Annotated in this window: 44 protein-coding genes (1 of these 44 cut by a window edge); 13 read left to right on the top strand and 31 right to left on the bottom strand. The window is 67.5% G+C overall.

The window, feature by feature from the left end; translation table 11 throughout:
- Positions 1-138 precede the first annotated feature (138 nt).
- Complete coding sequence (locus EAH68_RS11415) at positions 139-3,105, bottom strand: UPF0182 family protein (RefSeq protein WP_126121460.1); 2,967 nt, start codon at positions 3,103-3,105, stop codon at positions 139-141.
- Between the two features lie 94 nt (positions 3,106-3,199).
- Here EAH68_RS11415 and EAH68_RS11410 point away from each other — a divergent pair, with 94 nt between their 5' ends.
- Both EAH68_RS11410 and EAH68_RS11405 read left to right on the top strand, forming a co-directional pair.
- A complete protein-coding gene (locus EAH68_RS11410) occupies positions 3,200-3,727 on the top strand; it encodes a PPA1309 family protein (RefSeq protein WP_126121459.1) in 528 nt (175 codons plus the stop codon).
- Positions 3,728-3,766: 39 nt separating this feature from the next.
- Positions 3,767-4,396, top strand: a complete 630-nt coding sequence (locus EAH68_RS11405) for a hypothetical protein (RefSeq protein ID WP_126121458.1) — start codon at positions 3,767-3,769, stop codon at positions 4,394-4,396.
- Here the strand turns inward: EAH68_RS11405 and EAH68_RS11400 are convergent.
- The gene (locus EAH68_RS11400) at positions 4,393-5,472 is read right to left on the bottom strand and encodes a YlbL family protein (protein WP_241228431.1); all 1,080 of its coding nucleotides are present in this window, start codon (positions 5,470-5,472) and stop codon (positions 4,393-4,395) included. The genes EAH68_RS11405 and EAH68_RS11400 overlap by 4 nt on opposite strands.
- 82 nt (positions 5,473-5,554) lie before the next feature.
- Between EAH68_RS11400 and EAH68_RS11395 the strand changes: the two genes are divergently transcribed.
- Positions 5,555-6,943: a zinc-dependent metalloprotease gene (locus EAH68_RS11395; protein ID WP_126121457.1), complete on the top strand. Its 1,389-nt coding sequence runs from the start codon at positions 5,555-5,557 to the stop codon at positions 6,941-6,943.
- Between the two features lie 5 nt (positions 6,944-6,948).
- Here the strand turns inward: EAH68_RS11395 and EAH68_RS11390 are convergent, their stop codons facing one another.
- Entirely contained in the window at positions 6,949-7,446 is a 498-nt protein-coding gene (locus EAH68_RS11390; protein ID WP_126121456.1) for a M48 metallopeptidase family protein, read from the bottom strand.
- A gap of 47 nt (positions 7,447-7,493) precedes the next feature.
- Here EAH68_RS11390 and EAH68_RS11385 point away from each other — a divergent pair, with 47 nt between their 5' ends.
- Entirely contained in the window at positions 7,494-8,318 is an 825-nt protein-coding gene (locus tag EAH68_RS11385) for a hypothetical protein (protein WP_126121455.1), read from the top strand.
- Between the two features lie 4 nt (positions 8,319-8,322).
- Here the strand turns inward: EAH68_RS11385 and EAH68_RS11380 are convergent, their stop codons facing one another.
- The 8 genes from EAH68_RS11380 to EAH68_RS11345 form a co-directional block, all read right to left on the bottom strand.
- Positions 8,323-10,368, bottom strand: coding sequence for an ATP-dependent DNA helicase UvrD2 (locus EAH68_RS11380; RefSeq protein ID WP_126121454.1), 2,046 nt, complete (start codon positions 10,366-10,368; stop codon positions 8,323-8,325).
- Positions 10,365-11,108 (bottom strand): NAD(+) diphosphatase, encoded by a 744-nt coding sequence (locus tag EAH68_RS11375; protein WP_126121453.1) that lies wholly within the window; start codon positions 11,106-11,108, stop codon positions 10,365-10,367. The genes EAH68_RS11380 and EAH68_RS11375 overlap by 4 nt, the downstream gene beginning before the upstream one ends.
- The gene (locus EAH68_RS11370) at positions 11,108-12,184 is read right to left on the bottom strand and encodes a potassium channel family protein (RefSeq protein ID WP_126121452.1); all 1,077 of its coding nucleotides are present in this window, start codon (positions 12,182-12,184) and stop codon (positions 11,108-11,110) included. The genes EAH68_RS11375 and EAH68_RS11370 overlap by 1 nt, the downstream gene beginning before the upstream one ends.
- Positions 12,185-12,232: 48 nt before the next feature.
- Positions 12,233-15,406, bottom strand: a complete 3,174-nt coding sequence (locus EAH68_RS11365; protein WP_126121451.1) for an ATP-dependent helicase — start codon at positions 15,404-15,406, stop codon at positions 12,233-12,235.
- Entirely contained in the window at positions 15,399-18,449 is a 3,051-nt protein-coding gene (locus EAH68_RS11360) for an ATP-dependent DNA helicase (RefSeq protein ID WP_126121450.1), read from the bottom strand. Before EAH68_RS11360 ends, EAH68_RS11365 begins: the two co-directional genes overlap by 8 nt.
- A gap of 2 nt (positions 18,450-18,451) precedes the next feature.
- Positions 18,452-19,213 (bottom strand): TIGR02569 family protein, encoded by a 762-nt coding sequence (locus tag EAH68_RS11355; RefSeq protein ID WP_126121449.1) that lies wholly within the window; start codon positions 19,211-19,213, stop codon positions 18,452-18,454.
- A 33-nt stretch (positions 19,214-19,246) separates the two neighbouring features.
- Positions 19,247-20,122 carry a DUF3152 domain-containing protein gene (locus EAH68_RS11350; RefSeq protein WP_126121471.1) on the bottom strand — a complete coding sequence of 292 codons (876 nt, stop codon included), beginning with the start codon at positions 20,120-20,122 and terminating at the stop codon, positions 19,247-19,249.
- A gap of 80 nt (positions 20,123-20,202) precedes the next feature.
- On the bottom strand, positions 20,203-20,430 hold the full coding sequence (locus tag EAH68_RS11345; RefSeq protein WP_126121448.1) for a DUF3107 domain-containing protein: 228 nt from the start codon (positions 20,428-20,430) through the stop codon (positions 20,203-20,205).
- Between the two features lie 38 nt (positions 20,431-20,468).
- On the opposite strand from EAH68_RS11345, the gene EAH68_RS11340 reads away from it, so the two are divergent.
- Complete coding sequence (locus EAH68_RS11340; RefSeq protein WP_126121447.1) at positions 20,469-21,779, top strand: DEAD/DEAH box helicase; 1,311 nt, start codon at positions 20,469-20,471, stop codon at positions 21,777-21,779.
- Entirely contained in the window at positions 21,779-22,993 is a 1,215-nt protein-coding gene (locus EAH68_RS11335; protein WP_126121446.1) for an Rv3212 family protein, read from the top strand. Before EAH68_RS11340 ends, EAH68_RS11335 begins: the two co-directional genes overlap by 1 nt.
- On the opposite strand, the gene EAH68_RS11330 is transcribed toward EAH68_RS11335, so the two are convergent.
- A complete protein-coding gene (locus EAH68_RS11330) occupies positions 22,981-23,412 on the bottom strand; it encodes a hypothetical protein (protein WP_241228430.1) in 432 nt (143 codons plus the stop codon). The genes EAH68_RS11335 and EAH68_RS11330 overlap by 13 nt on opposite strands.
- Before the next feature lie 470 nt (positions 23,413-23,882).
- On the opposite strand from EAH68_RS11330, the gene EAH68_RS11325 reads away from it, so the two are divergent.
- Entirely contained in the window at positions 23,883-24,146 is a 264-nt protein-coding gene (locus EAH68_RS11325; RefSeq protein ID WP_126121445.1) for a WhiB family transcriptional regulator, read from the top strand.
- 82 nt (positions 24,147-24,228) lie between these two features.
- Positions 24,229-24,303, top strand: a complete 75-nt coding sequence (locus EAH68_RS15175; RefSeq protein ID WP_373277303.1) for a 50S ribosomal protein bL37 — start codon at positions 24,229-24,231, stop codon at positions 24,301-24,303.
- Positions 24,304-24,482: 179 nt separating this feature from the next.
- Here EAH68_RS15175 and EAH68_RS11320 read toward each other — a convergent pair whose 3' ends face one another.
- Both EAH68_RS11320 and EAH68_RS11315 read right to left on the bottom strand, forming a co-directional pair.
- Complete coding sequence (locus EAH68_RS11320; RefSeq protein WP_126121444.1) at positions 24,483-24,740, bottom strand: anti-sigma factor; 258 nt, start codon at positions 24,738-24,740, stop codon at positions 24,483-24,485.
- Positions 24,737-25,345 (bottom strand): sigma-70 family RNA polymerase sigma factor, encoded by a 609-nt coding sequence (locus EAH68_RS11315; protein ID WP_126121443.1) that lies wholly within the window; start codon positions 25,343-25,345, stop codon positions 24,737-24,739. Before EAH68_RS11315 ends, EAH68_RS11320 begins: the two co-directional genes overlap by 4 nt.
- Before the next feature lie 46 nt (positions 25,346-25,391).
- On the opposite strand from EAH68_RS11315, the gene ybaK reads away from it, so the two are divergent.
- Positions 25,392-25,856 carry a Cys-tRNA(Pro) deacylase gene (ybaK, locus tag EAH68_RS11310; protein ID WP_241228429.1) on the top strand — a complete coding sequence of 155 codons (465 nt, stop codon included), beginning with the start codon at positions 25,392-25,394 and terminating at the stop codon, positions 25,854-25,856.
- Here the strand turns inward: ybaK and EAH68_RS11305 are convergent.
- On the bottom strand, positions 25,829-26,497 hold the full coding sequence (locus tag EAH68_RS11305; protein WP_126121442.1) for an SOS response-associated peptidase: 669 nt from the start codon (positions 26,495-26,497) through the stop codon (positions 25,829-25,831). The genes ybaK and EAH68_RS11305 overlap by 28 nt on opposite strands.
- Positions 26,498-26,507: 10 nt before the next feature.
- On the opposite strand from EAH68_RS11305, the gene aroA reads away from it, so the two are divergent.
- Together aroA and rsgA are read left to right on the top strand one after the other, a co-directional pair.
- The gene (gene aroA, locus EAH68_RS11300; RefSeq protein WP_126121441.1) at positions 26,508-27,794 is read left to right on the top strand and encodes a 3-phosphoshikimate 1-carboxyvinyltransferase; all 1,287 of its coding nucleotides are present in this window, start codon (positions 26,508-26,510) and stop codon (positions 27,792-27,794) included.
- Positions 27,791-28,801: a ribosome small subunit-dependent GTPase A gene (gene rsgA / locus EAH68_RS11295; RefSeq protein WP_439647631.1), complete on the top strand. Its 1,011-nt coding sequence runs from the start codon at positions 27,791-27,793 to the stop codon at positions 28,799-28,801. Before aroA ends, rsgA begins: the two co-directional genes overlap by 4 nt.
- 103 nt (positions 28,802-28,904) lie before the next feature.
- Here the strand turns inward: rsgA and EAH68_RS11290 are convergent, their stop codons facing one another.
- The 4 genes from EAH68_RS11290 to EAH68_RS11275 form a co-directional block, all read right to left on the bottom strand.
- Positions 28,905-30,224, bottom strand: coding sequence for a fatty acid desaturase family protein (locus tag EAH68_RS11290; protein WP_126121440.1), 1,320 nt, complete (start codon positions 30,222-30,224; stop codon positions 28,905-28,907).
- 9 nt (positions 30,225-30,233) lie between these two features.
- Positions 30,234-31,277, bottom strand: coding sequence for a ferredoxin reductase (locus EAH68_RS11285; protein ID WP_126121439.1), 1,044 nt, complete (start codon positions 31,275-31,277; stop codon positions 30,234-30,236).
- A 103-nt stretch (positions 31,278-31,380) separates the two neighbouring features.
- Positions 31,381-31,887: a DUF6912 family protein gene (locus EAH68_RS11280; protein ID WP_126121438.1), complete on the bottom strand. Its 507-nt coding sequence runs from the start codon at positions 31,885-31,887 to the stop codon at positions 31,381-31,383.
- Positions 31,888-32,298 carry an HAD-IA family hydrolase gene (locus tag EAH68_RS11275; RefSeq protein ID WP_126121437.1) on the bottom strand — a complete coding sequence of 137 codons (411 nt, stop codon included), beginning with the start codon at positions 32,296-32,298 and terminating at the stop codon, positions 31,888-31,890. It abuts the gene before it with no gap.
- 94 nt (positions 32,299-32,392) lie between these two features.
- Between EAH68_RS11275 and EAH68_RS11270 the strand changes: the two genes are divergently transcribed.
- Positions 32,393-32,767, top strand: a complete 375-nt coding sequence (locus tag EAH68_RS11270; RefSeq protein WP_126121436.1) for a hypothetical protein — start codon at positions 32,393-32,395, stop codon at positions 32,765-32,767.
- Positions 32,768-32,771: 4 nt separating this feature from the next.
- Here EAH68_RS11270 and secA read toward each other — a convergent pair whose 3' ends face one another.
- From secA to EAH68_RS11225, 9 genes are all read right to left on the bottom strand, one after another.
- A complete protein-coding gene (gene secA, locus EAH68_RS11265) occupies positions 32,772-35,315 on the bottom strand; it encodes a preprotein translocase subunit SecA (RefSeq protein WP_126121435.1) in 2,544 nt (847 codons plus the stop codon).
- Positions 35,316-35,446: 131 nt separating this feature from the next.
- Positions 35,447-36,115: a ribosome hibernation-promoting factor, HPF/YfiA family gene (hpf, locus tag EAH68_RS11260; protein WP_126121434.1), complete on the bottom strand. Its 669-nt coding sequence runs from the start codon at positions 36,113-36,115 to the stop codon at positions 35,447-35,449.
- Positions 36,116-36,202: 87 nt separating this feature from the next.
- Positions 36,203-36,808, bottom strand: coding sequence for a ComF family protein (locus tag EAH68_RS11255; protein WP_126121433.1), 606 nt, complete (start codon positions 36,806-36,808; stop codon positions 36,203-36,205).
- A 13-nt stretch (positions 36,809-36,821) separates the two neighbouring features.
- Positions 36,822-38,531 carry an MtrAB system accessory lipoprotein LpqB gene (gene lpqB, locus EAH68_RS11250; protein WP_126121432.1) on the bottom strand — a complete coding sequence of 570 codons (1,710 nt, stop codon included), beginning with the start codon at positions 38,529-38,531 and terminating at the stop codon, positions 36,822-36,824.
- The gene (mtrB, locus tag EAH68_RS11245; protein WP_277600477.1) at positions 38,528-40,084 is read right to left on the bottom strand and encodes an MtrAB system histidine kinase MtrB; all 1,557 of its coding nucleotides are present in this window, start codon (positions 40,082-40,084) and stop codon (positions 38,528-38,530) included. Before mtrB ends, lpqB begins: the two co-directional genes overlap by 4 nt.
- A gap of 36 nt (positions 40,085-40,120) precedes the next feature.
- Positions 40,121-40,801: an MtrAB system response regulator MtrA gene (mtrA, locus tag EAH68_RS11240; protein WP_126121431.1), complete on the bottom strand. Its 681-nt coding sequence runs from the start codon at positions 40,799-40,801 to the stop codon at positions 40,121-40,123.
- A 23-nt stretch (positions 40,802-40,824) separates the two neighbouring features.
- Positions 40,825-41,424 (bottom strand): dTMP kinase, encoded by a 600-nt coding sequence (locus EAH68_RS11235; RefSeq protein ID WP_126121430.1) that lies wholly within the window; start codon positions 41,422-41,424, stop codon positions 40,825-40,827.
- On the bottom strand, positions 41,424-42,872 hold the full coding sequence (gene ahcY, locus EAH68_RS11230; RefSeq protein WP_126121429.1) for an adenosylhomocysteinase: 1,449 nt from the start codon (positions 42,870-42,872) through the stop codon (positions 41,424-41,426). The genes EAH68_RS11235 and ahcY overlap by 1 nt, the downstream gene beginning before the upstream one ends.
- 59 nt (positions 42,873-42,931) lie before the next feature.
- On the bottom strand, positions 42,932-43,285 hold the full coding sequence (locus EAH68_RS11225; RefSeq protein ID WP_126121428.1) for a DUF4259 domain-containing protein: 354 nt from the start codon (positions 43,283-43,285) through the stop codon (positions 42,932-42,934).
- 114 nt (positions 43,286-43,399) lie between these two features.
- Between EAH68_RS11225 and EAH68_RS11220 the strand changes: the two genes are divergently transcribed.
- Positions 43,400-44,053: a hypothetical protein gene (locus tag EAH68_RS11220; RefSeq protein WP_126121427.1), complete on the top strand. Its 654-nt coding sequence runs from the start codon at positions 43,400-43,402 to the stop codon at positions 44,051-44,053.
- Positions 44,054-44,074: 21 nt separating this feature from the next.
- Here EAH68_RS11220 and manA read toward each other — a convergent pair whose 3' ends face one another.
- The 3 genes in view from manA to EAH68_RS11205 are tightly spaced (at most 46 nt apart) and all read right to left on the bottom strand, a layout consistent with a single transcriptional unit that may run on beyond the window.
- Positions 44,075-45,235, bottom strand: a complete 1,161-nt coding sequence (gene manA / locus EAH68_RS11215) for a mannose-6-phosphate isomerase, class I (protein ID WP_126121426.1) — start codon at positions 45,233-45,235, stop codon at positions 44,075-44,077.
- A 4-nt stretch (positions 45,236-45,239) separates the two neighbouring features.
- The gene (locus EAH68_RS11210; protein ID WP_126121425.1) at positions 45,240-46,241 is read right to left on the bottom strand and encodes a hypothetical protein; all 1,002 of its coding nucleotides are present in this window, start codon (positions 46,239-46,241) and stop codon (positions 45,240-45,242) included.
- Positions 46,242-46,287: 46 nt separating this feature from the next.
- Positions 46,288-46,998, bottom strand: the 3' portion of a protein-coding gene (locus EAH68_RS11205; RefSeq protein WP_126121466.1) for a phosphomannomutase/phosphoglucomutase. 657 nt of this gene lie beyond the right edge of the window; 711 of the gene's 1,368 nt are visible here — the last part of the coding sequence; its start codon lies beyond the right edge, outside the window; its stop codon occupies positions 46,288-46,290.

The raw sequence follows: 46,998 nt of genomic DNA, 5'->3' as shown, positions 1-46,998 counted from the left end.
GCTACCGAGCTGCTCCACCCCGCGTCGGGTGATATTCACTTCACCCTGCAGCTCCACAACCTCCCGGCCGCTTTGCTGCAGATGTTGAACTATACCCAGAGCCGGGAGATTCTTGCAAATCTCCCGGCCAACCAGGGTTTAGTTCCCCTCGTTGAGTGACTGGTACTCCTCGACCGCGCGGTCGAGTTCGTCCAGTGCCCGGCCATAATCCTCGAAGGAACCGGAGCGGGCGCCTTCGACGCTGCGCAGTGCCTCGTTGATGCGCTCGATGGCCTCACCCTCGGTGCCGGCGGCGGTGGCCGGCTGGTCCGTGGTGGGCTCCTCCTCGGTCGTCTCCTCGCCTTCGGGCTCAGGCACGGTCGGGGTTTCCGCGCCGGCGATGTCCTGGGCGGCGCGCGGGTCGATGCCGACCTGTGCCAGTGCCTCGGAGATCGTCGGGGCGTAGCCGACGCGGCCCTTATAGGACACCAGGACACGCAGGAGCTTCGGGAAGGCCGATTCCTGGTTCTTGCGCTGCGAGTAGATCGGCTCGGCGTAGAGGATCTCGCCGCCACCCACCGGCAGGGTGAGCAGGTTGCCGTTGTGCAGCTCGTTGGTGCCCTCCCACAGGGTGCGGTCGCGGGCGACCTGGTCGGAGGACATCAGGGCGTCCTGCGCCTGCTTTGGACCCTGGGTCTGGGTGTTCGTGGGCAGGACACGGACGGTGATCCTGCCGTAGGTCTCCGGGTCTGAGCTGACGGCCATGTGTGCGGAGAGGAACTGTCGGTTCAGACCGCGGAACGGGGTGATCAGCTGGAAGCTGGATTCCTCGGTCTCCGGGTCAGCCGCGACGACGTAGTAGGGCGGCTGGTTGAGGGCGTCCCGGCCCTCAGGGGCAGTCGGATCCTCAGAAACGGACCAGAAGGCGTCGTTGGTGAAGAAGACGCCCGGGTCAGAGACGTGGTAGCGGGCGAGCAGGTCACGCTGGACCTTGAACAGATCCTCGGGGTAGCGCAGGTGCTGGCGCAGCTCGTCGGAGATCTCGCTCTCCGGATTCACGGTGTCCGGGAAGATGCCCTGCCAGACCTTGAGCACCGGGTCCTCGGTGTCGAACTCGTAGAGCTCGACGGTGCCGTCGTAGGCGTCGACGGTGGCCTTGACGGAGTTGCGGATGTAGCCGACGTTGTCGGTGATCAGCCGCTGGCTGGTGCCGTCGGGGTTGAGGGCGTCGACGGTGGTCTCGGTCAACGAGGTCTGCTCGGTGTAGGGCAGGGCGTTGAGGGTGGTGTAGCCGTCGACGATCCACTTGACGCGGCCGTCGACGACGGCCGGGTAGGTCTTGGAGTCGGTGGTCAGCCAGGGGGCGACCTTCTCCACGCGGGCACGCGGGTCACGCTCGAAGATGATCCTCGAGTCACCGTGGACGCGGTCGGAGAGGATGAGGTTCATCTCCTGGTAGCGCAGCGCGAAGGCGGCACGGTTGAACATGTTGCCGATGTCGACGCCGCCGGAACCGTCGTAGGTGTAGAAGGAGTTGTCGGTGTCGTACTCGACTGGGTCGGAGCCGTTGTCACCGACGATGGCGTAGTCGGCGCCGTCGGCGGCGTTGGCGATGACCGGGCCGTAGTAGATGCGCGGTTGATCGACCTTGATACCCAGTTCCTCGGCATCCTCGACAGCCTCACGGGCGGCATTGGTCTGCAGGTCGGAGACAGTGAAGACAGGGAAACCACCACGGGTTGAACCGGCGTCCCGGGCCGCCTCATCGACGGTGTTGGCCTGCGCGGCGATGAAGCCGTTGCCGTGCGTGTAGACGGTGTGGCGGTTGATCCAGTCGCGCTGGTTCTCACTCAGGGCGTTCGGGTCGAGTTCACGGGCCGCGACGACGAAGTCGCGCAGCTCACCGTCCACCTCGTAACGGTCGACGGCGAGGGTCTCCGGGAAGCCGTAGAAGTTACGCAGCTGCTGCATCTGGGTGAACGTGGGAGCGAGGACCTCCGGGTCCAGCAGACGGATGTTGGAGATGGTGGCCTCGTCGGCGGCGACCTCGTCGTCGGAGGCACCCTCCGCACCCCAGTTGCGCAGGTAGCTGACCTCCGAGTCAGTCAGACCATAGGCGTGGCGGGTGGCCTCGATGTTGCGGGAGATGTACTCCGATTCCTTGGCCACACGGTTGGGCTGGACGGAGAAACGCTCCATCATCAGCGGCCAGGCCACCCCGATGACGAAGGAGGACAGCAGCATGAGGACGACGGCCAGCGCCGGGATGCGCAGGTCCTTGAGCACGATGGCGGAGAAGAAGGCCACGGCGACGAAGACCGCGATGATCATGAGGATGATCTTGGCGGGCAGGACGGCGTGGATGTCGGTGTAGCTGGCACCGGTGAAGGTGTCCTGGCTGGAGTAGAGCAGGGTGTAGCGGTCCAGGAAGTAGGAGGCGACCTGCAGCAGCATCCACAGGCCACCGGTCACGGCGAGCTGGACACGGGCACCGCGGGAGATGTGTCCCTTGAGCCCCATGGCCTGGTTCCCGATCCGGATGCCGCCCAACAGGTAGTGGCCGATCAGGGCGATGACGAAGGCCACGATCAGGAGCATGGAGAAGGTGTCCACGACCATCCGCAGCATCGGCAGGGTGAAGGCGTAGAAGCCGAGGTCGTTACCGAAGTGGGCGTCGTCGACGCCGAAGGATTCGCCGTTGATGAACATCATCACGGTGCGCCAGGTGCCCTGGCCGATGAAGCCGGCGAAGATGCCCACGACGACGGGGATGCCGATGAGGATGCCTCGGACGGATTTGTCCAGGGCCTGGCGGTACTGATGGACCGGTGAGTTGAGGTCCATGTGTTCGAGACTGTCCGGGCGGTTGCGCCAGGTGAAGAAGCCCGCGAGCCATACGACGAAGCCCGCGACAAGAGCGAACACGAAGAAGAGGGCGATGCGGACGAGCAGCACCTTGGTGAAGACGCCCCGGAAGTCGACTTCACCGAACCAGAGCCAGTCGGTGTAGAAACCGACCGCCAGGGGAGCCAGGATGAACAGCGCGGCGATGATGCCGATGATCCAGCTCAGTACCCTGGGTGGTCTGTTTACGGATGGGGAGGGTTGTGAGAGGCCGGTGGCCAAATCCTGCTCCTAAGCAATGAGGTCTAGTTTTCTGCCGGTGTACTGTCCTTAGCCTAGAGAAGTACACCTCTGCGTTTCCAACGAAGGATTGACCATGACAGTTCCCGAGACCACCCCGCAGGCACTCAACCAGGCGATGCTGGAGGCGGTGGAGTTCGTCCACGCCGAGGGCTGGGATGCCGCCCCGACACTGTTTGCGCTGGTCCCGACGCGACTGCTCGCCGATCAACTGGCCGATCCGGATGAATCCGCGCCGCTGACGCTGGTGGTCCAGGACCTGCCGGAACACATCCTCCCGGGTTCGGAGGAACTCGGTGACTATATGTCGCGCCTGGCCTGGCCCGAGGAGATCGCGGGCGTCGTCCTCGCCCAGGAAATCATGTTCCGGGACGCCGCGCTAGGCGACGCCCCGGCCCGCCCCGCCCGCCTCTTCTCCGGAGTGCTGCGCGTCGAGGACGTCGAACTGACGCTGCTCCAGCTGCGCCCCACCGAGGAGGAGCTGGTCGAGGCCGGCCCGTTCGCCGAGGACAAGATCGAACTGCGCGGCGGCCCGGAAGTCGCCCCCGGGGTGCTCCAGGCACTGCGTTACGGACTTGAGCAGGACCCGGAACACCTCGACTAGACTGTCCTGGACCATCACTTCCAAGGAGCCTGTGCCCCCGTGCGATTCCCACGCCCTGCCCGCCTGACCGCCGCATCCGCAGCGGTTCTGCTCAGCGTCGGCCTGACGGCGTGTACCTCCGGGGACCAGCCGGAGCCGGCCACCAGTTCGCCGGCCCCCTCCCCTACCGTCGTCTCAACGACAACCACCACACCGGTCGAGACATCGGAGGCGACGGAGACCACGGCGACGTCGACAAGCAGGGCGGGGTTGCCCGAGGACGTCGCCGAGGTGCAGGAGATCTTCTCCCCCATCGCCCCGGCGAGCCTGTTCGAGGAGTTCGACTCCTGCAACGCCAGCGGACTGGACAACGCCTGGGAGTGCTCGGGCCGGGAGGTGGGGCAGTTCCAGTTCTTCGAGTCGATGTCAAAGGCGGCGTCGACGACCCAGCTGATCACCGAGCTCCGCAGCTCACGGGTGGTGGAGGACACCGGCCGCAAGGTGGTCGGCTGGTCGACGCTGGGTACCACCGCCGTGATCACCGTCGTGGACAACGACCAAGGTCTGGTCATGCAGCAGATGGTCTCCTCGGACCGGGTGGACCCGGAGGAGAGGATCTACGAACTCGGCCTCGCGGAACCGCCCACGGCGGAGGAGGAACCCGAGGAGACCCCGGACCCCGAGAACTAGGAGCAGGTCTCGACATCGCGGCCGGCCCCGAAGTCGGCCATCGCGGTGATCGCCTCGTCCAAGGTTGCGACCTTCGCCACGACCATGTCGTTGCCACCGCCGAGCCCGCTGACCGCCTCGGCGCAGTTGGGGGCGGGCGCGAGGAAAAGCTCCACCCCGTCAGCGGCGGCGGCCCGGACCTTGTGCTCGATCCCACCGATGGAACCGACGGCGCCTTCCTCGGAGATGGTGCCGGTGCCGGCGACCTTCCGCCCGGCATTGAGCTCGCCCGGCGAGAGCTTGTCGATCACCGCCAGCGAGAAGATCATGCCCGCACTCGGGCCACCGATGTCCTGCAGGTTGAAGTTCACGTCCACCCCGTCGGTCGGCTGCGAGCCCATGAGCACGCCGAGCATGGCCATCTGCTCGTTCTGCGGGTTGGCGCCCAGTTCGATCTCCTCACTGACCTGCTCTCCACTACGCAGCAGCTCCAGGGTGACCGGCGCGCCGGGTTCCTTCGCGCGCACGATCTCCTGCACCTGACCGGGCTGATCCACCGCCTGCCCGTCGACGGCGACGATGACGTCCTCCGCCTCGATGCGCCCCGCGGCGGCGGTGTCGGGCAGCACGTCGACGACCGTGATCTCCACCGGGCGGCCGAGGTGATTCATCGCGGCCACCGTCGCCGCGGCCTCGGAGGAGGTGAAGGCCTGCCGGTTGGCCTGCTCGATCTCCTCCGGGCTCATGTTCGGCGGGAAGACCTGCTCTACGGGGACGAGCGTGTCGTTGGTGGTCAACCATCGGCTGAGCGCCTGGGCGAGGGTCATGTTGGAACGCACTGACACGGTGGTCATGCGCAGCTCACCGGTGGTGTCGTCGACGGGGGCACCGTCGATCTCGACGACCGGAATGCCCTCGACAGCGCCGAGGGTGTCGAACATCGGGCCCGGTCCTTCCGCCGCATAGGGCACGGTCAGAGAGATGTCCGTGCCCGGGATCCGGTCCATGGACACCAGGGCGGTCAGCAGGAGGACGGGGACGGCCCCCCAGGCGAGGGTCCGGATTCGGCGGCTGGCGCGGGTCGGCGTTGCATTCACGGTGAATCAGGGTACCTGTGTTCGCTGTCAGCGTTGCCCACCTCATGGCTTGTGGCGCATGCCGCCCGGTAGATTGGGAGCCATGAATACAGGCGGATTCGGCTTCTCCTTCGGACCAGGCGACGATGACGACGACGACAAGTCACGTCGCGATCAGAATCCCTTCGGCCCGTTCAGCTTCGGCGGGGCGGACGGATCGGGCGGGCTGGGTGACATGCTCAACCAGTTCGGTCAGATGCTCTCCGGCATGGGTTCCTCAATGAATTCCCCCGAGGGCCAGGGGCCCGTGAACTACGCGCTGGCGGAGCGCATCGCCCGTCAGCAGATCGGACAGGTCTCTGCTGTCCGCGCGCAGGACACCTCCGCGGTCGAGGAGGCCGTGCGGCTGGCTGACCTGTGGCTGGACGGGAGCACCGAGCTGCCCACCTCGGGAGGCAGGGTCGTGGCGTGGAACGCCGAGGACTGGCTGGCCGAGACCCTGCCCATGTGGAAGCGTCTGGTCACTCCGGTGGCCGAGCACATGAACGACGCCCAGCTCGCCTCCCTGCCGGAGGAGGCCCGGGAGATGGTCGGCCCGATGATGCAGATGATGAACCAGATGTCGGGCATGAACTTCGGCATGCAGCTGGGTAACGCTCTCGGTGACCTGGCGAAGCAGGCCCTGACCGGTTCCGATTTCGGCCTGCCGGTTGCCCCGACTGACGTCACTGCCCTGCTGCCGACGAACATCACGGCCGCCGGCGGCGAGCTCGATGTCCCCGGCCAGGAGCTGATGGTCTACATCGCCGCCCGCGAATCCGCCCGTCAGCGTCTCTACCACCACGTGCCGTGGCTGGTGGAGCAGCTGGTCTCCTCCGTCGAGGAGTACGCCGCCGGGCTGGTCATCGACACCTCGCACATCGAGGAAGCCACCCGCGAACTCAACCTGGAGTCCGGGGATCCGGCCGCCATACAGGACGCGATGCAGCGCCTGCAGGGCATGGACCTCTCCCCGCGCATCAGCTCCCGCAACGCCCAGGCCGTCTCCCGCCTGGAGACCCTGCTCGCCCTCGTCGAGGGTTGGGTGGAGTACGTGGTCACCCAGGCCATGGGTGAGCGTATCCCCTCCACCGGTGCGATGACCGAGGCGTGGCGACGCCGCCGGGCCACCGGCGGTTCCGCCGAGCAGGCCTTCGCCAAGATCGTCGGCATCGAGCTGGCCGCCCCGAAGGTCGCCGAAGCCGCGGAGCTGTGGCGCCGCGTGGACGTGGCCGTCGGCCAGAAGCGCCGCGACAGCGTATGGGAGCATCCTGACCTGTTGCCTTCCGCCGAGCACCTGGACAACTCCGCCGACTTCATCGACGGTCTCCTCGGCGAGGACGACATGGACGACTTCAACCGGGAGTTCGCCAAGCTCGAGGAGATGCTGCGCGAGCAGGACGACAGCGGCAATGATGATGACAAGGACGACGAGGGTCAGTCACGGGAGTAGGGGGCTCACTGCTTCCCGAAACGCTGATAGGCCTCCAGATAGCCCTTGGCCCGCTCGGCCTTCGGTGCCCGGTCCGCGTATTCCCAGAACTCCGGGCCGTGGCCGGTGATGAAGGTGTGCACCAGTTCGTGCAGGAGCACCGCGTCGAGCACGTAGTCGGGGACGTGCTGCAGCCGGTCAGTGAGACGGATGTCCCCGGTCGAGGGGGTGCAGGAACCCCAGCGGCTCTGCTGGTTGCCCACCCAACGGATCGATCCGACGGTGGCGCGTGAACCGAGGTGTTCGCGGTTCAGTTTTTCGGCCCGGTCCAGCAGGTCCTCGTCCGAGGTGGCCCTTGCCGTCGTTTTCTTCCGCATCCTGGCCACAATGTCTGCTACGGCCTTCTCCTCCTCGGCCCGGCTCATCCGGGCGGGGATGCGCACCACGATCCTCCCGTCCACGACGCGGGCCTGTACGGTGCGGTGGCGGCGGGGGGAGCGGATGACCTCTATCTCGGATGGCATGACACGGGATTCTATCTGTGTTCAACTGTCTGTAGGGGGGATGCACCATGTTCGAGTTGGCGGCCGGCGCGCATGTTTTTCTGCGTGGCCACGACGCCCTGCAGTTCGGTCTGGATGCCACGCGCGCGGGCATCATCGAGACCTCCCGTGCGCCGGTGCTCATGGCCACGCTGCTCTCGGCCCGCCGGCCCCGCCCGCGCGATGAGCTTGTCGACAGCCTCGTCACCGCCGGCCTGGGCCGGGAGGCGGCCGCCAGCCTCCTCGACGACCTCATCACCTACCGCATCCTCGTCGCCTCCGTGGAGCGGGAAGTCATCCTCCTGGGGCGGGGCCTGCTGGCGCAGACGCTCACGGAGCTGCTCGCGGGCAAGGGGATCACGGTCCGCTCCCCCATCCGCGGAGAATCCGAGTTCGCCTACCTCGCGGCCACCCGGGTCGGGGTCCCCGTCGTGGTGGTGGACCGGCTCGCCCACTCGAAGGCAATGGCGCCGATGCTCACCCGTTTCGCCCGGACGTGGGTGAGCTGTTCGGTGATCGACCACCGGGGGGTCATCGGCCCCCTGCGTATCGACGCCCACGGTCCCTGCCCCCTGTGCGCCGACCTGCACCGCACCGACGCGGACGCCTTCTGGCACCGGGTGGTCACCCAGCTCCCCGGTGGTCCTGCCCGCCCCGACCCGGCGGTGCTGGCGGCCACCGCCGCACAGGCCGCGGTCCTCGTCGCGGAGCTGGTGGGTGTTCCTCCCCCACCGGGTCACGCCCCACCTGTGCTCCTGCCCGGCGCGGTGCACACCGTGGACCCCTGGGCCGGGGTGCACCGGGAGACGATGGCGGTGCATCCGCGCTGCCCGGTGTGCTTCACCTACGGCTGAGAATTCACCGGAAGGAGGCCAGGACGCCGAGGAGCTGGGCGCCGTAGCGTTCGACCTTGACGGGGCCGACGCCGGGGACGTCGAGAAGCTCGGCGCGGCTGCCCGGCAGCGTCTCAGCCAGGGCCATGAGGGTCACGTCGGAGAAGACGATGTAGGCGGGCACGCCGGCCTCGCGGGCGGCCTCGGCACGCCAGGCACGCAGCGTCTCGAAGATCTCCTCATCGGCGCCGGAGGGGCAGTCCTCGTGCCTGCCCATGGTCTTCTCGGCGGGAGCGTCCAGTTCCCCGCCGCAGACGCGGCAGCGTTTCGGGCGGACCGTGCGGGCGGGCGCCTTCTCGATCTCCAGCTCCGGAACGATGCCGTCCAGGAAGCGGGTGCGGGTGCGGGATTTTCGGCCGCCCTCCTGCCGGGCCAGGGACCAGGAGAGGTGGAGGTGTTCGCGGGCGCGGGTGATGCCGACGTAGAACAGTCGGCGCTCCTCCTCGATCTGATGGTCACCGGCCTTGATGGCGTGGCTGATGGGCAGGGTGTTCTCCACGAGTCCGATGAGGAATACAGCGTCCCATTCCAGGCCCTTGGCTGCGTGCAGGCTTGCCAGGGTCACGCCTTCCATGGTGGGCGGGTGCTTCGACTCTGCCCGCTGGCGCAGCGCCCGGAGCACGCCCGTGAGGTCGAGGTCCGGGGTGGCGCGGATGAGTTCCTCCACCAGGTCGACCAGGGCAGCCAGTGACTGCCAACGCTCCCTGGCCTGCGCGCCCTCCGGCTCAGTGGGGGTCAGGCCGAAGGGGGCCAGGGCGGCCCGGGTGACGGCGACCGGGTCATCAGGCAGGTCGGTGCGCTGGGCTACACGGACCAGTTCGCTGATGGCCTGGCGGATCTCCGCCCGGTTGAAGAAGCCCTCGCCGCCGCGGACCTGATAGACGATCCCGGCGTCGGCGAGCGCCTGTTCGAAGGCCTGGGACTGGGCGTTGATGCGGTAGAGCACGGCGATCTCACTGGCCGGCACCCCGCGGTCGAGCAGGCTGAGGATCTGGCCGGCGACCTCCCGGGCCTCCGTCGGTTCATCGTCGTAGGCGTTGAAGGTCGGTGCCGGCCCGGGCGGGCGCATACCCTGCAGTTCCAGGCGGGTGCCGGCGACGCGTCCGGTGGCCCGGCCGATGACGGTGTTGGCCAGGTCGGTGATCTGCGGGGTGGAACGGTAGTCGCGCTGCAGCTTGACCACGGTGGCGTTGTCGTAGGTCCGGGGGAAGTCCAGCAGGAAGTCCGGGGTTGCTCCGGTGAAGGAGTAGATCGTCTGGTTGGCGTCGCCGACGACGGTCAGGTCGTCGCGGTCGCCGAGCCAGGCGTCGAGGACCCGCTGCTGCAGCGGGGTGACGTCCTGGTACTCGTCGACGACGAAGGTGCGGTACTGTTCGCGGAACTCATCGGCCACCCCGGGTGCGTTCTCCAGGGCGGCGGCGACGTGGAGGAGCAGGTCGTCGAAGTCGAGCAGCATCCCCTCGTCGGTGGTCTTGGCCGCCTCGTAGCGGCGGTAGACCTCGGCGACCTGCTCCGCCGGCACCGGCGGGGTGCGGGTGGAGTGGGCCACCCGGGCCGGGTACTGGTCCGGGGTGATCAAGGTGGCCTTGGCCCATTCGATCTCCCCGAGCAGGTCGCGGACGTTTTCGGTGGTCGACTGCACACCCACCCCACGGGCGGCGCGGCCGACGAGCGGAAATTTGTTGTCCACCAGCCGCCAGGGCAGGGAGCCGGCGACCTGGGGCCAGAAATAGGCCAGCTGGCGGCGGGCGGCAGCATGGAAGGTGCGGGCCTGCACCCCGCCCACCCCCATGACCCCGAGGCGGTGGCGCATCTCCCCGGCGGCGCGGGCAGTGAAGGTCACGGCCAGCACGCGGTTGGGGCTGACGAAGCCCTGGTCGATGAGGTGCGCGATGCGGTAGGTGATGGTGCGGGTCTTGCCGGTGCCCGCTCCGGCCAGGATGCACACCGGGCCCCGGGGGGCGGTGGCGGCGACGCGCTGGTCATCATCGAGGTCGTTCAGGTCAATCACAGGGCGTTCCTCCATGCCGTGATCATCGCATGCGCGATCGAACCGGGACGGGCCAGGGGTAGCTGATCCAGCTCCCCGCGGGAGACCCAGCGTGTCTCGGCGAGCTCCCCGTCGGTCTCACTGATGGCGTCCTCGTCCTCGGTGACGGAGGTGAAGCCGACCATGAGGGAACCGGTGACCGCCCACGGCTGGCTGCCCCAGTAGGCCACCTGCGAGACCCGGCGGCCGGTCTCCTCCCGTACCTCCCGGACGAAGGCCTCCTCGAGGTTCTCCCCGGGATCGACATAGCCGGCGATGAGGGAGAAGAAGCGTCCGTGCCTGGCGTTGCGGCCCAGCAGGATGCGTTCCTCGCCGGCGAGTTCCACCAGGCCGATGACGGCCGGGTCCACCCGGGGAAAGATCTGCCGGCCCTCCCCGCCGATGGCCACCACCCCGTCCTCGCTGAAGCTCAGGGGGCTGCCGTCCACGGGATCGTAGAGGAGCTGGCCGCGGTGCCGCAGCAGCGCCACAGCCCGGGACACGAGTCGGTCCTCCCCGAAGTGGCGGGGCTCGACGAGTCTTCCGCCGGCAGCCTCCGCCAGGGCGGCAACCACCTCGCGCTCCACGCTCACCGCGGTCAGCTCCGCGCTGACGAGGACTGTGTGCACGGCATCAGGGGCCGGCGGGGTACTGAACAGCAGCAACTCCCCCGCGGCCGTGACGGGCACCTGTCCGCCCGGAGCGATGGGCAGGTAACTCATCACGGGCGCCTCACCTCCTCCCCGGTGACGCGGCGGATATACAACAGCCGGTCGCCCGGTTCAACGGTCTCCGCCTCGGGTGAGTCGATGCGGTAGAGCTCACCGGAACGCACCAGTCCGAGCACGATGTCCGCCAGGTGGCGGGGGTTCGCACCGACCTCATCCTCGGCGATGGGCCGTTCCGCCACGGAGAAACCCTCGTCAGGGCTGAGCAGGTCCTCCATCATCTCCACGACCGTCGGAGTGACCGTCGCCAGGCCGAGCAGACGGCCGGCGGTCTCCGAGGAGATCACCACCGAATCCGCACCCGACTGCTCCAGAAGATGCTGGTTCTCCGATTCCCGGACGCTGGCGACGATCATCGCCGAGGGCGCCAGCTCACGCACCGAGAGAGTGACCAGCACGGCGGTGTCGTCCATGTTGGGGGCGACCACCACGGCGCGCGCCCGGGTGACGCCGGCGATCTTGAGCACGTCCGCCTTGGTGCCGGAACCGTAGACGGTGACCAGGCCCTGGTTCTCGGCCCGGGAGAGCGCTGACTTGTCGGTGTCGACAACCACGATCTGGTTGGGGGACAGCCCGTCGGCCAGCAGGGCCGAGACCGCCGAGCGGCCCTTGGTGCCGTAGCCGATGACGATGGTGTGGTTGCGCACGGTCTTCCTCCAACGCTGGATCTGCAGGGTCTTCCGGGAGTTCTCCGTCAGCACCGACAGGGTCGTGCCGACGAGCAGGATGACGAAGCTGATCCGGATCGGGGTGATGATCACGATGTTGATCAGCCGCGCCGACTGGGTCACCGGGGTGATGTCGCCGTAGCCGGTCGTCGACAACGACACCGCCGAGTAGTAGAAGGCGTCGATGAACGTCAGTTCCTCGCTGTAACCGCCCTTGTCCACGTAGACGATGAAGGCCACGGCGAACAACAGCAGAAAGGCGTAGAGCACCCGGCGCCCGATCAGCGACCAGGGGCTGGCCGCCACCGCTCCGGGGATGTTGATGATCCCCAGCAGCGCATGGTCAGGCAGCAGGCTCAGCTCCGTGTCACCACGGAACCGCTCCCGGATGCGGTTGCGCATGCCTGGCTCCTTCCTGCCGTGACGTACCGCCCTGTCTGGCTTCAGACTCTACTGGCTCGGGGCCGTGGCATGCGTGAGCAGTTCAACGAGTTCATCATGTCCCGGCAGGTCACGCGGCTCAAGCGTCTCGTTCCAGCCGACGTAGTGGAAGGCGGCACGCACAGAGCCCTCCCCGATGATCCGGCTCCACGCCTCGCGGTAGACCGCCAGCTGGATGATCGCAGCGCGGCGGTCCGGTCCGCTCGGGGGCCGGCCGGTCTTCCAGTCGACGATGAGCCAGCCGCCCGGGGTGTCCGGGTCGCGGAAGACCGCGTCCATGCGGCCGCGGACCACGACGTCGCCGATGGTCACCTCGAAGGGCTGCTCCACATGCGCCGGGGTGCGGTCAGCCCACGGGCTCTCCAGGAACTTCTCCTTGAGGTGCTCAAGTTCGTGGGCGTCGACGACCTCCTCGTCGATGCCGGGCAGCTGGTCCTCATCCAGCAGGGCAGTCGCGCCGAAGCGGTCCTCCAGCCACTGGTGGAAGGCGGTTCCGCGCTTGGCGTACTGGTTCGGACGGAAGGGCACGGGGCGGCGCTGGCGGCGGGCGAACTGCTCCGGGTCCTGCCGCAGGGCGACCAGGTCGGTGGCGGTGAGTTCGGCGGGCAGGGCCACCTCCACAACCGGGGCGAGCATCGCCTCGTGTTCCGCGATGAGCGCCGTGATCTCCGCCTCCCAGAACTCATAGGTCTCGCCGGCGCTGGACTCCGGCAGCTGGATCATCGCCTCCCGGACCAGTTCCGCGCCGGCCAGGGCGTCCGGATCAGGGTGCAGGTCCGGGAAGCTGCCTTTCCGGGGTGCCTCCTGCTCCTGCGTCCCGGTGGCCTCAGACTCGTCCTCCCAGGCCACGACCGTATCAGGGGCCAGGTCACGGAGGCGTTCAAGGTGCTCGTAGGGCCGGGCGCTGGTGGACTGGGCGGAGCCGGTCACCAGCAGGACCCGCTCGGTACGCGTGATGGCCACGTAGAACAGCCGGGTGGCCTCTTCGGCCTCGGCGGCGCGGCGGTCGCCGATGTACTCCTCCGCCAGGTCCTGGAATTCTTTCCGGTCATCCGCGGCCAGGGCTCCGAAATCCGGGTCCGGCACCCTGGTGATGTTGCTGAGGAAGGTGGAGGCCTTCGCCGACCAGGTGCCGGAATCGGTGTGCAGGACACAGACCATGTCCCACTCCAGGCCCTTGGCCTTGTGGGAGGTGAGGATCTGCACGCGGTCACCGCGCTGGGTGACCTCGCCCGCTGCCAGCCCCTTCTCGTGGTCTGAGGCAAGGCGGAAGTAGTCGAGCAGCCCGCCCAACGAATCACCGGAGTAGCCGGCGACGTGGCCGGCCAGCCGGTCCAGATGCACGGGGCCGATGTCACTGCGGCGGGCCAGGACCTCGGTGCGCACACCGAAGACCTGCTCGATGTCCGCGAAGAGGTCCGGCAGCGACTTACCCAGGCTGTGGGTACGGAGCCGGCGCAGGCGGGAGGACAACCGCTCCAGGCGACGTACGCCGTCCGGTGAATACCGGGAACGCTCCCCCAGGTCGGCGACGGCGTCCGTGAGCCCGCTGATCTGCTCGGGCGGGTCGGCGGTAAGTTCCGCCAGCTGGGACACCAGCCTTTCGAGGGGTTCCGCGGGGTGCTCGGTGCGCTGCCCGTGGCCGGTGAGGTTGCGGGCGCGGCGGGCCAGGGCAACCAGGTCCGCAAGGCCGAGCCCGACCATCGGACCGGTGAGCACCCGCAGGGCGGCGGTGGTGTCGCCCGGTCGGATGAGCATGGTGGCCACCGCGACGATGTCGGCGACCTCGGGTTCGTTGAGCAGCCCGCTCAACCCCACCACCTCATAGGGGATACCGCGGACGGCCAGGGCCTCCGCGATGGGGCCGGTGTGTTTGTTCTTGCGCACGAGCACCGCCCCGGAGAAGGTCTCCCCCGCCTCCTGCTTCGCGTGGTACTCGGCGGCGAGGCGGTCGGCTACGTAGTTGACCTCGTCGTCCGGATCTCGCCACCAGCCGAGGGTGACGTCACCGGCGGGGGCACCGGGGCGGGGGTCGAGGGGAGCGACGGCCCGGTCGGCACCGTGTCCGAGGACCTCGGTGGATACGGCGTTGGCCAGGGTGAGGATCTCCGGGGGGTTGCGCCAGGAGACGGTCAGCTCGCGTTTGGGGGCCGGGGCGTCGTCGACGGGGAAATCCTCGACGAAGGCGGTGAGGTTGGCGGCGGTAGCGCCGCGCCAGCCGTAGATCGACTGCATGGGGTCACCGACGGCGGTGACGGTCAGGCCGGGGTCCTCGGCCGCGAAGAGACTGCGCAGCAGGACGCGCTGGGCATGGGAGGTGTCCTGGTACTCGTCGAGCATGACCACCCGGAAGCGGCGCCGCTGTCCGGCGCCGACAACAGGGTTGTCGCGGGCGAGTGCCGCGGCGACGGACATCTGCTCGTTGAAGGTGACCACGCCACGGTGATCGAGTTCCTCCCGTAGTGCCTCGACCAGGGGCAGGTACTCCAGGCGGGTCTCCTGGGTGTCCAGCCAGCCCTGGACTATTTTGTTCAGGGCGTCGCTCTGTCGCTTGCCCTTGGGCAGGTCGACGACGGTGTCCACCAGTGCGCGGGACTCGCTGATGATCTCCTCGGCGGTGATCACCTGGTTGTTCATCTCGTCGACCAGGTCGATGAGGTTCTTCGTCACATTCGCCACGGTCTGCGTGGCGGTCAGCTTCCCGCGGTAGTTGGTCACCACCTCGTGGGCAATGGCGTAGCGCTCGGCATCGGTGATGATCCGCGCGGTGGGTTCGACGGGGACAAGCAGGCCGTATTCGCAGATGAGCTGGCCGGCATAGGAGTCGTAGGTCGACACCGCCGGCGACTGATTGACCAGCTTGTCCGCCAGCTGACCGCTGGGGTCGAGGTCGCGGACCTTCGGGGTGCCGGCGAGGGTCTGCAGCCGCTGCCGGATACGACGACCGAGTTCCTGGGCGGCCTTACGGGTGAAGGTCAGGCCGAGAATCTGGTCCGGGGTGGCGTAGCCGTTGGCCATGAGCCACACGACGCGGGAGGCCATGGTCTCGGTTTTGCCGGCGCCGGCGCCGGCGACGACGAGCAGCGGGCCGGGGGCGTCGCCGATGATGGCGGACTGCTGGTCGGTGGGGCCGTGTGCCTGCCCGAGCACCCGGGAGAGCAGGAGGGGTGAGATGTCAGACACGGGTGGTGGCCTTTCCTTCGGGCTGGAGCGGACAGATTGTCCGCACTGCGCAGCGTTCGCAGTTGTCGTTTATGCGTGCGGTCAGCGTCGGGCCGGCCAGCTCGGTGACGAGGCCGGGCAGCTGGGCGGCGAATTCCGCGAGTTCCTCCGGGGAGTGGGCGGTCTGTTCCCGGGTGCTCGCCGTCTTCGTGCTGCTGCCGGGATAGACCAGCACGCCACCACCGACGGGCAGGCCCTCCTCCCCCGGCGCGGGGTCGGTGATCCGGTCACCGTCCAGCACACCGTTGCGCAGGGCGAGCTGGTAGGCGGTGAGCTGGACGTGCCGCTGGGCGGCGTCTTTGCTGGGCACGGTGGTGCCGGTCTTCAGGTCGACAACCCAGTGCTCGCCGGAGGCGTCCTTCTCAAGCCGGTCCATGCGTCCGCGGATGCGCACGCCCTCGGTGACCTGGACATCCAGGTCGAGCTCGACACCGACCTGGGTGTAGGTGCTGCGTGACTGGGCCAGCCACTGGCTGGTGCGGTCGAGCAGGCGCGCCACGGACTCGTGTTCGAGGGCGACCCGCCAGGCGGGGTTGTCCTGCAGCTGTCCCCAGGAGGCCAGGGTCAGGTCTTTCGCCTGCTGCGTGTCGACACCGTTTCCCACCGCCTCCAGGTAGGCGTGGACGAGGGTGCCCCGGGTGAGCGCGGCGGGGGTGTCCTCCTCGGTGATCAGCCGCTGGATGACCTCCTGGAGGGGGCACGCCAGCAGGCCCTCGATGCGGGAGGGCGAGAGGGCGTCGGCCTGCGGCAACTGCTCCATCGTCGACGGCCGGGTGGTGGTCCACCAGTCCTTCGGGTCCGCCCCGGGAACCCCTGCAGCGGCCAGGCGTGCGAGTTGGCGGGCGGCCTGGGTGCGTTCGTCGGCACGCGCGGCCGGGTCGCAGACCACCCGGCGCAGCTCCGCGAGCAGGGAAGGGACCGACAGCAGACGCACGTGCAGGGGTTCGTAGTCTGCGGTTTCGCCGGCCGGGTCCGCGGAGAAACGCTGGATCTCCAGGTCATGGGTGGTGGCGAACTCCCCCACGAAGCGGGAGGGCTCGGTGGGTTCATCGGCGTCCGGACAGTACGCGGCGGTGACCAGCAGCCGGGTGGTGGCGCGGGTGGCGGCGACGTGGAAGAGGCGGCGTTCCTCCTTCAGCCGGTCGGCGGTGTGGGAGACGATGGCGTCGGGGTCGACACCGGCGTCGAGAAGCTCGACGAGCTCCTCCTGGTCGAAGAGTGAACCGGTCTCCCCGAGGGAGGGCCACTCCCCTTCCTGCGCGCCGGCGAGGACGACGTGCCCCCACTGGGCGCCGACGGTGCCGTGGGCGGTGAGCAGGGTGACCGCCTCCGGGGTGGCGGAGCGGCGGTCACGCACACCGGTGGGCAGCTCCTGCTCGGTGATGTGGGCGATGAAGCCGTGGATGGAGCCGGTGGGGCGGCGCTCGGCGTAGTCGCCGGCGGCGTCGAAAAGCGACATCATGGCGTCGAGGTCGCGGTCGGCCTGAGAGCCGCCGGCCCCGCCGCGCAGGGAGGCGGCGAGCAGATGGTCGGACAGGCCCGTGGCGGACCACACCGCCCACAGGACCTCCTCCACGCTGCCACCCGGCAGGGCCGCGCGGCCGGCCCCGAGCACGCCGCAGATGCGGGTGAGGATGGCCTGTTCGCGTTCGGTGAGCAGGCCCCCGAAGTCGGGCATCTCCGCGTCGGGCAGCAGCAGGCCGCGCAGGGTGTCGATGCCGCGGGTGGTGGGGTCGAAACGCCGCAGCCCGCGGATGAGGCGCCGCAGCGTCACCGGGTCGGCGCCGCCCACGGGCCCGAGCAGCAGGTCCTCCAGCTCGGCGGGGTTGAGCTCCTCGGTGAGCGCGCGGATGCCCAGCAGCAGGTTGGAGACGATGCGCTGCTCGGTCAGCACCACATCCGTCGGGCTGATGTGCACAGGTACGCCGGCGGCCAGCAGCGCCCGGCGCACCGCGGCGAGCTGCCCGGTGGAACGGACGATGACGGCGATATCGGACCAGGCCACCCCCTCGAGCAGATGCGCGCGGCGGATCCGGTCGGCGATGAGCGCATTCTGGGTCGGCGGCGAATCGACGACGACCACCTCCCGCTCCGGGTTCCGGCGGGTGGCGGGCAGGACGATCTCGCCGTCGACGGGCAGTCCGGTGAGGAATTTCGGGGAGGCGCCCCGGAAGTGGAAGATCGACTGCTGCGGGTCACCGCCCACCACAACCAGCTCCGTGCCGGGAATGAGCCGGCGGACCAGCTCCGCGGAGGTCGGGTCAAGGTGCTGGGCGTCGTCGACGATGAGGGTGTGCCAGCGGGAGGACAGGGGCTTCTCCAGGGCGGCGGCCACCAGCTCGGAGGCCGAGTAACTGGTGTAGCTGGAGGCTGCCGACAATGCCATGGTCTGTTCATACTCCCGTAGGAAACCCCCGGCGGCGGTCCAGATCGGGCGCCCGTAGCGGTGGCCGAGTTGCTCGAGACGCTCCGGCGACAGTCCGCGTTCGGCGGCGCGCAGGAGGAAGTCACGCAGCTGGCGGGCGAAACCGACGAAGGTGAGCGCCGGGCGGTGTTCGGCCGGCCAGGTGCCGCGGCCCTCCTCCGCATGGCCGGTGAGCAGTTCGCGGATGACGGCATCCTGCTCCGCACCCGTGATCAGGCGGACCGGTTCCTCGGAGGCGTCGCGCAGCAGGGCGAAAGCCAGGGAGTGCACGGAGCGTACGAGCGGGGCCTCGGAGGCGAAGTCCGTGCCCGCCAGTCGGCCGGTGATCTCCCGGCGGATGCGCGCCCCGGTCTCCTTGGATGAGGCGACGACGAGGATGCCCGTGGGGTCCTGGCCGGCGTTGATGCGGGTCAGGACCGTGTCGATGAGCAGGCTGGTCACCCCCGAGCCCGCCGGACCGGTCACCCGCCAGGTGCCGGTGCAGGGCAGGTCCGTCCCCCAGCTGCGCTCGGGCAGGTGCGTGTCACGGGGGACGAGCCGGACCTCGGGGATCGGTGGAAGAGTGGCCGGAGTGATCATGTCTAGATTGTGTCAGCAACCCGCGACATGAGCAGATCCTCCACCCGCCGGATGTGGGCACGGGCGTTCGAGGAGGAGGCCGGGTGCAGGTCATTGATGTGCCGACGGTAGGCCACCGCCCGCAGAAGCAGCTGGTCGATGTCGGGCAGCTGGCGGAAACGGTCGATGACGCCGTCATCCACCGCCCCGGCGATCAGCCCGTCGACGATGACCAGCGCCGCGGTGTAGCCGTGCGGGCGGGGCGCGGAGAAAGGCACCAGCTCCGTCACCGCGGGTGTCTGCGTGCCGTGGTAGAGCGTGCAGGCCAGCAGGTCGGCATGCCCGACCTGCACGGCACCGGTGAGCTGCCGGTACTCCGGCGCCGACTCCTCCCAGGCCCGTTGGTCGGCGAGCACGAAGGGATCGGCCTGCTCCGGTTCCGGCGGCTCCGGCTTGTCCGCCAGGGCATCGGCCAGGCGCAACGCCACCAGCACAGTCTCATCCACCCGGCGCGAGAGTTCCCCGTCGATCCAGGTGGAGGCCTTCCACCCGGCCACGACGAAACGACCGTCGGTGGAGCGCACCGGCCGGGCCAGGCGCACCCCGTCGATCTGGAGGGTGCCCCGCAGCTTGGCGGACCAGCCGGCCGCCACGCCGCTGGCGCGGGAGTAGACGACCGGGCCGATCCGCCAGCCGTTGTCCCAGGCATGGCCGGCGGGTTCCGGCACGCCGGATTCGCCCTGGAAGGCACTGACGACATGGTTGGGGACGGTCTCCTGGATCATGCCCGGAGACTCCATGTGTTCCGGCTGTCCAGGTCAGAGCACCGCCGGCCGCGGGTACGGCCACGGGTTGTACACACAGGTGACGTTCTCATCCGGGTAGACCTCCTCGGGGCTGAAGGAATTCAGCTCCGCGTTGTTGAGGGAGAGGGTCTGCTGCATCATGATCGGTGCGAGCTCACCCTCCCCGCCACAGGCTTCATGGGCGGCGAAGCCCAGCCCGTGGCCGACCTCGTGGTTGATCAGGTACTGGCGGTAGGAACCGAGGTCCCCCTCGAAGGGGGCGGCTCCGCGTACCCAGCGGGACTCGTTGATGATCACCCGGCTCTCCTCGCCGAGGCGGATGTGGCAGCTGGTCTCCATGGCCAGATCCTCCCCGCCGCAGATCTGCCGGGTGGTGCCCACGCTGGTCAGCTGGATGCGCATGTCCGGGTGGTCCTCCGGTCCGACGTGCTCGAAGCGGAAGGCCGGGTCATTGATCCACCCTTTGGGGTTGGCTAACGTGGCATCGACCATCGCAGCGAGGGCGTCATCGCCGCCGGAACCGGAGGTGTCCACCCCGTCCTCGACCTCGATGACATAGCGCAGGACCCGTTCGTGGCCCTCGCCGACCGTCAGGCCGGGGGCACCGACCACCCGGTAGGTGCCCGCGCCCTGTTCGGCGTAGGGGCCACCGGGTGGCAGCTGGTCGGGGGCCAGATGTTGCTCGGGGTCGTCCGCCGGGTCAGGGCCGGGGCGGCCTGTGTTCTGCGGGTGGTCGGCAGATTCCGAGGTGACGTTCACTGCACCGGGATCCTGGGCGTCCTGTTGCGCGGGTGCGCTGAACACGTCGATCAGCACCCAGACGGTGATGACGACGAGCACAGGGATGGCATAGGCACGCCACCCCAGTTCACGGGCGTAGCGGACCATGGGGGTCACGCGGGAACCAGGACTCATGGGGTCTTTCGGTGGAACGGGGCGGGTGATGGCCGGGCCTGCGGCCCTGGGCGTCAGGCGCCGGCGAAACCGACGAAACGCTGGGTGGTGGTGCCGAGTTCGACGTAGGCGATCTGGCGGGCCCGGACGATGTACTTCACGCCCTTGGCATCGGTCAGCTGCAGAGTCGCGGCGTCGTTGGACAGGGCCTCGGTGACCTGCTCGGCCACCTCGTCCTGGTTGGTGTCGGTGGTGATCACGAGCTCACGCGGGGATTCTACAAATCCGATCTTGATATCCATGGGCCCCATCATAGACGGGTGCCGATAGTATCTATGTTGTGTCTGCACATACTCCGTCCAAGCCGGATTCCCCGACCTTCGCCGAACTTGGTGTGGCGGTGGAAATCTGTGAGGCGCTCGCCACCGAGGGCATCACCCGGACCTTCGCGATCCAGGAGCTCACGCTCCCCCTCGCCCTCGACGGGACCGACCTCATCGGTCAGGCCCGCACGGGCATGGGCAAGACCCTGGGTTTCGGTGTCCCCCTCCTCGACCGGGTCTTCGACTCGGCGGAAGTGGAGGAACTCGACGGCACGCCACGCGCCCTCGTGATCGTCCCCACCCGTGAGCTGGCGGTGCAGGTGGGTGATGATCTCACCCGGGCCGCCGCAAAACTCCCGGTACGCCTGACCACCATCTACGGTGGCCGCCCCTACGAGGAGCAGATCGAGGCGCTCCGGGAGGGTATCGACGTCGTGGTCGGCACCCCGGGCCGTGTCCTCGACCTCCACCAGCGCGGGGACCTGCAGCTGGACCGGGTGGCGGTGCTCGTGCTCGACGAGGCCGATGAGATGCTGGATCTGGGTTTCCTGCCCGACATCGAGAAGATCCTCCGTGCTCTGGAGCACGAGCACCAGACGATGCTGTTTTCAGCGACGATGCCGGGGCCGATCATCACCCTGGCGCGCAGCTTCCTGAAGCAGCCGGTGCACATCCGTGCGGAGGAGGTCGGTTCCGCCCAGACCCATGCCACGACCAGGCAGGTCACCTTCCAGGCGCACCGGATGGACAAGGCGGCCGTGACCACCCGGATCCTGCAGGCGCAGGGGCGCGGGAAGACGATCATCTTCGCCCGCACGAAGCGCACCGCCGCCGAGGTCGCCACCGAGCTGGCCGGGCGTGGTTTCGCGGTGGGTTCCGTCCACGGTGACATGGGCCAGCCCGCCCGGGAGAAGTCGTTGGCGGCCTTCCGGGACGGCACGATCGACATCCTGGTGGCCACCGACGTGGCCGCCCGCGGCATCGACATCGACGACGTCACCCACGTGATCAATTATCAGACGCCGGATGACCCGATGACCTACGTCCACCGCATCGGGCGTACCGGTCGCGCCGGTCACTCGGGTACGGCGATCACCCTCGTCGGTTACGACGAGCTGGCGAAGTGGAAGGTCATCAACGACGAGCTCGGCCTGGACACCCCGGAGCCGCCGCAGTGGTTCTCCACCTCACCCGAGCTTTTCGACGCCCTCTCCATCCCCGAGGGCGCCCAGGACTCGGTCGGCCGTCCGCGGCGGGTCTTCGGTGGTCCCGCTGCCGCTGTGCGGGGCCATGCCCCGCGCCCGCCCCGCCGGAAGCCCCGGCGCTGATGGTCCGACCCCTGCGGCGGACCCGCGGCGACCTCATCGCCACCGGGGCGATCGCCGCAGTCTCGCTCATGGCGGTCGCGGGGGTGTGGGCCACCGCCCCCATCCGCGGGTCCGAGCTCACCCCCGCCGCCACCGAGTACGTCGCCGCCCCGGCGCTGTCGACCATCCCGGACAGCCTCACCCAGGTGTGGGCGCTGGCCGACACCCCCCTGCCCGGTGTCCACCGTCCCGTCATCGTCGACGGGCTCGTGGTCACCCATGCCGACCGCACCGTCACCGCCTCCGACCCGGCGGGTGAGACGGTGTGGACCTACCGCCGGGATCTTGACCTGTGCTCCCTGGGGGCGGCGTGGGGGCGGGTGGTCACCACCTGGCGGGCACCGAACGGTTGCGGTGATGTCGTGGCCCTCGACGCTGATTCCGGCACCTACAACGCCACCCGCAGCGCGGTCTCACCCGATGAGGTCGTGGCGGTGGCCTCCAACGACCGGATCGGCACGGCGGCCGGCCAGCGGCTGGAGCTGTGGCGTTCCGACATGGTCCGCACCGTCGAGTACGGCGAGGTCGAGGGCATCCAGGAACCCCGGCTGCAGCCCCACCCGGACTGCCGGATCACCTCCGCGCTGACGCGCACCGATCTGCTGGCGGTCACCGAGGTCTGCCCCGACGGGCAGGGCACCTGGCTGCGTTTCCAGGACACCACCCCGGAGCAGGCCCGCGCCCCGGAGATCAGCGCAGACGTGCAGCTGGACCACCCGGAGGCCCGTCTCATGGCCATCGGCCAGGAGGGTGCCGCGGTGTACCAGCAGAATGAGCTCATCTCTTTCACCGAGGGCGGCCAGGAGGTCGAACGGCGTGCTGTGCCGCAGGTCCCGTGGGCTGATCAGGACCTGCCCTTCGCGCCGGTCACCGCCGATCTGCCGCACCACATGAGTTTCTTCGACGGTCAGAGGCTCTACCTGCTGTCCCCGGCCAACCTCACGGTCCGGCATGTCCTGGAGGACGCCGTGGGCACCGGGGTGGCCGTCGACGGCCGGCTGCTCATGCCTACCGCCGAGGGCATCGCGGTGGTCAACTGGGACACGGGGGAGACAGAAAAAACCATCCCGGTCGACCGCGGGGGCCACGACGGGATGGTGACGTTGGGTGTGGTGGGTGACACGGTCGTCGAGAAGCGGGGCGGACTGACCGTCGGCCTGCGTCAGGCCTGGTAGCGGGCCTCCGACCACGCGAAGGAGTTCCGGTTGAAGAGGAAGTACAGCGCGAGGGCGGCACTGACGGCCGTGAACACGCCGAAGGGCCAGGCGCCGCCGGTGAACATGAAGTAGGCGACGCCCAGCAGGATGATCTCCAGGAGGACGATCGGCCCACGCCCCCACTTGTTGCCTCGCAGCATCGATATCGCGCCAGCCAGCACGGTGCCGAAGATGATGAGCATGAAGATCGCCGTGCCCGTGCCCACCCACCCGATGTTGGAGGTGTCGGAGACGAGCGAATGCTCCTCCGCTCCCGTGATGTCACGGAAGACAAGGAAAGCGGCGAACGCGAGGGCGATCACCGACTGCACGATGGCGATGATGCCGGCCCATCGGATCTGGGCGGGCGGCTGGGGGCGGCTGTTCACGTCGGTCACGGCACCTGAGTCTATACACAGTGGTGACACCGGGGTCAGGAACCCTGTTCAGGGGTCATCGGCCGAAAACAGATTTGACGTTCCAGCTGGAGTCATGCATCAGGGGAAACGCCCATTAATGCAGGTCAGAAGCGTTGTTGAAAAGTGTCCAAACAGTGACACAGAACACTTTACAGTCTTCACAAAGCATATAATTGAGTGAGTTCCATCACATTTGACGGTTTACCTCTAGCGCACTTGGCGTTCACATGTCATTATTCTCAGGTAGCAAAAACAGCCGGGCAATGAACCGGCACTTAACCCTGAGACACCAGAGGGTTAACGCAATGTGAACCGAGGTAGGGGCCAACAGGTCCCGGCCCGACACCGTAGCGACTGCAACTTTAACGACGGCCCCTCCAGCAGAGGCCTCATCTGGTGCGCATTTGATTGCCCGTATTTCACGTACTGCCTTTTAAGGAGAATCAACCATGTCTGACTGGCGCCACGAAGCTGTCTGCCGCGACGAGGATCCCGAGCTCTTCTTCCCCGTCGGTAACTCCGGCCCCGCCCTGACCCAGATCGCCAAGGCCAAGATCGTCTGCAACCGCTGCCCCGTCACCTCCCAGTGCCTCAAGTGGGCCCTCGAGTCCGGCCAGGACGCCGGCGTCTGGGGCGGTCTGTCCGAGGACGAGCGCCGCGCACTCAAGCGCCGCAACTCCCGTGGCCGCGGCCGCACCCGTGTTGCTGCCTGAGCACACACCTGAATTTTCCGCCACCGGTCCCGAGCGCTAGAGTTGGTGGGATCTGTCCATCACCTCACCCAAGGAGAATCACATGAGCAAGCGTGGTAGCAAGCGTCGTGCCCGCCGCAAGAAGAGCGCAAACCACGGCAAGCGCCCGAACTCCTAAATCAGGAACGTAGAACGGCGAAAAGGACCGCCCCCGCATTTGCGGGGGCGGTCCTTTGTTCTTCCTGTCGCCGGGGTCGAGATCACCTCCCCGAAAGAGCCTCGTCGAGAGGGCGCGGAAAATGGGCCCCGGGGCACCCATCTCGACGGGGTGGTCTCGACTCCGCCGGAGGGTGCAGGCTACGCCCGGAAGCGCGTCACCCGGATCTGCATGGTGATGCGCTCGCGCAACTCAGCCGGGGCCTCCACCTGGGCGGTGCAGCAACGCTGCAGCATCGCCCGGATCTCCTGCTCCGACTGGAGGCGTCCGTAACACTGGGGGCAGTCGGAGATCGATGCGATCAGCTCGCGGGCCTGTTCCGGGGTGGTGCCCGGGTCGACGAGTTCGCAGAGCTGGGACTGGATGTCATCGCAGCTGCAGCCGCAGGGTTCCTTCACTTCTTGCTCTCTTCCCGGGTCGTGATGTCCATGTCGGGGTGGTTGAGTCCGATCCCCTGTTCATGTGCCACCTCTTTCAACAGCTGCCGCAGCTGTTTTCTTCCCCGGTGCAGGCGGCTCATCACCGTGCCGATGGGCGTACCCATGATCTCGGCGATGTCCTTGTACGCCAGGTCCTCCACATCCGCGTAGTAGACGACCATGCGGTAGTCCTCGGAGAGCTGGTTCATGGCGTCGGCGATCTTGCCGTCGGGCATGTTCTTCAGCGCGGCCACCTCAGCCGATTCCAGACCCGTCGAATCGTGGGAACTGGTGGTGTAGAGCTGGTAGTCGCTGATCTCCTCGGTCGGCGACTGGATGGGCTGGCGCTGCCGCTTCCGGTAGACGTTGATGTAGGTGTTCGTCATGATCCGGTACAGCCAGGCCTTGAGGTTGGTGCCGGGTCTGAAGGAGTGGAAGGCGTTGAAGGCCTTGAGGTAGGTCTCCTGGACGAGGTCCTCGGCGTCAGCCGGGTTACGGGTCATGCGCAGGGCACCGCCGTAGAGCTGGTCAAGCAGGGGCAGGGCCTCCTCCTCGAAGCGGGTGGCGAGCTCAGTGTCCGACATCGGCGCCTTTCTTGAGACCTGGAGCATTCTGTTCCAGTGTAGTGGAGTGCCCACACCCGCTGTCCGTCTGCTCATCGACGCCGCCGTCCCCCACCGCCCCGTCACCTTCGAGGCAGGTGCCGGCAATTTCGGTGCGGCCGCCGCTGCTGCCCTGGGGGTCGACCCGGGGATGATCCTCAAGACCCTCATCGTCGATACCGGGACGGCCCTGGCCGTGTGCTGCGTGCCGGTGTCCGGGAAGCTCAACCTGAAGAAGGCGGCCGCCGCCCTGGGCGTGAAATCGGTGACCATGGCCGATCCGCGCAAGGCCCGGCGGGCCACCGGCTACGTACCGGGCGGTATCTCCCCGCTGGGGCAGAAACAGAAACTGGTGACGGTGATTGACGCAGGTGTCGAGAAGCAGCCGGAGGTCTACGTCTCCGGAGGCCGCCGCGGACTGGACATCGCCCTGTCACCGCAGGACCTGGCGCGGCTGACCGGGGCTCAGTTCTCCGCGATCAGCTCCGGGTAGTCGTTGCGGGTGTTGCCCACCGCCTTGTCCACCGGCCGGATGCCCAGCTGCTCCAGATAATCCACCGGGGTGGGGTGGAGTAGTTCAGCGGCCTGCTCAGCGGTACCCATGGTCCACTGCTCCACCTCCTCCTCGGTGAGGAAACGCGGCAGCCGGTCGTGCAGCCAGGCCAGCGGTCCCGCGGAGTCCGTGGTCACCATCGTCGCGGAGAGCCGGTCCAGGCCCGTCGCCCACAGGGCGGCGGCCCACATGATCCGTCCCTCCCCCGGGCTGACGAAATACGGGCGTTTACCGCTGCCGTCGTCGTGCCACTCGTAGTAGCCGTCCATGGGGATCAGACCGCGCTGGCGTCTGAAGGCGTCCCGGAAACTCGGTTTGGTGGCCACCGTCTCGCCGCGGGCGTTGAACAGCGGCGGTCCGGTCTCGTCCTTCTTCCAGTGCGGGAGCAGGCCCCAGCGGGCCGGGTCGAGCCGGGCCTCCGGCAGTGCCAGACGCACCACGGGCACCATCTGGGTCGGCGCGATATTGTATCTGGGCCCTGGCGTACCCTCCGGCGCATGGACCTCGGTGACCCCGGGAAGGGCGCCGACGTGGGCGAGCAGGGACTCATCGGTGGTGTAGAGAACGAAGCGACCGCACATAAGATCTATTATGGACGACATGACCGCCCCCTGGCCCGCGCCCACTGCTCACGGACCGATCCGGTGGACCCAGCACATCCCCGGCTCCAAGTCGATCACCAACCGTGCCTACATCCTCACCGCCCTCGCCGACTATCCGTCGGTCATCGAGAACGCCCTGCGCTCACGCGACACCGACCTCATGGCCGATGCCCTGCGCACCCTCGGTGTGGGGATCCGCGACACCTCCGAAGGCGTCCGCGTCGAACCCGGGCCACTGCACGGCGGTGAAGTCGAGTGCGGCCTGGCCGGCACGGTGATGCGTTTCGTCCCGCCGCTGGCTGCGCTGGCCACCGGCACCGTCGTCTTCGACGGCGACCCGCAGGCCCGGGTCCGCCCCATGAACACGATCCTCGACGCCCTGCGCACCCTCGGGGTGGAGATCACCGGCGACACCCTGCCCTTCACCGTCGAAGGCGGGGGCACCCCCGCCGGCGGCACCGTGGAGATCGACGCCTCCGGCTCCTCCCAGTTCGTCTCCGGCCTGCTGCTCGTCGCCCCGCGCTTCGCCGAGGGCATCACCGTCCGCCACACCGGCCCGAAACTGCCGAGCCTGCCCCACATCGAGATGACCGTGGCCATGCTGCGCCGCGCCGGTGTACGCGTCGACGTCTCCGAGAACACCTGGAAGGTCCACCCCGGCCCCGTCCAGGGTCGTACCTGGCATGTGGAGCCGGACCTGTCCAACGCCACCCCCTTCCTCGCCGCGGCGGCCGTCACCGGCGGCACCGTGTGCATCCCGCACTGGCCGCTGGACACCACCCAGCCCGGTGACGTCATCCGCGACATCCTCGAGCGCATGGGCTGCGAGGTCGAACTCATCGCCGCCGAACAGGGCCCGGGCCATGACCTGCGGGTCACCGGACCGGACAGCGGCCAGCTCAAGGGCATCCACCTGGACATGTCCGACATCGGGGAACTCACCCCCACCGTCGCGGCGCTGGCCGCCCTGGCCACCACCCCCTCCGAGCTGACCGGCATCGCCCATCTGCGCGGCCACGAGACCGACCGCCTCGCGGCGTTGAGCACCGAGATCAACAAACTCGGCGGGAACTGCCGCGAGCTTCACGACGGCCTGCTCATCACCCCCACAGACCTCCACGGTGGGGTGTGGCACTCCTACGCCGACCACCGCATGGCCACCGCCGGCGCCATCATCGGCCTGGCCGTCGAAGGCGTCGAGGTCGAGGACGTCCAGACCACCGCCAAGACCCTCCCCGGCTTCGAGCACATGTGGGAGGACATGGTCCATGGGTGATGCGCGTGGCTAACCGACAGTGGGACGAATCCGACATCCGCATCCGCCCCAACCGCCGCGGCACCCGCCCGCGCACCAAGGACCGTCCCGCTCATGACGACGCCGAATTCGGCATGGTCGTGACCAAGGACCGCGGCCGCTGGGGTGTCGTGCTCGACGGGCGGGAGGAACCGATCATCGCCATGCGGGCCCGCGAGATGGGCCGCACCGCCGTCGAGGTCGGCGACCGCGTCGGACTCGTCGGTGACACCTCCGGCCGGGAGGGCACGCTGGCGCGCATCGTCAAGCTGGAGGAACGCACCTCCGTGCTCCGGCGCACCGCTGACGACACCGACCCCTACGAACGCATCGTCGTGGCCAACGCCGACCAGCTGCTCATCGTCTCCGCCGTCGCCGACCCCCCACCCCGCTCCGGCTTCGTGGAGCGTGCCCTCATCGCCGCTTTCGTGGGCAACGTCGAACCCATCCTCTGTCTGACCAAATCCGACCTGACGGACCCCGCCCCATTCGCCGCTGAATTCGCCGACCTGGACGTCCGGGTCGTCATCGCGGGTGTGGATGATCCCGTCGATGAGGTCCGGGACCTGGTCACCGGCAAGGTCACCGCCCTGGTAGGCCACTCCGGCGTGGGTAAATCCACGCTGGTCAACCGGCTCGTCCCTGATGCCGACCGAGCCACCGGTGTGGTCTCCGGGGTGGGCAAGGGGCGGCACACCTCCACCCAGTCCGTCGCGCTCCGGCTGCCCGAGGGCGGCTGGATCATCGACACCCCCGGTATCCGTTCCTTCGGTCTGGCCCACGTCGACGCCGACACCGTCGTCGGCGTCTTCGAGGATCTCGCCGCTGCCGTGGAGAACTGCCCGCGCGGCTGCACCCACCTCGGCCCTCCGGCCGACCCCGAGTGCGCCCTGGACGACCTCGAACCCGATACCGCCTCCGCGCGGCGTCGGGATGCGGTACGCAAACTGCTCGAGGCCCTGAGTTCCAATAACGAGTGGGAGATGTAGGGGCCGGGTTCCGGGACAGGTCCTGGGCCGCCTGAATATCTGACACGCAGACAGCCCCCGTCCGGATTCACTCCGGGCGGGGGCTGCATCATTCAGGGGCGGACTACACCGCCTTCTGCGGCTCCGGTGCAGCGACGCGGTTGCGCCACTCCGGGGTGCGGCCGGTGAAGTTGAGCACGGCCTCCTTGACGGAGGGGCGCAGCTTCGCCAGGAAGCCGAGGCCGGAACGCAGGCCGGAGCGCTGGCCGTCCTCGTTCTCGCCGACCCAGACCTTGTCCTCGAGCTCGGGGTACTTGGTGAAGGCGGCGTTGGAGCGGACCTCGGGGGCGTTGTCGCGGTCAGCGGCCAGGAGCTTGTTCGGCAGGGACAGCTTGAGCAGGGTGCGCTGCACCTTGAGCAGCTGGGCCGGGAAGGAATCCGTGTTGTAGGGCAGGTCGAATTCCTCGCAGATGGCCTCGACACGCTTACCGATCTCCGCCAGGCGGTTCGACGGCATGTCCGGGAAGAGGTGGTGCTCAACCTGGTAGTTGAGGTTACCGGACAGGATGGTCAGGATCTTGCCGCCCCGGAAGTTGGCGGAGCCGAGCATCTGACGCAGGTACCACTCGTCGTGGGTCTCGTTCTTCCACTGTTCCTTGGTGAAGGTCTCGGCCTCATCCGGGAAGTGACCGCAGAAGATCACGGCGTAGGCCCAGACGGAACGGATGAAGTTCGCGGTGGCGTTGGCGCTGACGGTGCGGAGGAAGTTGGGGCCGGACAGCGCCGGGAAGAGGACATAGTCGCGCAGCCCCTGGGTGCCGGCCTTGCGGGCCGTCTCCCAGAACTTCGGGGCGGTCTCCTTCCAGGTGGTGCGGCCGGCGGCGAGCTTGCCCAGCTCGACGTCGTAGAAGCCCACGGCCCACTGGAACAGGGAGGCCAGGGTCACGTTGATCAGCGGCTGGAAGGCGTGCATCGCGGACCACTTGCGGTCACGGGTGACACGCAGGACACCGTAACCGACGTCCGTGTCCATGCCCAGGATGTTGGTGTACTTGTGGTGGGCGAAGTTGTGGGTGTGCATCCACTGGGAGGAGGGGCAGACGTTGTCCCATTCCCAGGTGGTGGAGTGGATCTCCGGGTCGTTCATCCAGTCCCACTGGCCGTGCATGACGTTGTGGCCGATCTCGAGGTTCTCGAGGATCTTGGACAGGGAGAGCAGGGCGACGCCGGCGAACCAGAAGGGTTTCTTACCGGAGAAGAGGAGGGCACCGCGGCCGGCGATCTCGATGTAGCGCTGAGTGCGGATCAACCCCTTGATGTAGCGGACGTCCTTCTCGCCGAGGTCGGCCTCGAACTCCTCCTTGATGGCGTCGAGGCGGCTGCCGATTTCGCGGATGTCCTCGTCGGTGAGGTGGGAGTATGCCTTGATGTTGTCGATTGCCATGTGGGTCTCCTAGGCGTCGATGGTGACATCGCCGGCGGCGACGCCGACGCAGGTGCGGATGCGGGAACCGGGTTCCCTGGTGTCGCCGGTACGCAGGTCGTGGACGTGGCCGTCGACGAGCTCACGGACGCAGGTCTGGCAGATACCCATGCGGCAGCCGAAAGGCATCTGCACGCCGGCGGCCTCGCCGGCCTCGAGGATGGTGGTGGCGCCGTCGACGGTGGTCTCCACGCCCTGGCGGGCGAAGGTGATGGTTCCGCCCTTGGCGTCGGAGACGCGGTCGAGGGTGAAGCGTTCGACACGGATCTCGACGCCGCGCTCCTCGGCCCAGGTCTCCAGCTCATCGAGCATGGTGGCCGGGCCGCAGGCGTAGATGACGCGCTCGGCGTAGTCGGGCACGAGCTTCTCCAGGACCTTCGGGGAGACCCGCCCGTCCTGGGAGGTGACCTGGGTATGGGCGTCGAAGTCCTCGAGAACGTCCTCGAAGATGAGATCGGCGCGGTTGCGCACGGAATGGACGACCTTGATGTCGCTCTCCCCGCGGCGTTCCTCCAGGCTGCGCAGCATCGCGACGACCGGGGTCACACCGGAACCGGCGGTGACGAAGAGCAGCTTCTCCGGCAGCGGGTCCGTCAGGTGGAAGTCACCGGCCGGGGCGGCCAGGCGGACATTGATTCCCGGTCTTGCGGTGCCGACGAGGTGGGTGGACAGTTTGCCCTTCTCCACGGCGCGGATGGTGATGGAGAACAGTCCGTCGCGGGTGTCGGGGGTGTTGGTCAGCGAGTAGCTGCGCCAGGTGTAGCGGCCGTCGACACGCAGGCCGATGCCGATGTACTGGCCGGCCCTGAAGTTCACCGGGACACCCCAGCCGGGGCGGATGACCAGGTGGATGGTGTCGTCGGGGAAGCGTTCGACGCTCTCGATCTTTCCGCGCAGTTCGCGCTTGGACCACAGCGGGTTGGCCAGGACGGTGTAGTCATCCGGCAGTAGCGGTGTGGTGAAACGTCTCAGGATGCCGCGGAAGCGGGCGAGTCCGTCGGGCGATTCGGTCATCGACCCCTCCTCAGAAGGAATAGCATTTGGTTACGATCGCGTAGCCTACGCCAACGTAACCTTGTTGTCCATCGCCACGCCCCAGGATTCCCGCGGCAGTTTTCTAGAGCAGTTCGATCAGGAAAGGAAGCTCAGTGGGATCGTAGAATGCCATGAAGTTCTCCTGGGCATCCCCCACTGTCAGCTCGGCATCCTCATCACCCAGGTCGGCGGCGTCGATGGCATCGATCGCGGCCTTCGTCGCCTCCTCAGATTCCTCGATGTCGATGTGGATGGCCGCGACATCAGCCAGCTCAATCACCGCGGGCGAGAGCGCCACCACGGACTCCCCGTTCTCCGGGGCCAGGGTCACCGCTGAGTCATCCACGTCGACGGAGACGACCACCCGGCGGTGCGGGAAGGCCTCCTCGTCGCCGATGGCCAGCAGGCGCAGGGATGCCTCCGCGGCGTCGAGGTAGGCGGCGTAGCCGATCTCCTCCTCGTCACCGGCGGTGTAGAACTCCACCAGGGCGGGTGTGGCGGCGAAACCCCAGCCGGAACGGACGGGCATTTTCCCGGTCTCGTTGAGGCCGGTCAGCATCGCGAAGGTCGCCGGCAGGTAGACGCGCACCTAGAACTCGCCCTCGATGTCGAAGATGGCGCAGATCTCGATGACCGCGCGGTCGAAGACCTGGTAGAGCACGCCCACCAGTCCGACCTCGACGGCGCCGCGGACGTTGAGGATCGAGTCATCGACAAGCACACAGTCGCTGACCGGCAGGTCGATGGCCTCGGCCACCGCGGCGAAGGCCGCCGGCTCGGGCTTCTCCGCCCCGATCTCACCGGAGAGCAGGACCGCATCGACGATACCGCGGTACTCCCACTCCCGGATGTGCTCCGCGGCCGGGCCGCCCGGGTCATTGGAGAGGATGGCAGTGGCCACACCGTTGGCCCGCGCCGCGGCGAAGAGATTCTTCCAGCGGCGCTGGTCCTCCTCCGGCCCGTCCAGTACTCCGACAAAATCGACGATCAGTCCACGCACTCGCTGCTCCCTCAGATGTGTTATCGCTGTCTGCGTGTCACAATGATACCCAGCCCACCCCGCGCCTGCCCCGAGTGTCCTCACTGGAGCAGCCATGTTGTCCCCCGTACCTGGTCTCACGCACCTGAAGGTGCTCGTCCCGCAGCCTCCGTTCGCCGACGTCGCCCCTCCGCCACCGCCGCCCGCCGACGGCTCACGACGCCGCGCGGAGACCCTTGTGCGCATCGCCCTGGAGACTGCCTTCGGGATGCGCCCGGTCCCCCAACTCAAAGCGCCGCAGTTCGCGACCCCGGTGCGCCTGCACGTGGCGGCCCGCCAACGGCAGGGCATCCGCGGGCCCGTGCGGGTGGACACCCTCCACCTGCGTGCCGGCGGGGAGCTCTTCGGCACCGCCGTCTCCGCCGGCCGGGCCCACGCCTTCACCGCCCGGGTGACCGGGCAGCAGCTCGTGAGCTTCCGGGTCCTGTGACGGGCTAGGCCTCGGTGACCTGCGGAGCCGGCTGCGGCTCAAACTGCTTGCGCAACATGAACAGCTGGCGGACGGTCTCCTCCTTGATGGCGTCGTTCATGGCGTTGAACATGTCGCCGCCCTCCTTCTGGTACTCGACCAACGGGTCACGCTGTGCCATGGCGCGCAGACCGATGCCCTCCTTGAGGTAGTCCATCTCGTAGAGGTGCTCGCGCCACTTGGTGTCGATCACCGGCAGGATGACCATGCGCTCCAGGTTGCGCATCTGCGCCTCGCCGCCGATGGCGGAGACATTCTCCTCCAGCTGGCTGTACTCACGCTGGGCGTCCGCGGTGAGCGCCTCGCGGAGCTGCTCGGCGGTGAGCTCGCCCGGGGAGCCGTACTCCGAGCCGTCGACAAGCTCCTGCCACGTGAAGCTCGGGCCGTAGAGCGACTCGAGTGCCTTCCACAGGGAGGCGAGGTCCCAGTCCTCGACATAACCGACCGCGGTGGCACCATCCACGTAGGCACCGATGGTCTCGTCGATCATGTTGCGGATGTACTGGCGGATGTCCTTGGCCTCGAGGATTTCGCGGCGCTCGGCGTAGATGACCTTGCGCTGCTCGTTGAGCACCTCGTCATACTTGAGGACGTCCTTGCGCACCTCGAAGTTCTGGTTCTCCACCTGCGCCTGCGCACCCTTGATGGAGTTGGTGACCATCTTCGCCTCAATCGGAACGTCATCCGGCACGTTGAGGCGGTTCATCATGTTCTCCATGGACTGGCCCACGAAACGCACCATGAGCTCATCACGCATGGACAGGTAGAAACGGGTCGCGCCCGGATCGCCCTGACGGCCGGCACGGCCGCGCAGCTGGTTGTCAATGCGGCGGGACTCATGACGCTCGGTGCCCAGTACATAGAGGCCACCGGCCTCGCGAGCCTGATCACCGAGCTCCTGGGCACGCTTCTTCGCCTTCGGCAGTTCCTCGTTCCAGGCCGCCTGGTACGCTTCCTCATCCTCGAAGGGATCGAGGCCACGCTCGCGCAGACGGATGTCCAGGATGACCTCGGGGTTACCACCGAGGACGATGTCGGTACCACGGCCAGCCATGTTGGTGGACACGGTCACCGCACCCGGCATACCGGCCTGGGCGATGATCTCACCCTCCTGCTCGTGGTGTTTGGCGTTGAGGACCTTGTGTGGGATGCCTCGGCGCTGCAGCAGCTGCGAGAGGTACTCTGAACGCTCCACCGAGGTGGTGCCCACCAACACCGGCTGGCCCTTCTCCACACGCTCGGCGATGTCCTCGGCGACGGCCGCGAACTTCGCCTCCTGCGTCTTGTAGACCCGGTCAACCATGTCCTCACGCTGGTTGTCCCGGTTCGTCGGGATCGGCACCACATCGAGTTTGTAGATCTGGTGGAGCTCAGCAGCCTCGGTCTCGGCGGTACCTGTCATGCCGGCCAGCTTCGCGTAGAGGCGGAAGTAGTTCTGCAGGGTGATGGTGGCCAGAGTCTGGTTCTCGCTCTGGATCTCCACCTTCTCCTTGGCCTCGATCGCCTGGTGCAGGCCCTCGCTGTAGCGGCGGCCAGCCAGCACCCGGCCGGTGAAGGAGTCGACGATCATGACCTCACCGTTGCGCACGATGTAGTCCTTGTCACGCTCGAAGAGTTCCTTCACCTTCAGCGCGTTGTTGAGGTAACCGACCAGCTGGGAGTTCTCCGGGGCATAGAGGTTGTCGATGCCCAGCTGATCCTCCACGTAGGCGACGCCCTCCTCGAGCACACCCACGGTGCGCTGACGCTGGTCCAGCTCGTAGTGGATGCCGAGCCTCATCCGTGGGGCCAGCTCGGCGAAGACATTGTAGAACTGCGAGGAGCCGTCCACCTGGCCGGAGATGATCAGCGGGGTACGGGCCTCATCGATGAGGATCGAGTCGACCTCATCCACGATGGCGTAGTGGTGACCGCGCTGGACGAGATCGGCCAGGGAACGTGCCATGTTGTCACGCAGATAATCGAAGCCGAGCTCGTTGTTGGTGCCGTAGGTGATGTCTGCCTCGTAGGCCCCCTCACGCTCATTCGGAGCCATGTCGGAGAGGATCACACCGACGGACAGACCGAGGAAGCGGTGCACGCGGCCCATCATCTCGGCGTCTCGCCTGGCCAGGTAGTCGTTGACCGTGACGATGTGCACACCCTTGCCCTCGAGGGCGTTGAGGTAGGCGGGCAGCACCGAGGTCAGGGTCTTGCCCTCACCCGTCTTCATCTCGGCGACGTTGCCGAAGTGCAGGGCGGCGCCACCCATCACCTGGACCAGGTAGTGCTTCTGACCCAGCACACGCCAGGCCGCCTCACGTGCGGTGGCAAAGGCCTCCAGGAGCAGGTCGTTGAGGGTCTCCCCGTCGGCGAGACGCGCCCGGAACTCGTCGGTCTTCGCCTTGAGTTCCTCATCACTCAGCGCAGCGTACTCGTCCTCGAGGGCGAGAACATCCTGCGCGATCTTGTTGAGTCGCTTGACGGTGCGCCCTTCACCGACGCGGAGCAGCTTGGACAGTCCAAACACGTGCAGTCGTCCTTTGTGGTCGATATGGAAACTAATTTCTGCGTCATTGTACGCAACAACGACGACACCGCCGCCCCAACGACCCGGAAGGGCCTGTGGAGGCGGCGGTGGCAGTGCTCAGGTAGGAATTCCTACTTCTCTTCCCCGGCGAGGGAGATCAGACCGTAGTCGAAAGCGTGGCGACGGTACACCACCGACGGGCGGTTGTTCTCCTCGTTGATGAAGAGGTAGAAATCGTGGCCGACGAGCTCCATCTCCGACAGGGCGTCATCAACGCTCATCGGGGTGGCGGTGTGCTCCTTGCTGCGCACGACCTGACCCGGGACGACATCCTTGACGGAATCGGCGTACGGATCGACGTCGTACTGGTCCTGGGCCTCACGGGCCTTCTCAGCCTCAGCGACCATCTCGGCGGCTGCGACACCGGTCGAGGTGGGTGCACGGTGGCCCGAACGGGAGATCGAGCGACGGGCCTTGACCTTGCGCAGGGAGCGCTCCATCTTCGCCAGAGCGGTCTCGAGGGCGGCGTAGAAGCTGTCCTCCTTGGCCTCGGCCCGGGCCAGGTGGCCCTTGCCGGTGGCGGTGATCTGGATACGGTCGGACTCCGAGTCACGGCGCGGGTTCGGCTCGTGCTGGAGTTCCACGTGGAAGAACGTCAGGGTCGGGTCGAGGCGCTCAATCTTGGCGAGCTTGCTGTTGACACGCTCAGCGAAGTGCTCCGGGACCTCGACATTCCGACCGGTGATGGTGACCTGTGCCTCGGGGCTCAGGACATCGGTGTTCTCAGCAGGTGATGTCATCTGCTTCCTCCCTTATTTGGTGGGACAACTCAAGTCACCTCCCATGCTACATCGCCGCTCACAACCAGTGCCCCACCACCCCGGGAATCATGCATGGCAGATAACGAGCGCCCCGGCCACCTCACAGCCGGCCGCGAAAAGTGCCTCTGAACTGGCCGCGAGGGTGGATCCCGTCGTGGCCACATCATCAACCAGCAGCACCGGACCGGCGGGGATCCGGCGCAGCTCCAGCGCACCCGAGAGGTTGGCCCGCCGGCCCTCGGCCCCGAGACCGACCTGGTCACTGATGCGTCGGCCGTGGCGCAGCGCCACGCTCACCGGCAGCCCCGTGGCCGCACAGACGTCGGTCACCGGATCCCCGCCGCGCATGCGTGCCGACGCCGCCCTGGTCGGCGCGGGGACGAGCACGGGAGCGTCGACAAGCTCACCACGCGCCTGCAGGTGCGTGACAGCAGCGGCGAGCACCGGGCCGAGGAATCGACGTACCGCCAGATGCCGGTGCTCCTTCATCGCCAGAACCACACGGCGGTGGGGGCCGGCGTAGGCACCCAGCGACCAGACCGGAACATGCGGGTCAACGCGGGTGTGGATCCGCTGCGGCGGGGTGCGCAGCGCCAGACGGCACCTCCGGCACAGATCACCACCCGGCGCACCGCAGCCGGCGCAGCGGCGCGGCAGCAGCAGGTCCGTCATCGTCAGCGGCGGGTCAGTAGGCGGCGACCAGCGCGGAACGCACGCCCTGCAGGCCGGCGACCTCACGCCAGAAGACGTTGTCGCCCCCTGTACCCGGCAGCTGGAGTACCGCATTCGCGTCCGTCAGGTAGATCATCGACGGGGTCGCGGCGACCGCCACAACAGGGGCGGTGATGTTGCCGGAGGGCAGGGAGGTCACGGCTGAGCCGTCCTGCTCCGCCCGCCAGATCGGGGTCTCCGGGGTGGATGTGCCCACCAGCAGCGAACCGTCGGGTTGCCAGTCCAGGGACAGGGCTGTGCCACCCAGCTGCGGGGCGAGCTCGCGGACGTTGACGATGCGTTTGTCCGCGGGGCCGACGCGCTGGACCACGCCGACATGGACGCGGCCGTTGATGATCATGGCCACCCGGGCACCCGAGTGCGAGAGCCGGAGAACCGAGATGTCGCCTTCGAGCCCGTCGAGCTCTGAGGAGTCGACCGTGGAGCGGCTGAACTCCCCGCTGGGGCCGGAGTAGACGACGCGGACAATCGTGTCGCCGTCGACGACGACCCACTGGCTCCGCGAGTCCACCTCGAAGGTGGGCCGCGAGATTGTCTCGGCCCGCAACGCCTCATCCAGGCCCCCCTCCAGGGTGCCCGCCAGCAGCACGGAGCTGTCCGGACCGATGCCGTTCTTCTGTACGGCGGCGACCTCACCGTCAGCGGTGATGTCGACCGACTCGATGTTCTCCAGGCTGCCCAGCTCGCCTTCGACGGGCAGGACCTGCTCATCGGCCACGCGACGGACCACGCCGTCGGTGAGTGCGAAGAGCGGGATGATCGCGTTCGTGTTGATCAGCGGGTTGAAGTCGGCGAAGTCATCGGTGGTCAGCCGTTCATAGCCGGGTGAGAGCGGGACCCCGTCGACCAGCACGGTGTAGGGCTCGGGAATGTTCGCCACGGCCAGGGTCCACACCAGCTGGGCCGAGAAGAGCCGGCGGGCCTCCACGTCCACATCAGTGAAGCCGGTGAACTGGTAGGCACCGTCGACGATGCCGGCGAAGGTGGCCTCCGGGGGCAGTAGGGGGTCCACGGCCGGGGCCAGCACCGGGGAGGGTCCCTCCATCATGAGGGTGATGAGGGCGGTGTCCAGTCCCTGCTGGCCGGAGTAGATCCACCGGCGGTCACTGATGAGGGCCTGACCGGAGGGAGCCGTGAAGAAAACCCGGTGCGGCTGGAACTGGTTGCGCAGTTCGGTGCGCTCCAGAACCACCCCGGCCGGCAGGGCGGAGATGCGCCACTCACCGTTCTCCCGGACCATCTCGATCGTGGCCTCGTAGACACCGTTCTCCGGCTCATAGGAACCGCCGGCGGCCAGCCTGCCCACCACCGCGCCACGCACGCTGAAGGAGTGCTGCCCGACGGTGGAACCCGGCTGGGTGACCAGGTCGATGCGGTCAACCACCAGCACCGACTCGCTCGGATTCCACCGCTCGGCGGCCTCCGGGGTGAGGAAGGAACGCGCCGCCTGGTAGTCCTGCGTGGGGTGCGCGGAGGCGGTGTAGAAGTCCCGCAGCAGCAGGTCCGGCTCCTGGCCCTCCTCCGGGCCCAGATCGGATTGCTCGACCACCTGGGGTTCAAAGGAGCGCAACGCCTGCGGCTCGGTGTTGGTGGGCAGGGTGGTGCATGCGGTGAGCAGGGCGGCGGCGGCCATCCCTGCGCTCAGTATCCGTAGGCGTCTCATGTCGTCGGAGCCTCTTCTGTCGGAGCCTCTGCTGCCGGGGCCTCCAGCTCGAGAGGGCTCTGGAGGATCGTCTGCTGCGGTTCCCGCGGCAGCAGCACCCGGAACTGTGAACCTACCCCGATCGTGCCGGTGGCGTCGAGTTGTCCACCGTGGAGGACGACGTCCTCGCGGGCGATCGCCAGGCCCAGACCCGTGCCGCCGGAGTGGCGGCGACGGGAGGCGTCGGCCCGCCAGAAACGGTTGAAGGCCAGCTCCTCCTGGCCCGGTTTGAGGCCCACGCCGTGATCGGTGACCGTGATGGCCACTGCGTTCTCATTCTCGGCCAGCACCACGTCGATCGGGTTGCCCTCGGAGTGGTCGATGGCGTTGGCAATAAGGTTGCGCAGGACGCGTTCGATACGGCGGGAGTCGCCCGTGATCATCACCGGCTCCTCCGGCACATCGAAGCGGACGTCGACCTCGAGCTTCTTCGCCAGGTGTTCGGTCTGCTCCCAGGCGGACGTGATGCAGGAGCGGACGTCGATACGCGCCTCGGAGAGGTCGGCGACGCCGGCGTCGTGGCGCGAGATCTCCAGCAGATCCGTGAGCAGCTCCTCGAAGCGGTCGAGCTCACGGATCATCAGCTCGGAGGCACGCCTCGTGTGTGGCTCCAGGCTGTCCGGGTCGGAGGCGATCATGTCGGCGGCCATGCGCACCGTGGTCAACGGTGTACGCAGCTCGTGGGAGACGTCCGAGGTGAACTGGCGCTGGAGGTCGCCGTACTCCTCCAGCTGGTGGATCTGACTGGACAACTTCTCGGCCATGTCGTTGAAGCTGATGGCCAGTCGCGCCATCTCGTCCTCACCGTCCACGGCCATACGCTCACGCAGGTGCCCGGCGGCCAGGCGCTGGGCGATTCTGGACGCCGAGCGTACCGGCGCCGTCACCTGCTGTGTGGCCAGCCAGGCGATGCCGACGAGCAGCACGACGACGACCACACCTGCCGCCGAGAGCAGGCCACGCAGCAGCGCCAGGGTCGACTCGTCCGATTCCATCGACATGACCAGGTAGACCTGCAGGTCCGGGATGTCCGTGTCAGTCGGAGTACCGATGACCAGCGCATTATAGGTCGAGCCGTCAGTGCGGCTTACGTTGGCGAACTGGTAGGAGACCTGGTCCTCGGAGACGAAGCGCCGCAGCTTCTCCGGGATGCGGTAACCCTCCGGCGCGGAGATGACCGACCCATCGGGATTGTCCACCACCAGCACCGGCTCATAGACGGCCGCAATGTCCGACTGGGAGGTGCGCTGCGTCAACGAGGCACGGGCCGAGTTGATGCGCACCTGCAGCGTCGACGTGGCCGCGGTCGCGTCAATCTGCTGTTCGACGGTCACGCGGGCACGGTCGATCTCCGAGTTCGCGATGTCCAGCTTCGAATCCACCAGACGCGAGGTGACCACGGAGATCAGCGCCATGCCCAGGATGAACATGACCACCGCCGAGGCGAGGAAGATCGACCCGATGACACGCACCTGCAGCGAGGTCCGCCACGTCTCGCTGATGCGGTCAACCACCCGTTGGAAATAGGCGACGAGCTTCTGGACTATGAGTTACTCCCCCATACCTGTCTTGTATCCCACGCCACGCACGGTGAGCACGATCTGCGGGTTCTCCGGGTCCTTCTCGATCTTCGCGCGCAACCGCTGCACGTGCACGTTGACGAGGCGGGTGTCGGAGGCGTGGCGGTAACCCCACACATTCTCCAGCAGCTCCTCGCGGGTGTGCACCTGGCGGGGCTTGCGGGCCATCTCCAGCAGCAGGTCGAATTCGAGCGGGGTCAGCGAGATCTCCTCGCTGCCGCGCTTGACGGTGTGCTCCGGGACGTCGATGACCAGGTCACCGACCTCGATGATCTCGTTCGGCGTGGCCTCCGTCCGGCGCAGACGTGCCCGGATGCGCGCGATCAGCTCCTTCGGCTTGAAGGGCTTGGTGATGTAGTCGTCCGCGCCCGATTCCAGGCCGAGCACCACATCGACGGTGTCCGTCTTGGCGGTGAGCATGACAATCGGCACCGAGGACTCCTGACGGATCTCCCGACAGATGTCCACCCCGTTCATACCCGGGAGCATGAGGTCCAGGAGGATGAGATCCGGCTGATGCTGACGGAAGGCGGGCACGGCCTCATTGCCGTCCATGACGGCGTGTGGCTCAAAGCCCTCGGTCTCGAGAACGAGGGTGAGCATGTCGGAGATCGACGGATCGTCGTCGACGACCAGAATCTTGTGCGCCATGGAGAATCACTGTCCTTTGATGATCATCTGAGTTCTTGCAGGATATCCGCCGGATCGGTGGTGACGATCCAACGACCCGCCCAGCCGCGCTGAGCAAGCCTCTGATATGCATCATAGGTGCGTTGCTGCAGGCCGGAGTCAGTTTCATAACGATCCCGTTCCCGGGACGTGTCCTGCGCCTCCCGGGAGATCGCCCGCTCCGCCGCGGTGACCGGTTCCGTGGCCAGCAGCACCTGCAGGTCCGGTAGCGGCAGACCCAGCCGGTCGAACTCCAGATCATGGACCCAGTCCATCACCGCATCATCCTGCAGCCGGGCCGCAGAGTAGGCCGCGTTGGAGGCGACATAGCGGTCAAGCAGGATGATCCGCCCTGAGTCCACATAGGGCAGCAGCTGTTCACGCGCACCATGCCGGTCCAGTGCGAAAAGGGTGGCCATGGCGTAGGCGGAGTCCGTGAGGTCCCCCATCCGGCCGTGCAGGGCTTCCGCAGCCAGCTGGGCCGGGGCGGAGACTTCATAACGGGGGAAGGCCAGGACGTCGACGGGGACGCCGGCCTGTTCCCGGATTGCGCGGACGAGGGTGTTCTTGCCTGCCCCGTCGATTCCTTCAATTGCGATGATCATCAGTATCGGTAGTGCTCCGGCTTGTAGGGACCTGCCACATCCACGCCGATGTACTCGGCCTGTTCCTTGCTCAGTTCGGTGACCCGGCCGCCGAGGGCCTCCACGTGGATGCGGGCAACCTTCTCGTCGAGGATCTTAGGCAGACGGTGGACGTCATTGGTGTACTCCCCTGTCTTCGTGAACAGCTCGATCTGGGCGATCGTCTGGTCGGCGAAAGAGGTGGACATGACGAAGGAGGGGTGCCCGGTGGCGTTACCCAGATTGAGCAGACGGCCCTCGGACAGCACGATGATCGCTCTGCCGTTGGGCAGGTGGAACTCGTCGACCTGCGACTTGATGGTGGTGCGCGAGACATCCGCCCGGCGCAGGAGGGAGGCCATGTCGATCTCGTTGTCGAAGTGACCGATGTTGCCCAGCAGGGCGTGGTCCTTCATCTGGAGCATGTGGTCGAAGGTGATGATGTCCTTGTTTCCGGTCGCGGTGATGACGATGTCCGCCTCCGCGATCGCCTCCTCCACGGTGACCACGGGGAAGCCGTCCATGAGGGCCTGCAGGGCGTTGATGGGGTCGATCTCGGTGACCTTCACGCGCGCGCCCTGGCCCGCCATGGCCTCCGCGGACCCCTTGCCCACGTCACCGTAACCGCAGATGAGGACGTTCTTGCCGCCGATGAGCATGTCCGTGGCGCGGTTGATGCCGTCGATGAGGCTGTGGCGGGTGCCGTAGCGGTTGTCGAATTTGGACTTGGTCACCGCATCGTTGACGTTCATCGCCGGGAAGGGCAGCAGCCCCTGTTCAGCGAAATGGTAGAGACGGAGCACCCCCGTGGTGGTCTCCTCGGTCACGCCCCTGACCGCCGCCGCGGTCCGGGTCCACCGCCCGGCATCCTCCGCCAGGGTGCCGCGCAGCATGCCCAGGAAGGCGGTGTACTCGTCAGCGTCGGCCTCCTGGGCCTCCGGTACCGCGCCGGCCTGTTCGAACTCCAGGCCTTTGATCACGGCCATGGTGGCGTCCCCGCCGTCGTCGAGGATCATGTTGGGTTCGACGGCACCCCAGCGGAAGATCTGGTCGATGCACCACCAGTACTCCTCCAGTGTCTCGCCCTTCCAGGCGAAGACCGGCACCCCCTGCGGGTTCTCCGGGGTGCCCCCCTCACCCACGACCACTGCGGCGGCGGCCTCGTCCTGGGTGGAGAAGATGTTGCAGGAGGCCCAGCGGACCTCCGCCCCCAGCGCGGTGAGCGTCTCGATGAGCACTGCCGTCTGCACCGTCATGTGGATGGAACCGGCAATACGTGCGCCGGCCAGGGGCCGTTCCTCGCCGTACTCCTCCCGCAGGGTCATCAGACCAGGCATCTCATACTCCGCCAGACGGATCTGGTGGCGTCCGGCCTCGGCCAGGGAGAGGTCGGCGACCTTGAAGTCGGTTACCGGCGGCGGGGTGGGCATGGGGAACTCCTTCTCCGGGAAGAAACGGGTCCCTCACACCCTAGCGCTGTTCACCGGCGCTAGGAGACCGCCTCTACGAAGGCCTCCACGTCCTCTTCCTCCCCCACGGTCTCCAGCAGCTCGGCCGCGGCCTCGTTGAGGATCTCGTCTCCGGAGCCGATGAGCTCGCGGATGAAGGGGTAGGAATCGGCGACCTCTCCGGCGGAGAAGGGCGCGCCCGCCCAGATGGCCGCGATCGTCGCTGCCGCCAATCCATTCAGCCGCTCAACCTCCGTGACCTTCGGCTGCTTCAGCACCAGCAGGCAGGCATCACGGACCGCCTCCACAATGTCCTCGTTATCGAGATCCGCGAGCTCATCAAGGAAATCGATGTTGTCGTCCTCGCCGAAGATGGCGACATCCCAGGTGGTCATTTTCGTCCATGTCCTCTCCGAATGCGCGTGCGGGACCTGTGGTGATCCCGCGGAATAAACGTCCGCGCACATGTTTTCTGCTATGTTGTTACCAAGTTGTTACCAGTACGTTTCATGGAAGGGACAAAGGGCCAGGTGAACACCGAGAAGCGTCGCGTCTACCTCTTTATCGCCGTTGGCCTGCTCGCTGCGGCCGCCGTCGGGTACGGAGTATGGCGCGCAAGCACGCCCTCCACTCCTTCCGCCTCTGATATTGCCACGGTCACCGCCGAGGTATCCACAAATTCCGATACCGCTGGTCAGATCGCGCCCACTCCGGACCCCGGGGAATCCAGAATATCCACGGCGAACACCGCACCCGCGCCAGCCGCAGCCCCCGCCGATGATCCCTATCTGGCACCCAACGCGGTGGTCCAGGCAGCACCCACCGACATCGGCCCCACGGTGATCTACCGGCCGGAGAACATCATGGACACACCCACAACCCCGGAACCGGCCGCCGCTCAGCCGACGCCGTCCCCGGCCCCCACCGGGGCGGTGACGGTTTCCGGCAGGCCCGAGAATACCGGGCCCACCACCACTCCCCCGGGGCCGGAGCAGACGCAGACCACCACCACGCCGCCGACGCCGGATACCGGCACTCCCACCCCCGTAGAGCCGGCGACCCCGGAACCTGCCGCACCTGCCACGGCACCCACGCAGGCCCCGACCACTCCAGCCACCACAACCCCGCAGCCCGCCCCCGCAGGCTCCAGCCTGCCGGATTAGGCGCGGAACCCGGGAGCGACCTCAGGCACTCGCGATGAACAGCTCGCCCGTCCCTGTGGAGGTGGCAACACATGCCGAAGCAGAAGCAGGGATCCACGCCGCCTCACCGGGGGCCAGCTCCAGATCCCCGATCCGGACGGTGCCGGAGGTGCACAGCGCGATGGTGGGACCATCGTGGTCGATCTCACGGGGTGACCCCGCCGAGACCAGGCAGTGCAGGAGAGTGAACTCCTCTGCAGGGACCGTGTACTCACCTCCGCAGGAGGTGACCACGGGGCTGTCCACCGAGGCGAAGTCGAGGATGCGCACCAGCTCCGGCACGTCGACATATTTGGAGGTCAGACCCCCGCGCAGGACGTTGTCGGAGTTGGCCATCACCTCCACCCCCAGACCTCTGACATAGGCGTGCAGGTGGCCGGCATCCAGATAGACGCCCTCCCCCGGACTGAGGTGGATGTGGTTGAGCAGCAGTGCGCCCAGAACACCGATATCCCCGGGGTAGCGCTCCTCCAGCTCCAGCACGGTGGTCAGCACCCCGGAGATCCAGTCCCCGCGGTCAAGCCGGGCACGTGCCGCCTCGACGACGGCGTCGATGAGCTTCGTGCGGGCGGACGTGGGGATGGTGATCCACGTGGTGAACAACCCGCGCAGGCTGTCGGACTCGGACCCCGGGTCGAGGATGGTCAGGTAGCGGTCCAGCTGCGGGCAGTCCAGCACGGAGAAGAGCTCGAGAGTCTGGTCGAGGGGACGGAAACCCACCATGGCGTGGAAGTCCGTGAGCGCCACGACCAGCTCAGGTTTATGCCGCGGGTCGCGGTAGTTGCGGTTGCCGGCGTTGAGGGGGATGCCCTGCGCGTTCTCCCTCTCGAAACCCTCCCGGGCCTGTTCCGCCGAGGGGTGGGCCTGCAAGGATAGCGGCTCGGCGGCAGCGAGGAGCTTCAGCAGGAAGGGCAGGCTGTCACCGTACTGCCGGTACACGCGTTCCCCGAGAGCCGAGACAGGGTCCTCGGCGATGATCTCGGTCAGGGCACGGTCAGCGATGGTGGACGATCCGACCGGGTGGGCTCCGAACCACAGCTCCGCCTCTGGCCGGCCGGAGGGTGAGGGGAGTCCGCGCAGCTCCGGGATGAGGGTGCGGGATCCCCAGGGGTAGCTCCGGAGCGTGCCGGTCAGCTTCTGCATCTAGTTAGTCCTCCGATGGTGCTTCGGGCAGGTCGTAGGCGGTTGCCGCGAGGCCCCTGGTGATCAGTTTCAGTGCGGCGGCCAACGGACCCGTGCCCGGGGTGTCGCAGTTGGCGGCGAGGGCGTTGGGCAGCGTGGCGGCCACCTCCGGGTCCTCGGCCCAGACAACAGCCTTCAAGGCTAGCAAATCAGTCGGGCCATCCAGCAGCGGATCATGGAAGAGGTCGTGCGCGGGTGCCGGCGGGGGCAGTTCGATCTCCTCGAGGGCGGCCGCACCGGAGGGGATACCCTTGAGCGACCAGATCACGGCCATGAGTTCAGCGATGGCGAAGCCGGGACGGCCCTGGCCGGTGTGCACCACGCGCGCCAGGTCGGCGTATTCACGCAGCTGCCGACCGGGGTTGACCACCGCGTCCCGCTCGGGCGAGAGCTGTTCGAGCTCGTCATCGACGCAGGTGGCAGTATCCGCCAGCCGCTGGGTGACAAGGTCGGGATTCTCCTCCAGCAGGTCCAGCACGGTACTCAGGGCTGTGATGGAACGCGCCGGGGAGGCCCCGTAGACGGTGGGCAGTGCCGGGATGACGACGGTGTCATCGGGAGCGTCCTCCAGGATCGGACCGCGGGGCGGGCCGACGAGGATGGTGGTCGCACCCCGGCGGTCGGCGTTGATCATCGCCTGGGAGATGTCCGGGGCATCCGCGCGGTCACCCAGGATCACCACCATGTCGAGGGCACCGACATAGTTGGGCAGAGCGTCGGTGATCACCAACGGCACGCGCAGGGGGGAGCGCATGCGGGAGACGAAGCGGGCGGAGGCGTCCGCCACATGGTCGGAGGCGATGACCACCACGCTGCGTGGCGCCAGTCCGTGGATCCCCTGCAACGCCGGGATCGCACCGGCGACGGCGCGGATCTGCGCGCCCTCATGAGCGACGTCGTAGAACTTCACCGTCTCCCGGTTGTAGGTGGAGCCGTCCATATAGGCCTCAAGGGAGCTGTTATCCATGCGGTCCAGGATATCCTCACCTGTCTGCCAACAGGCTGTGCGTGCCTCAGGCGCGGATGACGGCGAGGATCTCGGCGACGAGTTCGTCGACCTCACCGCGGGTGGGGGCCTCCACGTTGAGACGCAGCAGTGGTTCGGTGTTGGAGGCACGCACGTTGAACCACGCACTGGTGCCCTTGAGTTCGACGGTGACCCCGTCGAGGCGGTCCACAGAGACGATGCGGTCCGCGAAGGCGTCGAGCACAGCCCGGGTGCTGGCCGCCTGGTCCGCAACGGTGGAGTTGATCTCCCCGGAAGCCTCGTAACGGTTGTACTCGGCCATCATCTCACTCAGCGGGCGGTCCTGGGCACCTAGGGCAGCCAGGACGTGCATGGCGGCGAGTATGCCGGAGTCGGCGTTGAAGAATTCGGTGAAGTAGTAGTGGGCGGAGTGCTCGCCGCCGAATACGGCGCCGGTCTCGGCCATCGTGGACTTGATGAAGGAGTGGCCCACGCGCGTGCGCACGGCGGTGCCGCCCTCCTCGGCGATGATCTCCGGCACCGACTTCGAGGTGATGAGATTGTGGATGATGGTCGCCCCCGCGTGCTCCGCAAGGTAGCGCTTCGCGACGACCGCGCAGATCGCCGAAGGGCTCACCGGCTCACCCTTTTCATCGATGACGAAACAGCGGTCGGCGTCGCCGTCGAAGGCCAGGCCGATGTCCGCCCCCTGCTCCACGGTGAACTTCTGCAGGTCGACGAGGTTCTTGGGGTCCAG

This window comes from Corynebacterium hylobatis, from assembly GCF_003955685.1.
Lineage (GTDB): Bacteria > Actinomycetota > Actinomycetes > Mycobacteriales > Mycobacteriaceae > Corynebacterium > Corynebacterium hylobatis.
This window is presented reverse-complemented; position numbering and strand designations above follow the sequence as displayed.

Coding starts and splice junctions, on each gene's coding strand:
- EAH68_RS11270 (WP_126121436.1), top strand. CDS start 32,393: ATGTTGTCCCCCGTACCTGGTCTCACGCACCTGAAGGTGCTCGTCCCG.
- EAH68_RS11375 (WP_126121453.1), bottom strand. CDS start 11,108: ATGAGTTACCTGCCCATCGCTCCGGGCGGACAGGTGCCCGTCACGGCC.
- EAH68_RS11345 (WP_126121448.1), bottom strand. CDS start 20,430: ATGGATATCAAGATCGGATTTGTAGAATCCCCGCGTGAGCTCGTGATC.
- EAH68_RS11225 (WP_126121428.1), bottom strand. CDS start 43,285: ATGACCACCTGGGATGTCGCCATCTTCGGCGAGGACGACAACATCGAT.
- EAH68_RS11305 (WP_126121442.1), bottom strand. CDS start 26,497: ATGTGCGGTCGCTTCGTTCTCTACACCACCGATGAGTCCCTGCTCGCC.
- EAH68_RS11255 (WP_126121433.1), bottom strand. CDS start 36,808: ATGACGGACCTGCTGCTGCCGCGCCGCTGCGCCGGCTGCGGTGCGCCG.
- EAH68_RS11390 (WP_126121456.1), bottom strand. CDS start 7,446: ATGCCATCCGAGATAGAGGTCATCCGCTCCCCCCGCCGCCACCGCACC.
- manA (WP_126121426.1), bottom strand. CDS start 45,235: ATGCAGAAGCTGACCGGCACGCTCCGGAGCTACCCCTGGGGATCCCGC.
- ahcY (WP_126121429.1), bottom strand. CDS start 42,872: ATGCCCACCCCGCCGCCGGTAACCGACTTCAAGGTCGCCGACCTCTCC.
- EAH68_RS11210 (WP_126121425.1), bottom strand. CDS start 46,241: ATGGATAACAGCTCCCTTGAGGCCTATATGGACGGCTCCACCTACAAC.
- EAH68_RS11335 (WP_126121446.1), top strand. CDS start 21,779: ATGGTCCGACCCCTGCGGCGGACCCGCGGCGACCTCATCGCCACCGGG.
- aroA (WP_126121441.1), top strand. CDS start 26,508: ATGGACGACATGACCGCCCCCTGGCCCGCGCCCACTGCTCACGGACCG.
- EAH68_RS11410 (WP_126121459.1), top strand. CDS start 3,200: ATGACAGTTCCCGAGACCACCCCGCAGGCACTCAACCAGGCGATGCTG.
- EAH68_RS11315 (WP_126121443.1), bottom strand. CDS start 25,345: ATGTCGGACACTGAGCTCGCCACCCGCTTCGAGGAGGAGGCCCTGCCC.
- hpf (WP_126121434.1), bottom strand. CDS start 36,115: ATGACATCACCTGCTGAGAACACCGATGTCCTGAGCCCCGAGGCACAG.
- EAH68_RS11385 (WP_126121455.1), top strand. CDS start 7,494: ATGTTCGAGTTGGCGGCCGGCGCGCATGTTTTTCTGCGTGGCCACGAC.
- EAH68_RS11220 (WP_126121427.1), top strand. CDS start 43,400: ATGGAAGGGACAAAGGGCCAGGTGAACACCGAGAAGCGTCGCGTCTAC.
- EAH68_RS11285 (WP_126121439.1), bottom strand. CDS start 31,277: ATGACCGAATCGCCCGACGGACTCGCCCGCTTCCGCGGCATCCTGAGA.
- EAH68_RS11360 (WP_126121450.1), bottom strand. CDS start 18,449: ATGATCACTCCGGCCACTCTTCCACCGATCCCCGAGGTCCGGCTCGTC.
- EAH68_RS11395 (WP_126121457.1), top strand. CDS start 5,555: ATGAATACAGGCGGATTCGGCTTCTCCTTCGGACCAGGCGACGATGAC.
- mtrA (WP_126121431.1), bottom strand. CDS start 40,801: ATGGCGCACAAGATTCTGGTCGTCGACGACGATCCGTCGATCTCCGAC.
- EAH68_RS11370 (WP_126121452.1), bottom strand. CDS start 12,184: ATGCGCAACCGCATCCGGGAGCGGTTCCGTGGTGACACGGAGCTGAGC.
- EAH68_RS11325 (WP_126121445.1), top strand. CDS start 23,883: ATGTCTGACTGGCGCCACGAAGCTGTCTGCCGCGACGAGGATCCCGAG.
- lpqB (WP_126121432.1), bottom strand. CDS start 38,531: ATGAGACGCCTACGGATACTGAGCGCAGGGATGGCCGCCGCCGCCCTG.
- EAH68_RS11350 (WP_126121471.1), bottom strand. CDS start 20,122: ATGGTCCGCTACGCCCGTGAACTGGGGTGGCGTGCCTATGCCATCCCT.
- EAH68_RS11355 (WP_126121449.1), bottom strand. CDS start 19,213: ATGATCCAGGAGACCGTCCCCAACCATGTCGTCAGTGCCTTCCAGGGC.
- EAH68_RS11235 (WP_126121430.1), bottom strand. CDS start 41,424: ATGATCATCGCAATTGAAGGAATCGACGGGGCAGGCAAGAACACCCTC.
- EAH68_RS11290 (WP_126121440.1), bottom strand. CDS start 30,224: ATGGCAATCGACAACATCAAGGCATACTCCCACCTCACCGACGAGGAC.